At 64.3% G+C, this 55,645-nt stretch carries 56 protein-coding genes (1 of these 56 running past the window's edge); 19 read left to right on the forward strand and 37 right to left on the reverse strand.

The window, feature by feature from the left end; all coding sequences use genetic code 11:
- The 8 genes from QTI66_RS10625 to QTI66_RS10660 all read left to right on the forward strand — a co-directional run.
- A protein-coding gene (locus tag QTI66_RS10625; RefSeq protein ID WP_286559471.1) for a PPK2 family polyphosphate kinase crosses the window boundary here: on the forward strand, positions 1-515 show its 3' portion. 295 nt of this gene lie to the left of the window's left edge; 515 of the gene's 810 nt are visible here — the last part of the coding sequence; its start codon lies beyond the left edge, outside the window; it ends in the stop codon at positions 513-515.
- 22 nt (positions 516-537) lie between these two features.
- The gene (locus QTI66_RS10630) at positions 538-1,266 is read left to right on the forward strand and encodes a glutathione S-transferase (protein WP_286559472.1); all 729 of its coding nucleotides are present in this window, start codon (positions 538-540) and stop codon (positions 1,264-1,266) included.
- A 56-nt stretch (positions 1,267-1,322) separates the two neighbouring features.
- Entirely contained in the window at positions 1,323-1,709 is a 387-nt protein-coding gene (locus QTI66_RS10635; RefSeq protein WP_286559473.1) for a VOC family protein, read from the forward strand.
- 25 nt (positions 1,710-1,734) lie between these two features.
- The gene (locus QTI66_RS10640; protein ID WP_286559474.1) at positions 1,735-2,358 is read left to right on the forward strand and encodes a hypothetical protein; all 624 of its coding nucleotides are present in this window, start codon (positions 1,735-1,737) and stop codon (positions 2,356-2,358) included.
- Between the two features lie 258 nt (positions 2,359-2,616).
- Entirely contained in the window at positions 2,617-3,144 is a 528-nt protein-coding gene (locus tag QTI66_RS10645; protein ID WP_286559475.1) for a class IV adenylate cyclase, read from the forward strand.
- 19 nt (positions 3,145-3,163) lie between these two features.
- Positions 3,164-3,541, forward strand: a complete 378-nt coding sequence (locus QTI66_RS10650; protein ID WP_286559476.1) for a hypothetical protein — start codon at positions 3,164-3,166, stop codon at positions 3,539-3,541.
- A 77-nt stretch (positions 3,542-3,618) separates the two neighbouring features.
- Positions 3,619-4,023, forward strand: a complete 405-nt coding sequence (locus QTI66_RS10655; RefSeq protein ID WP_286559477.1) for a DUF6632 domain-containing protein — start codon at positions 3,619-3,621, stop codon at positions 4,021-4,023.
- 58 nt (positions 4,024-4,081) lie between these two features.
- A complete protein-coding gene (locus QTI66_RS10660; protein WP_286559478.1) occupies positions 4,082-4,756 on the forward strand; it encodes a hypothetical protein in 675 nt (224 codons plus the stop codon).
- 11 nt (positions 4,757-4,767) lie between these two features.
- Here the strand turns inward: QTI66_RS10660 and QTI66_RS10665 are convergent, their stop codons facing one another.
- The 21 genes from QTI66_RS10665 to QTI66_RS10765 form a co-directional block, all read right to left on the reverse strand.
- Positions 4,768-5,193: an acyl-CoA thioesterase gene (locus tag QTI66_RS10665; protein ID WP_286559966.1), complete on the reverse strand. Its 426-nt coding sequence runs from the start codon at positions 5,191-5,193 to the stop codon at positions 4,768-4,770.
- A gap of 17 nt (positions 5,194-5,210) precedes the next feature.
- The gene (locus tag QTI66_RS10670; protein ID WP_286559479.1) at positions 5,211-5,990 is read right to left on the reverse strand and encodes an SDR family NAD(P)-dependent oxidoreductase; all 780 of its coding nucleotides are present in this window, start codon (positions 5,988-5,990) and stop codon (positions 5,211-5,213) included.
- Positions 5,991-6,002: 12 nt separating this feature from the next.
- Entirely contained in the window at positions 6,003-7,586 is a 1,584-nt protein-coding gene (locus QTI66_RS10675; protein WP_286559480.1) for an ATP-dependent acyl-CoA ligase, read from the reverse strand.
- A 24-nt stretch (positions 7,587-7,610) separates the two neighbouring features.
- The gene (locus tag QTI66_RS10680; RefSeq protein ID WP_286559481.1) at positions 7,611-8,342 is read right to left on the reverse strand and encodes an ABC transporter ATP-binding protein; all 732 of its coding nucleotides are present in this window, start codon (positions 8,340-8,342) and stop codon (positions 7,611-7,613) included.
- Between the two features lie 85 nt (positions 8,343-8,427).
- On the reverse strand, positions 8,428-10,215 hold the full coding sequence (locus QTI66_RS10685) for a branched-chain amino acid ABC transporter ATP-binding protein/permease (protein ID WP_286559482.1): 1,788 nt from the start codon (positions 10,213-10,215) through the stop codon (positions 8,428-8,430).
- The gene (locus tag QTI66_RS10690) at positions 10,212-11,267 is read right to left on the reverse strand and encodes a branched-chain amino acid ABC transporter permease (RefSeq protein ID WP_286559483.1); all 1,056 of its coding nucleotides are present in this window, start codon (positions 11,265-11,267) and stop codon (positions 10,212-10,214) included. The genes QTI66_RS10685 and QTI66_RS10690 overlap by 4 nt, the downstream gene beginning before the upstream one ends.
- A 38-nt stretch (positions 11,268-11,305) precedes the next feature.
- The gene (locus QTI66_RS10695) at positions 11,306-12,463 is read right to left on the reverse strand and encodes an ABC transporter substrate-binding protein (RefSeq protein ID WP_286559484.1); all 1,158 of its coding nucleotides are present in this window, start codon (positions 12,461-12,463) and stop codon (positions 11,306-11,308) included.
- A 50-nt stretch (positions 12,464-12,513) separates the two neighbouring features.
- Positions 12,514-13,014, reverse strand: coding sequence for an aromatic-ring-hydroxylating dioxygenase subunit beta (locus QTI66_RS10700; RefSeq protein WP_286559485.1), 501 nt, complete (start codon positions 13,012-13,014; stop codon positions 12,514-12,516).
- Positions 13,011-14,336 carry an aromatic ring-hydroxylating dioxygenase subunit alpha gene (locus tag QTI66_RS10705; RefSeq protein ID WP_286559486.1) on the reverse strand — a complete coding sequence of 442 codons (1,326 nt, stop codon included), beginning with the start codon at positions 14,334-14,336 and terminating at the stop codon, positions 13,011-13,013. The genes QTI66_RS10700 and QTI66_RS10705 overlap by 4 nt, the downstream gene beginning before the upstream one ends.
- Positions 14,337-14,439: 103 nt before the next feature.
- On the reverse strand, positions 14,440-15,582 hold the full coding sequence (locus QTI66_RS10710; RefSeq protein WP_286559487.1) for an ABC transporter substrate-binding protein: 1,143 nt from the start codon (positions 15,580-15,582) through the stop codon (positions 14,440-14,442).
- A gap of 8 nt (positions 15,583-15,590) precedes the next feature.
- Positions 15,591-16,748: an ABC transporter substrate-binding protein gene (locus tag QTI66_RS10715; RefSeq protein WP_286559488.1), complete on the reverse strand. Its 1,158-nt coding sequence runs from the start codon at positions 16,746-16,748 to the stop codon at positions 15,591-15,593.
- Positions 16,749-16,876: 128 nt separating this feature from the next.
- The gene (locus QTI66_RS10720) at positions 16,877-17,605 is read right to left on the reverse strand and encodes an SDR family oxidoreductase (RefSeq protein ID WP_286559489.1); all 729 of its coding nucleotides are present in this window, start codon (positions 17,603-17,605) and stop codon (positions 16,877-16,879) included.
- A gap of 3 nt (positions 17,606-17,608) precedes the next feature.
- A complete protein-coding gene (locus QTI66_RS10725) occupies positions 17,609-18,412 on the reverse strand; it encodes a cyclase family protein (RefSeq protein ID WP_286559490.1) in 804 nt (267 codons plus the stop codon).
- A 124-nt stretch (positions 18,413-18,536) separates the two neighbouring features.
- Entirely contained in the window at positions 18,537-19,787 is a 1,251-nt protein-coding gene (locus tag QTI66_RS10730; protein ID WP_286559491.1) for an SDR family NAD(P)-dependent oxidoreductase, read from the reverse strand.
- Complete coding sequence (locus QTI66_RS10735; protein ID WP_286559492.1) at positions 19,784-20,959, reverse strand: thiolase family protein; 1,176 nt, start codon at positions 20,957-20,959, stop codon at positions 19,784-19,786. Before QTI66_RS10735 ends, QTI66_RS10730 begins: the two co-directional genes overlap by 4 nt.
- A gap of 58 nt (positions 20,960-21,017) precedes the next feature.
- The gene (locus tag QTI66_RS10740) at positions 21,018-22,640 is read right to left on the reverse strand and encodes an AMP-binding protein (RefSeq protein WP_286559493.1); all 1,623 of its coding nucleotides are present in this window, start codon (positions 22,638-22,640) and stop codon (positions 21,018-21,020) included.
- 8 nt (positions 22,641-22,648) lie between these two features.
- Positions 22,649-23,128 (reverse strand): aromatic-ring-hydroxylating dioxygenase subunit beta, encoded by a 480-nt coding sequence (locus tag QTI66_RS10745; RefSeq protein ID WP_286559494.1) that lies wholly within the window; start codon positions 23,126-23,128, stop codon positions 22,649-22,651.
- A 12-nt stretch (positions 23,129-23,140) separates the two neighbouring features.
- The gene (locus tag QTI66_RS10750; protein ID WP_286559495.1) at positions 23,141-24,454 is read right to left on the reverse strand and encodes an aromatic ring-hydroxylating dioxygenase subunit alpha; all 1,314 of its coding nucleotides are present in this window, start codon (positions 24,452-24,454) and stop codon (positions 23,141-23,143) included.
- Between the two features lie 19 nt (positions 24,455-24,473).
- Complete coding sequence (locus tag QTI66_RS10755) at positions 24,474-25,469, reverse strand: PDR/VanB family oxidoreductase (RefSeq protein WP_286559496.1); 996 nt, start codon at positions 25,467-25,469, stop codon at positions 24,474-24,476.
- A gap of 20 nt (positions 25,470-25,489) precedes the next feature.
- The gene (locus QTI66_RS10760; protein WP_286559497.1) at positions 25,490-26,995 is read right to left on the reverse strand and encodes an indolepyruvate oxidoreductase subunit beta family protein; all 1,506 of its coding nucleotides are present in this window, start codon (positions 26,993-26,995) and stop codon (positions 25,490-25,492) included.
- 6 nt (positions 26,996-27,001) lie between these two features.
- Positions 27,002-29,185, reverse strand: a complete 2,184-nt coding sequence (locus QTI66_RS10765) for a thiamine pyrophosphate-dependent enzyme (protein ID WP_286559498.1) — start codon at positions 29,183-29,185, stop codon at positions 27,002-27,004.
- A 101-nt stretch (positions 29,186-29,286) separates the two neighbouring features.
- On the opposite strand from QTI66_RS10765, the gene QTI66_RS10770 reads away from it, so the two are divergent.
- Complete coding sequence (locus QTI66_RS10770; RefSeq protein ID WP_286559499.1) at positions 29,287-29,799, forward strand: MarR family winged helix-turn-helix transcriptional regulator; 513 nt, start codon at positions 29,287-29,289, stop codon at positions 29,797-29,799.
- Positions 29,800-29,832: 33 nt separating this feature from the next.
- Here QTI66_RS10770 and QTI66_RS10775 read toward each other — a convergent pair whose 3' ends face one another.
- Positions 29,833-31,866, reverse strand: a complete 2,034-nt coding sequence (locus QTI66_RS10775) for a hypothetical protein (protein ID WP_286559500.1) — start codon at positions 31,864-31,866, stop codon at positions 29,833-29,835.
- Positions 31,867-32,170: 304 nt separating this feature from the next.
- Here QTI66_RS10775 and QTI66_RS10780 point away from each other — a divergent pair, with 304 nt between their 5' ends.
- The 4 genes from QTI66_RS10780 to QTI66_RS10795 are packed head-to-tail and all read left to right on the forward strand — an operon-like array spanning position 32,171 to position 35,708.
- On the forward strand, positions 32,171-32,365 hold the full coding sequence (locus QTI66_RS10780) for a hypothetical protein (RefSeq protein WP_286559501.1): 195 nt from the start codon (positions 32,171-32,173) through the stop codon (positions 32,363-32,365).
- Between the two features lie 32 nt (positions 32,366-32,397).
- On the forward strand, positions 32,398-33,546 hold the full coding sequence (grrM, locus tag QTI66_RS10785; RefSeq protein ID WP_286559502.1) for a cyclophane-forming radical SAM/SPASM peptide maturase GrrM/OscB: 1,149 nt from the start codon (positions 32,398-32,400) through the stop codon (positions 33,544-33,546).
- 40 nt (positions 33,547-33,586) lie between these two features.
- Entirely contained in the window at positions 33,587-35,140 is a 1,554-nt protein-coding gene (locus tag QTI66_RS10790; protein WP_286559503.1) for a 2OG-Fe(II) oxygenase, read from the forward strand.
- Complete coding sequence (locus QTI66_RS10795; protein ID WP_286559504.1) at positions 35,130-35,708, forward strand: 2OG-Fe(II) oxygenase; 579 nt, start codon at positions 35,130-35,132, stop codon at positions 35,706-35,708. The genes QTI66_RS10790 and QTI66_RS10795 overlap by 11 nt, the downstream gene beginning before the upstream one ends.
- Here QTI66_RS10795 and QTI66_RS10800 read toward each other — a convergent pair.
- Both QTI66_RS10800 and QTI66_RS10805 read right to left on the reverse strand, forming a co-directional pair.
- A complete protein-coding gene (locus QTI66_RS10800; RefSeq protein ID WP_286559505.1) occupies positions 35,626-36,777 on the reverse strand; it encodes a glycosyltransferase family 4 protein in 1,152 nt (383 codons plus the stop codon). The genes QTI66_RS10795 and QTI66_RS10800 overlap by 83 nt on opposite strands.
- A 143-nt stretch (positions 36,778-36,920) precedes the next feature.
- Positions 36,921-37,904, reverse strand: a complete 984-nt coding sequence (locus QTI66_RS10805) for a hypothetical protein (RefSeq protein WP_286559506.1) — start codon at positions 37,902-37,904, stop codon at positions 36,921-36,923.
- Positions 37,905-38,251: 347 nt separating this feature from the next.
- Here QTI66_RS10805 and QTI66_RS10810 point away from each other — a divergent pair, with 347 nt between their 5' ends.
- The gene (locus QTI66_RS10810; RefSeq protein ID WP_286559507.1) at positions 38,252-39,028 is read left to right on the forward strand and encodes a phytanoyl-CoA dioxygenase family protein; all 777 of its coding nucleotides are present in this window, start codon (positions 38,252-38,254) and stop codon (positions 39,026-39,028) included.
- Here the strand turns inward: QTI66_RS10810 and QTI66_RS10815 are convergent.
- Complete coding sequence (locus QTI66_RS10815; RefSeq protein WP_286559508.1) at positions 39,025-39,837, reverse strand: aldo/keto reductase; 813 nt, start codon at positions 39,835-39,837, stop codon at positions 39,025-39,027. The two genes, QTI66_RS10810 and QTI66_RS10815, sit on opposite strands and share 4 nt — an antisense overlap.
- Positions 39,838-39,941: 104 nt before the next feature.
- On the opposite strand from QTI66_RS10815, the gene cysC reads away from it, so the two are divergent.
- Together cysC and QTI66_RS10825 are read left to right on the forward strand one after the other, a co-directional pair.
- The gene (gene cysC / locus QTI66_RS10820) at positions 39,942-40,514 is read left to right on the forward strand and encodes an adenylyl-sulfate kinase (protein WP_286559509.1); all 573 of its coding nucleotides are present in this window, start codon (positions 39,942-39,944) and stop codon (positions 40,512-40,514) included.
- Positions 40,515-40,538: 24 nt separating this feature from the next.
- The gene (locus QTI66_RS10825; RefSeq protein ID WP_286559510.1) at positions 40,539-41,228 is read left to right on the forward strand and encodes a hypothetical protein; all 690 of its coding nucleotides are present in this window, start codon (positions 40,539-40,541) and stop codon (positions 41,226-41,228) included.
- Here QTI66_RS10825 and QTI66_RS10830 read toward each other — a convergent pair.
- On the reverse strand, positions 41,200-41,403 hold the full coding sequence (locus QTI66_RS10830) for a hypothetical protein (protein WP_286559511.1): 204 nt from the start codon (positions 41,401-41,403) through the stop codon (positions 41,200-41,202). The genes QTI66_RS10825 and QTI66_RS10830 overlap by 29 nt on opposite strands.
- Positions 41,404-41,628: 225 nt before the next feature.
- On the opposite strand from QTI66_RS10830, the gene QTI66_RS10835 reads away from it, so the two are divergent.
- Positions 41,629-42,183 (forward strand): NADPH-dependent FMN reductase, encoded by a 555-nt coding sequence (locus QTI66_RS10835; RefSeq protein ID WP_286559512.1) that lies wholly within the window; start codon positions 41,629-41,631, stop codon positions 42,181-42,183.
- On the opposite strand, the gene QTI66_RS10840 is transcribed toward QTI66_RS10835, so the two are convergent.
- The 7 genes from QTI66_RS10840 to QTI66_RS10870 form a co-directional block, all read right to left on the reverse strand.
- Positions 42,180-42,986 carry an alpha/beta fold hydrolase gene (locus QTI66_RS10840; RefSeq protein ID WP_286559513.1) on the reverse strand — a complete coding sequence of 269 codons (807 nt, stop codon included), beginning with the start codon at positions 42,984-42,986 and terminating at the stop codon, positions 42,180-42,182. The two genes, QTI66_RS10835 and QTI66_RS10840, sit on opposite strands and share 4 nt — an antisense overlap.
- 10 nt (positions 42,987-42,996) lie before the next feature.
- The gene (locus QTI66_RS10845) at positions 42,997-44,004 is read right to left on the reverse strand and encodes a 3-hydroxybutyryl-CoA dehydrogenase (protein ID WP_286559514.1); all 1,008 of its coding nucleotides are present in this window, start codon (positions 44,002-44,004) and stop codon (positions 42,997-42,999) included.
- On the reverse strand, positions 43,991-45,064 hold the full coding sequence (locus QTI66_RS10850) for an NAD/NADP-dependent octopine/nopaline dehydrogenase family protein (protein WP_286559515.1): 1,074 nt from the start codon (positions 45,062-45,064) through the stop codon (positions 43,991-43,993). The genes QTI66_RS10845 and QTI66_RS10850 overlap by 14 nt, the downstream gene beginning before the upstream one ends.
- Positions 45,065-45,192: 128 nt before the next feature.
- Positions 45,193-45,981 (reverse strand): alpha/beta fold hydrolase, encoded by a 789-nt coding sequence (locus tag QTI66_RS10855; RefSeq protein WP_286559516.1) that lies wholly within the window; start codon positions 45,979-45,981, stop codon positions 45,193-45,195.
- Positions 45,978-47,036, reverse strand: coding sequence for a class I SAM-dependent methyltransferase (locus QTI66_RS10860; protein ID WP_286559517.1), 1,059 nt, complete (start codon positions 47,034-47,036; stop codon positions 45,978-45,980). Before QTI66_RS10860 ends, QTI66_RS10855 begins: the two co-directional genes overlap by 4 nt.
- A 31-nt stretch (positions 47,037-47,067) precedes the next feature.
- A complete protein-coding gene (locus QTI66_RS10865; protein WP_286559518.1) occupies positions 47,068-49,236 on the reverse strand; it encodes an alpha/beta hydrolase in 2,169 nt (722 codons plus the stop codon).
- Positions 49,237-49,238: 2 nt separating this feature from the next.
- Positions 49,239-49,934, reverse strand: coding sequence for a TetR/AcrR family transcriptional regulator (locus QTI66_RS10870; protein ID WP_286559519.1), 696 nt, complete (start codon positions 49,932-49,934; stop codon positions 49,239-49,241).
- Positions 49,935-50,199: 265 nt separating this feature from the next.
- Between QTI66_RS10870 and QTI66_RS10875 the strand changes: the two genes are divergently transcribed.
- Positions 50,200-50,712, forward strand: a complete 513-nt coding sequence (locus tag QTI66_RS10875; RefSeq protein ID WP_286559520.1) for a DUF2306 domain-containing protein — start codon at positions 50,200-50,202, stop codon at positions 50,710-50,712.
- A gap of 27 nt (positions 50,713-50,739) precedes the next feature.
- On the opposite strand, the gene QTI66_RS10880 is transcribed toward QTI66_RS10875, so the two are convergent.
- From QTI66_RS10880 to QTI66_RS10895, 4 genes are all read right to left on the reverse strand, one after another.
- Positions 50,740-51,894, reverse strand: a complete 1,155-nt coding sequence (locus tag QTI66_RS10880) for a phosphorylase family protein (RefSeq protein ID WP_286559521.1) — start codon at positions 51,892-51,894, stop codon at positions 50,740-50,742.
- 30 nt (positions 51,895-51,924) lie between these two features.
- Positions 51,925-52,242, reverse strand: coding sequence for a protealysin inhibitor emfourin (locus QTI66_RS10885; RefSeq protein WP_286559522.1), 318 nt, complete (start codon positions 52,240-52,242; stop codon positions 51,925-51,927).
- 2 nt (positions 52,243-52,244) lie between these two features.
- Positions 52,245-53,312, reverse strand: a complete 1,068-nt coding sequence (locus tag QTI66_RS10890) for a M4 family metallopeptidase (RefSeq protein ID WP_286559523.1) — start codon at positions 53,310-53,312, stop codon at positions 52,245-52,247.
- A 236-nt stretch (positions 53,313-53,548) separates the two neighbouring features.
- Positions 53,549-54,769: an MFS transporter gene (locus QTI66_RS10895; protein ID WP_286559524.1), complete on the reverse strand. Its 1,221-nt coding sequence runs from the start codon at positions 54,767-54,769 to the stop codon at positions 53,549-53,551.
- A gap of 96 nt (positions 54,770-54,865) precedes the next feature.
- Between QTI66_RS10895 and QTI66_RS10900 the strand changes: the two genes are divergently transcribed.
- Complete coding sequence (locus QTI66_RS10900; protein ID WP_286559525.1) at positions 54,866-55,477, forward strand: TetR/AcrR family transcriptional regulator; 612 nt, start codon at positions 54,866-54,868, stop codon at positions 55,475-55,477.
- Positions 55,478-55,645: the final 168 nt, after the last annotated feature.

The raw sequence follows: 55,645 nt of genomic DNA on the forward strand, positions 1-55,645 counted from the left end.
CGGAGAAGGCACACGACTACCTCTGGCGCTGCCACGCCGTCGTGCCCAGTGCAGGCCAGTTGATGGTGTGGAACCGCAGCCACTACGAAGACGTGCTGGTGCCCGCGGTCGAAGGCTGGATCGACAAGAAGCAGGTCGAGCAGCGCTACGCGCACATCAACGACTTCGAACGCCTGCTCACCGAAACCGGCACGGTGGTCGTCAAGTGCATGCTGCACATCAGCAAGGAAGAGCAGCGCATGCGCCTGCAGGAGCGCATCGACACGCCCGGCAAGCAGTGGAAGTTCGAGCGGGGCGACCTGGAGGTGCGCAAGAAGTGGGACGCGTACCAGCGCGCCTACGAAAAGGCCCTGGGTGCGACCTCGACGGACCATGCGCCCTGGTATGTGATTCCGGCCGACAGCAAGACGCATCGCAACCTGATGATCGCGCGGCTCCTGCTCAAGAAGTTGTCGGAGATGAAGTTGACCTTGCCGCCCGCCGACCCGGCGATCAAGGGCTTGAAAGTCGAATAGCATTTATTGCTCGAGGTTGAACTTGGCATACGAACTGCATTACTGGCCCACCATCCAGGGCCGCGGCGAATTTGTGCGGCTGGCGCTGGAAGCCGCCGGCGCGCCCTATATCGACGTGGCACGCCAACCGCCCTCCAAGGGTGGCGGCGAGGCCGAGTTGAGCCGCCGCCTGCACGACCCGCGCAATCCACGGGCTTCGTTCGCGCCTCCCTTCCTGGTCGATGGCGACGTGGTCATCGGCCAGACCGCCTGCATCCTGTTGTACCTGGGGTCGAGGCTGGGATTGGCGGGCGTGAACGAGCGCGACGCGCTCTGGGCACATCAACTGCAGCTCACCATTGCCGACGCCGTGGCCGAGGCGCACGACACGCACCATCCGGTCTCGGTGTCGAACTACTACGATGAACAGCGCGATGCGGCGCTCGCGAAGTCCGCGGCATTCCGGCGCGAGCGCATTCCGAAGTTCCTCCAGTGGTTTGAACGCGTGCTGCAACGCAACCCCGCAGGCGACGTGCATCTGGTGGGCGAGCGCTTGACCTATGCCGACTTGTCGCTGTTCCAGCTGATCGAAGGGCTGCGCTACGCCTTCCCCAAGGCCACGGCGCACGCCATGTCGCGCACGCCCGCGGTGGCCAAGTTGCATGGCAACGTGGGGCGCTTGCAGCGCATCCACGACTACCTGCACAGCCCGCGGCGCATTGCGTTCAACGAGGACGGAATCTTCAGGCGGTATCCGGAACTGGACGAGTGAGCTGGTTGCGTTGAATTGGCCTTGATCTGCGCCAAGCCGCTCACTACGATCGCAGCATGATCGACCACATCGGCATTTCAGTCAGCGACTACGGCAAGAGCAAGGCTTTCTACGTCAAGGCGCTTGCGGCCATTGGCTATGAACTGCTGATGGAGATTCCCGCTTCGGTGACGGGCCGTACCGACGTCGCAGGTTTTGGCGTGGCTCCCAAGCCCGACTTCTGGGTCGCCGGCGGACAGGCCAACGTGCCACCCGTTCATGTTGCCTTTCGCGTGGACACGCGTGCGGCGGTCGACGCCTTCTACGCGGCCGCCATCTCGGCGGGCGGCACGGACAACGGCGGGCCCGGCTTGCGTGCGCACTATCACCCGGACTACTACGGCGCGTTTGTGCGGGACCCGGATGGCCACAACATCGAGGCGGTGTGTCATCACGCTCCATGAGCGGCACACCAAGTCTCGATCCGGCATGAAGCTTCGCGCGCTGCACCGATCGACAGTCGTCGTCGTTGCCGTGTTTGTGCTGTTGCATCTCGCCAATCACTTGGCCGCGTTGGGCGGCGTTGCGAAGCACATGGCGTTCATGGACGCTGCGCGCACCATCTACCGGCAGCCGGTGGTCGAAGTCCTTTTGCTCCTGTGTGTCGCGGTTCAGGTTTGCAGCGGGCTTTGGCTGCTGCTTCAAGGGTGGCGGCGCAGGCGGGGTGCGGTGGCCTGGCTGCAGGCGTTGTCAGGGGCGGCCGTGGCGGGCTTCCTGCTCATTCACGTGAGCGCGGTGCTGTATGCGCGCACGATACTCGACCTGGACACGACCTTCTACTTCGGCGCGGCGGGGTTTCATGTTCCGCCATTCCTGTTTTTCTTCGCGCCCTATTACTTCATCGCCATCGTCGCGCTGTTCACGCATGTGGGGTGCGCTGCGTATCGGCGCCTTTCAAGCGTGTCGCCGCGCGTTCGCGTGCTGACGATTGCGCTGCCCGTGGTGGTGGGCGCCGCGTTGTCGCTGGTGATCGTGCTCATCCTCGCGGGGGCCATCGTGCCGGTGGAGGTTCCTGCGAAGTACAAGGCGACCTACGCGGGCATGGTTGGCTAGGGTTTTGCACGCGCAACGTGCTCGCCTTGGCGAGCCGGCGTCCGGCGCGTACACCAACCTGAGCCGCGTGCGCGATCTCCTGGTGGACGACAAGGTCACGTCACGATCCATTGAGCGGTCGCCGCGCCCGCAATTCGCGCACAACGAACTTCAACCGGGCGGGCACAATGAGTGCAGACATCCAGGACTCCGCTCATGCACTTGTTCGAAACCTGCGACGCCCTCAAGTCGCCAGTCGCCTGCTGAAGCCAGCGTCAAATGGCCCGCAACATCGAGATCAAGGCCCGCGTCGAAGACTTGCGCGCACTTGAGGCCAAAGCCGCCAGCCTTGGCGCCGAAGGCCCCATCCACATCGCGCAAGACGACACCTTCTTTCATTGCGACACCGGCCGCTTGAAGCTGCGCGCGTTCTCGGCCGACAAGGGCGAACTGATCTTCTATCGCCGTGCCGATCAGCCAGGGCCCAAGGAGTCCTTCTACATTCGCACGCCGACGGCCGACCCGGCAGGACTGCGGGAATGCCTGAGCCTCGCCCATGGCCAGTCTGGCCGCGTGGTGAAGCAGCGCACGCTCTACCTTGTCGGCAGGACACGCGTGCATCTGGATGACGTCCAGGGCCTGGGGTCATTCATCGAACTCGAAGTCGTGCTGCAAGACAATGAATCGATCGATGCGGGCATCGCGGAAGCGCACGCGCTCATGACGAAACTCGGCGTGGAACCGACCCAGTTGGTTGAAACCGCCTACGTCGACCTGTTGCGAACGCAAGCGTCGGCCATGAACTGAACAAGCAGGACCATCACGCATGAACCCCACACCGCCAGCCACCCGCTTGTTGCGCGGTGCAGTCATGACGCTTGCCTTCGTCGGCATCGCGACGGCCGCAGAACCTGAAGGATGGACCGTGATCGGTCATCAAGGCCTGGTGCAGGCCGTGCTGGTCCCCTCCGCACAGGCGAGCCAGCAGGACGCCTACGAGCGCCAGATCGCACGGCTGTGCGAGCCGGAGCGCACCTGCTTCATCAACTTCTATACCAACTCCACGGCCGCACCGCTGGTGATGCCGCTGCCCGACGCCATCGCGAACGAAGCCACCGCCATCTATCGCTTTTCAGCCAAGAATGGTGTGAAGGCGTTCAACTGGAGTTGCCGCCTGAAGGTGCAGGGCCAGGAGTGCTTCTGACCCACCCCTGGTGTCCCGAAGTTGGGTGACGAAAGCGCAAAATGCGCGTTCGTCCGTGTCGAAAAGGAGTCCGCCAAATGACTTCGATGGATCGCCTGGGCTTTCTGCGTGTCGCCCTCGTCGTGACCGGGCTGACCTGCCTGGCCCTCTACCCGCTCATGGTCGTCTGGCCGTCCGGTTGGGCCTGGCATGCCGGCCATTCAGACTATCCGCTGATGATCGCCGGCATCTACGCCACCCTCGGCGTGTTTCTCTTGCGCGCCGTGCGCGATCCGCTTGCCCACCTCAGCCTGATCTGGTTCACGGTGTGGTCAAGCATCGTGCATGGCGGCATCATGGCCGTGCAGGCGCTGACGCAGCCGGGCCAGATGGGGCATCTGGTGGGCGACGTACCTGCGCTGTTCATCGCCGCGCTCGCGCTTGCCGTCCTGACGCCGCGCGGCGTGGACACGGCTTTCGTGAATCGGCACGCGAAGGTCTGAAAACGGCTCATGCCGTTCGCGTTCCACTTCACCCGTCTTCCCGATCGAAAGGCCTTGCATGCACTACGTCGGCAACAACCACGTCGCATTCGACACGCAGTCGCTGGGCTTTCCCAGCATCCAGAGCTGCCAGGCGGTCTGCTTCCAGGTGACGGGCGGTCTCTACGGATTCCACGACTACAAGGGATCGGGAGGCGCGCAGGTCGACGCCGCCAAGGCGCGCGCCTTTGCCGGATGGGCCAGCACGAACGGCTCTGCCGGCATCGCCAACGGCATTGCGCTGTACGGCGTCATCAACCAGGAACACCAGTACACGCACGACCAGGCCGGTGCGCAGGACTGGAAGACGATGCTGCTGGGCGTGGCGCAGGAATTGCGCTTCGACGGCCCGGTCTACGGGGTCCGCATCACGTCGCACGTGGGCGCGAGCGATTCGCTCTACGTGCGCTTCGACATCGCCGGAAACGACGTGCGCATCTCGTACAAGCGATGGAGCAAGATGGAAAAGAACACCAAAGCCACGGCGTTGAATCCGGACCACCAGGCGCTCGTGCGGCCCGCCAAGTCCGGCGAAGTGGACGCCAAGCTGATCACCGCCACCGATCGGCCCTACACCACCACGTCGCTGAAGGACTATGAGTTCGAGGACGTCTTTCCGGTGCGTCGCAAGGAGCCCGGCAAGGCGGAGAACCTCAATATCGTGGCGTCAAAGAAGATCGAGCAGTTTCGTTGAGCACGCCAGTCTCATGAATTGGGGACCTTGGGCGCTGCGATGGCGCTTCGCAGATCGTCGGGCACCTCGATCGCCCGATGGCTCTCCAGCGACGTCGTCACCAGCACCTGCCGCATCTTCATGCGCAACTCGCCATCGGCGCCCGTGCAGCGCAGCACCAGCGTGAGCGAAGTGCCTCCAAGGCGCTCCACTTCCAGCGACAGCGCCACCCGGTCGCCCATCTTGCTCACGGCCTTGAACTCCGCTTCGAGCCGCACCGTCGGCAAGCCCACGCGGCGATCGACGATCAGCTTGCGATAGCCGATGCACAGGCCTTCCTCGACCCAGTCCTCGATGAGGCCGTTGAACATCACGAAGTACTGGGGATAGAAAACGATCCCCGCCGGATCGCAGTCCGAAAAGCGGATGAGCCGCTCGCGCACGAAGGGTGCGCTCATCGTCGGATTCGGATCGCTCACATCACTTCTCCGCCGGACACCGAGATCGACTGGCCGTTGACCGACGCTGCGGCCGCGCCGCACAACCAGCGCACGGCGTCCGCGACTTCGGCCGGCTGCACGATGCGCTGCTGCGGGTTGCCCGCGGAGAACTCGGCCATCGCTTCGTCCGCAGTGCGACCGGTCTTGGCGACCACGTTGGCGATGCTGTCGCGCAGGATGTCCGTCTCGGTGTAGCCGGGGCACACCGCGTTCACCGTGACGCCCTTGCGCGCCACCTCGAGCGCAAGCGAGCGCGTGAGGCCGATCACGCCGTGCTTGGCCGCCGTGTACGCGCTGACGTAGGGGTAGCCCTTCTGCCCCGCCGTGCTCGCAATGTTGACGATGCGGCCCCAACCGGCTTGCAGCATGTCGGGCAATGCCGCCTGCGCGCACAGGAAGGTGCCCGTGAGGTTGACGCCCAGCATCTGTTGCCACAGCTCGTGCGAGGTCTTGAGAAATGGCGCGCTGCCGGCCTGCCCCGCGTTGTTGACGAGGATGGCGATGGGCCCCAGCGCCGCGCGTGCCTGCGCGAAAGCCTCGGCCACGGAGGCCGCATCGGCCACGTCCGCCACGACGACAGTGTGTCCGCTGCCCGGCAGTTCGTCCGCCAGGCGCTGCAGGCTTTCGCGCTGGCGGCCCAGCAGGCTGAGCCTGGCGCCTTCGGCCGCAAGCGTGCGCGCGATCTCCGCGCCGATGCCTCGTGCGGCGCCGGTGATGAGTGCGTGCCGGTTCTGAAGTGAAGTGGATGAAGCCATGAAAAAAAGTTCCTATGCGCGGCGCGGCGGAAGGCGATCCCACGCCGACGGCGTGATGCCTCGCTCGCGAAGCTTGAATTTCTGGATCTTGCCGTTCTCGGTGCGCGGCAAGTCGTCGACGATGTCGATGTAGCGTGGAATGGCGAAGTACGGCAATCGTGCCTCGCAATAGTTGGCCAGTTCGGCAGGGTCGACGTTTTCACCGGACTGCGCAATCAGCGAGGCCATCACCTCGTCCTCTGCCAGTTCGGACTGCACAGGGTACACCGCCACGGTCGCGACCGACGGATGGCTGAGCAACACCTGCTCCACTTCATAAGAGGAGATGTTCTCGCCCCGACGGCGAATGGCGTCCTTCATGCGGTCGATGAAGCGGAACGACCCGTCAGCTTCACGCACCACGCGGTCGCCGGTGTGGAACCACAGGTTGCGCCAGGCTTCCACGGTCTTGTCGGGCATGTTGAAGTAGCCGGTGGCAAAGGCGAAGGGCTGATCGGCGCGCAGCAGCAACTCGCCGGCTTCACCATCCGGCAGCGCGGCGTCGGCGGCGTCGGCCACGCGGGCTTCGAAGCCGGGTTGCAGCCAACCCATCACGCCCTTTCGCGGCGCATCGGCATGCGTGGCGATGGCGAAGTTGGTCTCGGTCGACCCATAGCCTTCCAGCAACTGCACACCGGTGCGCTGCCGGAATGCATCGCCCGCCTGCGCTGGAACGCCCGGCCCCAGGCCGATGCGCACACGATGCGCCCGCTCGCGCTCGCCTTCGGGCTGCGCGAGGAGGATGGGCACCATCGCACCCAGCAAGTACACCACGGTCGCGCCACAGGCCTGCATGGCGGGCCAGAAGCCCGAGGCCGAGAAGCGCGGCGCGTAGACCACTTCGGCACCCGTGAGCGCGGCCTGCGCAAAGGTGTTGAGTGCGTTGATATGGAAAAGCGGCAACGTCGTGCACAGCACGTCGTCCGCGCCCACGTCAAGAATGCGCGCAGTGTTGGCGCCCCACCAGTAGAACTGCGCGTGCGGGCAGATCACCCCCTTGGCGGGGCCGGTGGTGCCGGATGTGTAGAGGATGGCGAGCGTGTCGCCCGGTTGCACCTCGGCTGACTCTGCAGCCTCGTTTGCGGCCGGGAAGCCGGTGCAGGTCACGCCTGCGGGCAAGGAAGGCGCCTTGTCCTCTCCAACGATCCAGATGCCGGCGAGCTCCGTCTTCGACAGGTCCGCTGTCTGCAAGCGATCAACCAGTGCATCCTCGATGACCAGCAGCCTGGCGCCACTGTTGGCCAGGAAGTACTCGATCTGCGGGCCCATCGACGCGGTGTTGATCGGCACGGACACCGCGCCGATCCAGCCGCAGGCCAGAAAAGTCTCCAGGCATTCGACGCGGTTGCCGCACATGAGCGCGACCCGGTCGCCGCGTTGCACGCCTGCGGCCTTTAGCGCGGCTGCACGCTTGGCGACGATGCCGGCGGCCTGCGTGTGCGTCCACCGGACGCCGGCGATCGACAGCGCCGGCTTGTCGCCGTATTGCGTTGCCTGCCGCTGCAGCATGGCCGGCAACGTGCGCTCGGCGGGAAGCAGGACGTCAAATGCGTTCATGGCGCATGGCCTCCGGATGTCAGCTCAATCGTCGTCATGCGTGCCGCCACCCAGGTAGGTGGCCTGCACGCGCGGATCGCTGGAGAGGTCGCCGGACTTGCCGTGCAGCGCGATCTCGCCCGTCTCCAGCACGTAGCCTTCGTCGGAGCTTTCCAGTGCGGCGCGGGCGTTCTGTTCGACGAGCAGGATCGACACGCCGTCGTCGCGCAGCTTGCGCACGATGGTCAGGATGTCGCGCACGACCAGTGGCGCGAGTCCGAGGCTGGGCTCGTCGAGCATCAGGAGGCGTGGCGCCGACATCAGCGCGCGGCCCACCGCCAGCATCTGCCGTTCGCCGCCCGACAGCGTGTTGGCGCGCTGCGACTTGCGCTCGGCCAGGCGCGGAAAGCGGTCGTAGACGGATTGCAGGCGCTTCCTGAGCGCGTCGCTGCGCAGGCGCTTGGTGTAGGCGCCGAGTTGCAGGTTGTCGAGCACGGTCAGTTCGCCGAAGAGCTCGCGCTTTTCCGGCACGAGGCACAGGCCCCGCTCGACGCGCGCTTCGACGTCCAGGCCGTGCATGTCTTCGCCTTCGAACTTCAGGAGGCCCTTGGAAGGCAGCAAGCCCATCGCGGCGGCCAGCAGCGTGGTCTTGCCCGCGCCGTTGGGGCCGATCACCGAGATGATCTGGCCCTTGTCGAGCGAGAGCGACACGCCGCGCACGGCATCGACCTGCCCATAGGACACGTGCAAATCGCCGATCTCCAGCATGGGCATCATTTCAGCACCCCCACGCTCGGCACTGACGTGTCCTCGCTGCCCCCCGAGGGGGCGCGAGCTTGCTTGGGGCGGCCCGGCGCGGCGCTCATACCACGCTCCCCAGATACGCCGCCTGCACGCGCTCGTCCGCGCGCACTGCCGAGGGCACGCCCTCGACCAGCTTGGAGCCAAAGTTCATCACGACCAGACGGTCCACCAGTTTCATCACGAAGTCCATGTCGTGTTCGACGATCAAGATCGTCACCCCTTCTTCGCGCAGCTTGCGCAGCAGTTCGCCGAGCGCCATCTTTTCCTTGCGTCGCAAGCCGGCAGCCGGTTCGTCCAGCACCAGCAGCACAGGGTCGGCGGCCAGTGCACGGGCGATTTCCAGGATGCGCTGCGTGCCCAGCGGCAGGCTGCCCGCCAGTTCATGCGCGCGGTCGCCAAGGCCGATGCGGTCGAGTTGCCGCTTGGCCTCTTGCAGGATCTGCCGCTCTTCGGTGCGGTCCAACCGCAGGCCGGCCTTGAGCACACCGGCGCGCGTGCGCGAATGTGCACCCAGCGCCACGTTGTCCAGCAGGCTCATGTGCGGGCGCAGCTTCACGTGCTGGAAGGTGCGCGCCAGGCCGAGTCGCGCCACCTCGCGTTGCGGCATGCCGGCGATGTCGCGGTCCAGGAAGCGCACCTGGCCGGATGACATCGGCAAGGTGCAGGTCAGCAGGTTGAACATCGTCGACTTGCCTGCGCCGTTGGGTCCGATGAGGCCGATGATCTCGCCGGCGTTGACCTCGAAGCTCACGTCGTTCACCGCCACCAGTCCACCGAAGCGCTTCACCGCCCCATTGACCGACAGGATGCGCGTGCCGCGCGCCGGCAGTTGGCGATGCGGCAGCGGCTCGACCGGACCCGCAAGCTTTTCATCGGACTGCGGCGCATGGATGCGGCCGCGCGTCAGCTTGCGCAGGAAGCCCATCAGGCCGCCGCGCGCAAAGTGCACCAGCAGGATGAAGAGCGCCGCGAAGGTGATGGCCTCCAGTTGCCCTGCCCGCTGGGTCAGCATGGGCAGCACGTCCTGCAAGGTGTTCTTGAGTGCGAGAACAAGCGCCGAACCCACCAGTGCGCCCGCGAGTTGACCCAACCCGCCGGCCACAGCCATGAGCAGGTATTCAATGCTGGCACGCACGTCAAAAGGTGCGGGGCTCACGAAGCGGTTCATGTGCGCATACAGCCAGCCGGCCAGTCCCGCCAACAAGGCCGCCAGCACGAACAGCGACAGGCGCACGCGGTACGCATCCGCGCCCACGCTGGCCAGCAGCGTCGCACCACCGCGCAGGCTGCGAATGGCACGACCCGGTCGCGACGCGAGCAGGTTGTAGCTGAACAGGAAGGCGAGCCCGACGATGAACCAGATCAGGTAGTAGATCGACCGTGGATCGACCAGCGACCAGCCCGCGATGTTCAGCGCAGGAATGTTCGACAGACCCGTGTGGCGACCCAGCGCATCGACATTGCCGAACAGCATTGCAATCGACAGGCCCCATGCGATGGTTGACAGCGGCAGGAAGTGCCCGCCGAGTCGCAACGTCAGCATGCCGATCGCCAGCGCAGACAGGCCCGTGAGCAGCAGCGCGAATGCGAGGCCGATCCACGGCGAGAGCCCTTGCGTCGTCGTGAGCCACGCCGTCGCATATGCCGCGATGCCGACGAATGCGGCCTGACCGAACGAAGTCGCACCGCCCACGCCGGTGAGCAGCACCAACCCCAGTGCCACCAGTGCGCCGATGCCGATGTCGTTCATCAACGAAACGGTGAAGTTGCCCAGCGCCAGCGGTGCGAGCGCAATGGCCAGCACCACCACGCCGACGAGCAGGCGGAAGCGTGTGAGGTGGTTCATTCATCCACCTCCTCTTCCTCTTCATCCGATTGCGGCGTCAACCACGATCGCAGCATGAGCACGGGGATCAAGAGGCTGAACACGATCACGTCCTTGAGCGCGCCGCTCCAGAACGAAGCGAAGCTCTCGACAAGACCGACCGCAAGCGCACCGATGGCCGTCATCGGGTAGCTCACCAATCCGCCGATGATCGCCGCCACGAATGCCTTCAGGCCAATGATGAAGCCCGAGTCGTAGTACATGGTCGTGACCGGTGCGATCAGGATGCCGATCAGCCCCGCCAGCAGCGACGCGCAACCGTAAGCCAGCATGGCGGTGCGCGCCGGCCGGATGCCGACCAGCCGCGCGCCGACGCGGTTGACGGCCGTGGCGCGCAGCGCCTTGCCCGCCACCGTGCGCTCGAACACAAGGAAGAACAGGCCACTCAGCACGATGGCCGAAGCCACCATCAGGATCACCTGCCCGCTCACAGTGAACCCGTCGCCCAGCGCCAGCGTGCCCGACGCCAGCGCCTGCGTGCGCGAACCTTCCGGCCCGAAGAACAACAAGCCCAGTCCCGAGATCAGGAAGTGCAGCGCCAGCGACACGATGAGCAGCACCAGCACCGAGGCATCCGCAATCGGCTGGAACACCACGCGTGCCAGCAGCGGCGCAATCGGCACCACCAACAGCACGGTCGCCGCAATCTGCAGCGGCGCCGGCGCACCAAAGCGTGACGCGAGCCACGCCAGTGCGCAAGGCACGGCCGGCAGCAGGCCCCACACGGCAATCGCCTTGGGGATGTGCGAATACTCGCCGCGTCGCGCCAGGCTCACGACCTCGGTCAACACCGCAAGCGCCGCCAGCGTGAGCACAAGCCCGATGGTGGGCGGCATGCGGCCGGTTTCAAAGGCCGCCAGCGTCAGCGCCGAAAACGCGGCCACGTCGCCAAAGGGCACGAAGACCACGCGCGTCACCGAAAAGATGAGCACCAGTCCCAGCCCGGCGAGCAGATAAACGGCACCGTTTGCCAGGCCATCGATGCCCAGGATGAGTGCCACGTCCCATGTCATTGAGATTCCTCCCGACTACTTCTTGTTCCGGCAGGCGTTCACGGCGCCAGCTTCCACTTGCCGTCTTCCAGCTTGACGATCACGCGTGCGCGCTCGTCCACGCCGGACAGGTCACCGGGCTTGAAGGTGTAGACGCCATGCGTGCCCACCACTTCCTTGGTGCTGAAGATGGCGTCGCGCAGCGAGACGCGGAACTCCGGCGTGCCGGGCTCGCCCTTGGCGCGCGCGGCGGCGTCGGCAAACACCAGCCATCCATCAAACGAGTAGGCCGAGAACGCGTCGGTCGTCGGCGCGTTGTTGACCTTCTGGAAGACCTGGCGGAAGTCCAGGCCGATCTTCTTCGTCGGGTTGGTGTCCGGCAGTTGCTCCGCCACGATGATCGGGCCCGTGGGCATCAGCGCGCCCTGCCCGGCCGCACCCACCACTCGCACGTAGTCGGGATTGATCAGGCCGTGCTGGCCATAGATGCCGCCCTTGAAGCCGCGCTCCTGCAGCGCCAGGAAAGGCAGCGCACCCGGCGTGCCGGCCCCGCCCGTCATCACCGCGTCGGGCTTGAGCGCGACGATCTTGAGCACTTGTCCGGTGACCGAAGCGTCGGCGCGTGCATAGCGCTCGTTGCTCACCACGGTGATGCCGGCCTTGGGTGCGGCTTTCATCATCGCGTTGTAGACCAGGTCGCCCCATGCGTCGGAGAAGCCGATGTAGCCGACCGTCTTCACGTTGTTGCGCTTCATGCGCTCGACCACCGCGTCGATCATCAGTTGCGTGGGCTGCGCAACCGTCACGACCCACGGGTTCTCGGCGGGATCGAGCAGGATGGGCGTGAGGCCGATCATCGGCGTCTTCGTTTCCTTGGCGACCTGCGCCATGGCGATGGCGGCCGGCACGCCGGAGGTGCCCATGATGACGTCGACCTTGTCTTCCTCGATCAGCTTGCGCGCGTTGCGGCCGGCCGTGGTCGGGTCGGAGCCATCGTCCAGCACGATGAGCTGGACCTTGCGGCCGTTGATCTCGCCCTTGTAGGCCTGCGCGGCCTGCATGCCCTTGGAATAGGGAACGCCGAGCGAGGAGTTCGGACCCGAGAGTGAAACGCTCAGTCCGACCTTGAGATCCGCCGCCAGCGCACTGGAAACGAAGGCGGTCAGGACAGCGGTTGCGACCGTGCAGCGGGTCAAGGTCTTCATCAAGCACTTCATGTCAAGTGGCTCCTCGTGGGTTGTGGATCAAACAGGGGAAAAAAAGCGATTCAAATGAACAGCTGGACAGCGGGCAGGGCTCGCTCGGCGCCGAGCAGGTCGACACGCTTGAGCTGGATGCGCAGTCCTTCGGGCGTGCGCACCAGCACATGGTGGTAGCTGCCCGCCAGCATCACCTGGTGTTCGCCGTGCGCCTCGATGTAGAGAAAGGGCGTGCGCAGCGTGGCCGTGCCGGCGGCTGCATCGATGCGTTCGACGCGCGAGTTCTGCAGCACATGCTGGCAGCGGCTGGCCGGATGCTGCGAGTGCGCGCGCGGATCCTTCAGGCGCTCGACGCGCAGCTTCAGCAAGAGCTTGTCCTCGAACGCGATGGAGTTGTGGGAATGCGGATCGCTCTGCTGCCGTCCGAGCAGGGGCACCCAATAGCGCCCGTCTTCGGCAAACAGATCGAGCCATTCATCGAAGAACCCTTCGTCCAGCAACGCGGCTTCGCGCGCAACAAGATCGCACAAGGCAAATTCGCTGAAAGCAGGATCGATTGAATCGCTCACGTCGAGGCCTCCATGCGCAAAGTCATGAATTCGGCCCAGGCGCGAAACTGATTGCGCATCAGCAGTTCGTTCGTGCCGTTGGTCGTCTGCGTGGGCTCGCTGAACTCGTCAGGGCTGTAGTTGCGATGCAGGCTCACCCATTCGTTGCCGTCGGCGCGCAGGCCCTTCTGGATGCTCTCGAACAGGTGCACGTCGTCGTGCGCGACCACGGACATGGGCGAGAACACGAGTCGGTTGTAACTCATCGCGCGCTCGAAAAGCACGTCCGGCGCACCGGCAGCACGAAAGGCATAGGCCTCGACCAGCGTGCGATTGGCAGCGAGTGGCCGAATCACCCGAATGGCCTGCGGCGAACCCTTGACAGACAGGCTCGGATACAGCACCGAGTTCTGCGGCGAGCGCTGAAGGATCTCGGTGGCGCGCTCCGCGCCGTGCGCATCGCGCATCGCCTGCTCGTACTCGGGCAGCGCCGCGTAGTTCGAATGAATGCTGAAGTTGACGCCCAGCACGCTGTGCCCGTGCGCGAACACGCGCCCACCCATCTTGTCGAAGAAGTCGTAGCTGGAGCCGAAGGGCAATATTTGCTCCATCGCCATCGGCTTGGGCTCATCGGGCGCGTGGCCCTCCCACAGGGCGCTGGCCGCCCGCGTGGCCGACTCGTGCGTCGAGGGCGGATGCACGGTGTCGTTGATGTTCTCCAGGTACATCTTCCAGTTGCAATGGACGATGTTGCGCATCGCGCCGCCCGCCAGCGTGAGCTTGCCTTCGGGCGAGCGGTCGACCATGTTGTCGATGGCGCGCAGCACCTCGCCGAAATAGCTTTCGAACGCCGGGCCCTCGTCACCCAGTCGCACGAAGACGAACTCGCGATACACCGCAACGTGCCGCAGTTCAGTCAGCCCTCGCCCCGACTCGCAATCCTTGAGCCCCGTGCCCTCATAGCCGTTCCTGATCGGGATCGCGAGCGGCGAGCCGTCCAGCTTGTAGGTCCACGCGTGGTACGGACAACGAAAGAACTTGCCCGCGTTGCCACACGCATCGCTGACGAGTTGCGTGCCCTTGTGCGCGCAGCGGTTGTAGAACACCTTGATGCCGCCATCGGGCTGCCGCACCATCAACAGCGGCCGCCCCGCGATGTCCTGCGTCGCGAAGTCGCCGGAATCCGGAACCTGGCTTGCGTGCCCGAGGTAATTCCAGGTGTTCGCAAAGAAGTGCTCCTGCTCCAGGGCGAACAGCTCGTCGCTCAGATACAGGTCACGATGCACCCTGTCACCCTGAACGAGCGCACGAATCGCATCGGGGCGGCTGCGGTAGTTCGTCATGCGATGGAGGCGAACGCGACAGTTGCACGCCCCGAGCCCGGCATGCGGTGCGCGCCGAAACGAGCACGACCCACAGAGCGGTTGATGCTGCGCATGAACGAGATCAGGGAACCAGCTTCCACTGGCCCTTCTCCATCCGCACCATGACAACAGCCCGCTGGTCCGACCCATACCGGTCGTCTGGCTTGAAGTTGTAAACGCCGTGCGTACCCACCAGCTCCTTGGTGCTCACGATGGCGTCGCGCAGTGCAGTGCGGTATTGCGGCGTGCCCGGCTCGACCTTCACGCGCGACGCCGCATCGGCCAGCAGCAGGTACGCGTCGTAGGTGTAGGGAGAAAAAGCGTCCGTCGGCACCGCCCCATTGGCCTTCTGGTAGTCGCTGCGGAAGGCCATCGACACCTTCTTGATCGGGTTGCTGTCCGGCAACTGGTCCGCGACCAGCACCGGCCCGCTCGGCACCTGCAAGCCCTCGATCGACGCACCGCCCACGCGCACGAAGTCCGCATTGATCAAACCGTGCGTGCCGTAGATCTGGCCCTTGTAGCCACGCTCAGCCAGCGCCAGGTACGGCAATGCCCCGGGCGTGCCCGAGTTCCCCGCAAAGACCGCATCAGGACGCTGCGCCACGATCTTCAGCACCTGCCCCGCCACGGACGAATCCGAACGCGCATAACGCTCATTCGCGACGATCTTGATGCCGGCCGGCTCCGCACTCTTCACGAGCGAGTCGTAGGCCAGGTCACCCAGCGCATCAGAGAAGCCGATGAAAGCCACCGTCTTGACGCCGGACTTCTTCATGCGATCGACGACCGCCGCCACCATCAGCGGAAAGGGCTGCGACACCGTCACGGTCCACGCGCCATCCGCGCCCGGAATGACCACCGGCGTGGGCGAAATCAGCGGCGTTTGCGTCTCGCGCGCCACGGCGGCAATCGCCATCGCACCGGGAACACCCGAAGTGCCGATCAGCACGTCGACCTTGTCGTCCACCACCAGCTTGCGCGCGTTGCGCCCGGCCGTCGTGGGGTCCGAGGCATCGTCCAGCACGATGAGCTCGACCTTGCGCCCGCCGATCATCGGATGCTGCGCAATGGCAGCGCGGATGCCCTTTTCATAAGGGATGCCCAAGGCAGCCACCGGGCCCGACAACGAGCTGATGAAGCCGATTTTCAGGTCGGCAGCGAAGGCCTGCGCAACGCCCAATGCGAGCGAAGTGACGGCGAAGATTTTGGTGAGACGCTTCATCGCCATCTTCACGGCTGAAGCTTCCACTGGCCCTTTTCGAGCTTGACGATCACCCGCGAGCGATCATCGGAGCCGTAGCGGTTGTCCGGCTTGAAGTTGTAGACGCTGTGCGTGCCCACCAGCTCCTTGGTGCTCACGATCGCGTCGCGCAAGGCCACGCGGTATTGCGGAGTGCCGGGCTCGCCCTTGGCGCGCGTGGCGGCATCCAGCATCACCAGCCAGGCGTCGAAAGAATAGGCCGAGAAGGCATCCGTCGGCGCCGCGCCGTTGGCCTTCTGGTAGGCCGCGCGGAAGTCCATCGCCGCCTTGCGCATCGGGTTCGTTTCGGGCAGTTGCTCGGCGACGATCACCGGGCCGGTCGGCGCCAGCAGACCTTCGACCGAGGGGCCGCCCACGCGCACGAAGTCCGGGTTGATCAGGGCATGCATGCCGTAGATCTGACCCTTGTAGCCGCGGTCCATCAACGCAAGGTACGGCAACGCGCCGGGCGTGCCCGAGGTGCCGGTGATCACCGCATCGGGCTTGAGCGCCACGATCTTGAGCACCTGACCCGCCACCGAGGTGTCGGCGCGCGCATAGCGTTCGTTGCTCACCACCTTGATGCCGGCCGGCTCCGCGCTCTTCATCAGCGCGTCATAGACCAGATCGCCCCACGCGTCGGAAAAGCCGATGTAGCCCACCGTCTTGACGCCCGACTTCTTCATGCGCTCGACCACCGCGTTGACCATGAGCGGCGCGGGCTGCGGCAGCGTGACCATCCACGCACCCTCCTCGCCCGGCAGGTTGGCATTGGCAATCGAGATCAGCGGCGTCTTCGTCTCGCGCGCCACGCCGGCGATGGCCAGCGAACCGGGCGATCCTGCGGTGCCGATGATCACGTCGACCTTGTCTTCTTCGATGAGCTTGCGTGCGTTGCGCGCCGAGGTCGAGGGGTCGGAGCCGTCGTCCAGCGCGATCAGCTGGATCTTGTGGCCCGCGACTTCCGCCTTGTAGGCCATGCCGGCCTTGATGCCCTTGTCGTAGGGAATGCCCAGCGACGACACCGGCCCGGAAAGGGAGGTGATGAAACCGACCTTGAGGTCGGCAGCCAATGCGTTGGCAACGGCGATGGCGCTCAGGCCCAGCGCGAGGCCGGTGCGCACACAGAGACGGATCGAGGCTTTCATGGCTTTCCTTGGTGGGTCATCGTTGTCGGGAGCAACAACATGATTTATCAAATGTTTAGGTGTCAAGAATACTGGCGTGGGAAGACTTGTGCGAGGAGGGGAAGTACTTAGGCCGATGCGGCTGGCCGCTACAGCGTCAGGCTGCCGACGCTCGTGCCGCCGCACACATAGAGCACTTGCCCGGTCACGAAGCCGTTCGCCGGGTCCGCAAAGAAGCTGACGGCGCGCGCCACATCGGCCGATTCGCCCAGCCGCTTGACGGGCACCGACGCGGCGAGTGCGCGCTCCTTGTCGCTGCCCTTGTCGACCACGTCGTAGAACATGTCGGTGCGAATCGGACCCGGCGCGACCACGTTGACGGTGATGCCCTCGGGCGCCAGTTCCAGCGCCCAGGTGCGCGCCATGCCCAGCATGCCGGCCTTGGTGGCGGAATAGCTGGTGCGCGTGGCCAGGCCCACGGCGGCGCGTGAAGACAACAGCACGATGCGACCGAACTTCTGGGCACGCATCGTTGGCAATGCCGCCTGCACGAGTTGAATCGCGCAGCCCAGGTGCAGGTCGACCAGTGCGTCCAGGTCGTCGAGCTTCACGTCCGCGAGCAGCGCGGCGCGGATCACGCCGGCGTTGTGCACCACGGTGTTCACGTCGAACTGGTGCACCATCTGGCGCACGGCTTGCGCCGTGGCTTCGCGGTCCATCAGGTCGACTTCGATGCTGTGCATCTTCGCGTGCTCGATGTCGCTCTTGCGGCGTGCCAGCGAGATGACTTCGTAGCCCTTGGCGAGCAGGTCCTCGCAGATGGCCTTGCCGATGCCGGCGCTGCCGCCGGTGACAGCTGCAACTTTACGGATGGTCATGGTTCAACCCTCCACCAAGGCAAGAACGCGCAAGGGGCTGCCGCTGCCCTTCTGGATCTTCAGCGGCGGGCAGATCAGCACCGCGCCGGCCGGCGGCAACTGGTCGAGATTGCACAGGCACTGCAAGCCGTAGCGGCCTGCGCCGTGCATGTAGTAGTGGCAGGGGTACGGCGGGCGAAGGTGGTAGCCCTGCCCTGCGTCGGTGCCGATTGCTTCGGAGCCGAAGCCGAGCACGTCGCGCTGCTCGACCAGGAATCGCACGGCTTCGGAGCTGGGGCCCGGCGTGTGCTGTCCGGTCTCGTCGAAGTTCTGGTACGCCTCGGGGTCGTGGCGCTGCGACCAGTCGGTGCGCATCAATACCCACGCACCCTTGGGGATGCGGCCGTGCGCGGCTTCGTAGCGCTCGATGTCCTCGACCGTCATCAGGTAGTCGTGATCGGCCTTCACCTGTTCCGAGCAGTCGATGACGCAGGCCGGCGCGACGAAGTGCTGCGCGGGAATGGTGTCGACGGAGTTGTTCGGCAGGTCCTTGCCGGAGATCCAGTGAATGGGCGCATCGAAGTGCGTACCGGTGTGCTCGCCGCAGGAGAAGTTGTTCCAGTACCAGCCCGGGCCGCGTTCGTCGTAGTGCGAGACCTCTTCGATGCGGAAAGGCCAGCATTGACCCATCTCGGGCGGCAGCGCGATCTGCGGGAACTCGGGCGTGAGCGTCTGCGTGAGGTCGACCACGCGGATCCGGCCTGTGCTCATGGCGCTCACCAGACCGCCGAGCAGTTCGGCGGCGGATGTGAGGGTGCTTGTTGTCATTTACTGATTTCCTTCTTTTTCAGGAACACTGCGGAACCGGCTTTGCCGGGCCGCTGGTGTTGCCCCCCTGCAAGGGGGTTAGCGGAGCGACACGAAGTGCGCGAAGACTGGGGGTGTGCCATGTTCAGCCGCCAGCGGCCAGTTCGCGTTCAAGCACCTTCGGGTTGTCACGCCAACGCTCTAGCCATTCTTGTGCCACGTCGCCCGGATACACGTCTTCGACGCCATCGCGCAGTGCCTTGACGATGGCATTGGCCAGTGCGCTGCCGGCCAGCTTCGGCGGTGGAACATGCTGGTTCCATTCGTCGTCGATGGGGCCCGGGAAGACATTGATCACACGAATGCCCGCAGGGCGCATTTCTGCGCGCAGGCATTGCGCCAATGACAACGCCGCTGCCTTCGATGCGCTGAAGGTGCCATGCGGCGGGAAGTTGCTCAGCGCGTAGACCGACAGCAAATTGACCCACGCCGTCGCGCCCGTCGCGCCATCGGCGGAACGGCCCTTCAGCGCAGGACCGAACTCTTGCGCAAGACGCAGCAGGCCGAAGTAGTTGATGTCCATCTCGGCCTTGGCCACGTCCGTGCCGCGCCGCGCGCCGATGCCGAAGGTGCGGTGCACCTCGGCGTTGTTGATGACGATGTCGACCTTGCCGCCGATCTCACCGGCCAGCTCGGTGACGGAGCGGCCGTTGGTCAGGTCCAGCGGCACCAGCGTCACCTGCGGCAGCGCGGTGATGTCTTCGAGGCCGCCCGTCTTCTTCCATGGCTCGGCGTGGCCGACCCACACGATGTCGGCGCCGGCCTTGACCAGCGCGCGCACGATGGACTGGCCCACCTCGGTCTTGCCGTCGGTGACCAGCACCTTGCGGAATTTGGGGTCGCTGGTCATTTCACGCAGCATCTTGTCGTCGGCCATATGGGCGCTCCCTTCGTTCGGAAATCCAATCAATACCGCTTGTCCTGCCCGGTCGAGCCGGGCGCCGACGCGCACGCGTGAAGGCGCATCGCCGACCTCGCCGTGCATGTGGACCATCAGCGTCGGGCCCGCGTCCAGATGCACCAGCCCGAGGCGCCAGGGCAGTCGTTCGCGGAAGTACATGTCGTTGCTGTGGTACAGCGTGGTGGTGGCGAGCAGGTTGCCTTCGCCCGACTGCTCGCGCCAACGCAATGCAGCCGACAGGCACTTGTGGCACGCCTCGCGCGGCGGGTACTGCACCGTGCCGCATTCCTGGCACTCCTGCAGTTCGAAGCGGCCTTCTGCCGCAGCAGCCGTGATGCCCAGCGCGACGCGCCCGCGCGCCCACGGCGGCAGGTTCATCTGGCGTGTGCGCAGGACGGGGTTCTTGCGCTTGGGGCGCATCAAGGGCATGGTCATGCTGGTCTCCCCAAGATCACAGCGCCGGTACACAGGCAACGGTCGTAGGTCACCATGCCGAAGCCGGCCACGAGACCCAGTTGCGCATCCTTCACGGCACGCGGCCCGGCCGCATCGGTGAGTTGCCGGATCGTCTCCGTCATGCCGAGAAAGCCGCCCGCTGCGCCAGCTTGGCCCGCCGACAACTGCCCCCCACTCGTGTTGTTGGGAAAGCTGCCCTCAAAGGTCATGCCGTGCGATTGCACGAAGGCCGAGGCCTCGCCTTTCTCGCAGAAGCCCAGGTCTTCGAACTGCATCATCACGATCACCGGGTAGTCGTCATAGGTTTGCACGAAGTCGAGTTCGTCGGGCCGCACGCCTGCCTGTGCGTAAAGGTCGGCGCGGTCCACGCGCCAGCCGCCGCGCACCATCACCGGGTCTTCGCTGAAGGCGTTGTGACGCTCGATGGCACCACGGATCACGGCGTGTGGCAGTCCGAGGTCGCGTGCGCGCTCCTCGCTCATCACGAGGAAAGCTTCGGCACCGGCGCAAGGCATCACGCAGTCGAACAGGTGGATCGGGTCGGAGATTGGCCGCGCCGCCATGTATTCGTCCAGCGTCAGCGGCTTCTTGAACATGGCGTGCGGATTGCCCAGCGCGTTGGTGCGCTGGTCGACGGCGATGCGGCCGAAGTCCTCGCGCTTGGCGCCGTAGGTGCGCATGTAGTTCGCGGTGATGAAGGCGAAGACAGAGTTGGGCCCGCCCGCGCCATAAGGGTATGTCGCGTCGCGCGCGAAGTTGCTGAAGGCGCCGAGCGTCTGGCGGAAGGAATCGACGTGGTTGGTGTCGGCTGCGACACACGCCACCACGTCGGCGTCGCCCGCTTGAACGGCACGTGCGGCGCGGCGCAGGCACATCACGCCGGATGCGCCGCCGGTGGGCACATGGTCGAGCCAGCGCGGCGACAGGCCCAGATGCTGCGTAACGCCAACGGCTGTGTCGGGCACCAGCGAAAAGCTGCTGAGGCACAGGCCGTCGATCTGCTCTTTCTTCAGGCCACTGGACTTGACCAGCGCGTCGACGGCGTGGCCGATGAACCAGTGCGCGGTGCGCGTGGAATAGCGAACATAGGGCACGGTGACCGGCACGGCCACCGCAACGCCTTCGTAGGAAAGGCGACGCCGGGCGGTCATGACGTCACCTCGGCAATGCGTGCTGCCGCGCTTGCCTGCTGAGAGGCGGCTGGGCGGTTCATGCCTGCCTCTTCTTCATCGCGCGCGTGTCGATGCAGTTGGCTTCGCCCGGCAGCGCATGCGCGAGTTCACGCAGCTGGCCGCGCTGGATCTTCTGCGACGGCGTCAACGGCAACGCGTCGACGAAGGCGACGTAACCCGGCGCCTTGTAGTAGGCCAGCTGCGCCAGCGCGTGATCGACGATGCTCGTGGCAATCGTGGAGGCGGACGATGCATCCACGCCCTCCCGCAACACGATGCAGGCCAGTACCTCGTCGCCGCGCACCGCATCGGGCGTGGCCGCGACGGCGGAAGCCTTCACGGCCGGATGCTGATTGAGCACGCTCTCCACTTCGACCGCGGAGATGTTCTCCCCGCTGCGGCGAATCACGTTCTTCTTGCGGTCGACGAAGAAGAAGTTGCCATCGGCATCACGGCGCACCAGATCGCCGGTGTGGAACCAGCCATCCGCCCATGCCTCTTGCGTGGCCTTGTCGTCCTTGAGGTAGCCGGAGAAGAAGTAGCGGCGCGGATCGTCGCCGGCCGAACGCACCAGCAGTTCGCCCGGCGCATCGCCCACCACGTCGCGGCCTTCTTCATCGACCAGACGCAGGTCAAGGAATTCCGGCTGCCGTCCGAAGCAACTGTTGCCCACCAGACGCGGCTCGCGATTGGCCATGACGCAGGCTCCGGCACCCGTCTCGGTCATGGCCCATGCCTCGACCAGCGGGAACGCAAAGCGCTCTTCGAAGGGCGCGTGGTTCTTGCGGTCCACGCCGGCGCCGAAGCCCCAGCGGATGGCATGTTCGCGGTCTGACGCGGCGGCAGGCGCGCTGAGCAGCATCGCCGGCATCACGCCAAGGTAGTGCGCAATGGTGGCGCCGCTTTCGCGCGCGCTTTGCAGCCAGCTCTTGGGGTGAAAGCGATCGAGTTGCACCAGACAGCCGCCCGCCACCAGCACCACCATGGTGGAGAACGCCATCGCGTTCATGTGGTTCAGCGGCAGCGGCGTGATGACGCGCTCCGTGTCGGGGCGAATGCTGCACACGCCGTCCAGCGACGCGTACCACTCGCCTGCGCGCAGGAAATAGTCATTGGTCAGGATGCAGCCCTTGGGACGACCCGTGGTGCCCGATGTGTAGAGCAGGCCGCATTCGGTGTTCAGGCCGACGGGTTCGCCAGCGCGCGGCGCGGGGGTGCGCGCGCGGGGCACTTCGCCGTCAGGGGGCATCGTGCTGAAGGCCACGCCAGCTTCCGTCGCCGCCGTCCGCAGGTCGGTCGCGCGAGCCGGCAGCGTGACCGCCAGACCCATCTCGCTGTGGCCGATGAGGTAGATCAGTTCGGCCGAGCGCATTTCCGCATTGATGGGCACCACGCTCACGCCCAGTGCGTTGAGCGCGAACCAATGGAAGAAGTACGCGGGCCGGTTTTCAAGCAGCAGGCCGACGCGGTGGCCGTGGCCCCAGCCGGCGGCTTGGTAGGCGTTGCGCAGGCGCTCGACTTCGGCTGCGGCCTGGCCCCAACTCGTGGCGCCCGCGGGAATCCCGTAGGCAGCGGCCGTGACCGGCTCGGTGAACAGGAAATCCGCATCCGGCGTGCGGACAGCCGTCGCGCGGAAGACGTCGTAGACAGTGGCGTGCATGGGGTCGGTCAAATGAACAACTGCACGGCCGGCAATGCGGCGTCGCAGTTGAGAAGGTTCACGCGCTTGAGCGTCATGCGCAGCGCGCCATCGCTCAAGGTCAAGTGATGGAAGAAGCTGCCGACGTAGAACTGCAACTCGTCGCCTTGCGACTCGGTGTAGTGGAACTCGGTGCGCACGACGAACTTGTTCGCTTCCTCGTCGAAGCTTTCGACGGTCGGCGTTTGCAGCAGGTGATGGCAGCGGCTCGGCGGTTGCTGCGAGAAGGCGCGCGGGCTCTTCAGGCGCTCGATGCGCAGCTCGCGCAGCAGCTTGTCCTCGTACATGTGCGAGGTGTGCTGGAAGCCGTCTTCCTGATCCGGAACGAGCGGCACCCAATAGAAGGCGTCGTCGGTGAAGAGCGCGTTCCACTCTTCATAGCGCTTGCCGTCGAGCAGGCGACATTCGTGCACGACGAAGTCGATGAGGTCCTGGCGGTTGATGGTCATCTCGGTCGCCCCTTACATCGTCGACGTCATGTGGCGTTCCCAAGCGCGGTACTGGTTGCGCATGGAGATCTCGCTGGTGCCGATGGTGGTCACGTCCTTCTGACCCACTTCCGACGCGTCGAAGTTGCGGTGCAGGCTCACCCACTCGTTGCCGCTCGCATGCAGGCCGGCCTGAATGCCGCGATAGGCCTGCAAGTCGTCATGGCCAACGATGGAGAACGGCGAGTTGATCAAGCGGTTGTACATCGTCGTGCGATGCAGCAGTTCCGGTGGCGCGCCCTTCAGCCGGAAGGTCCAGCTTTCCACCAACGTCTTGTCGACAGCGATCGGACGGATCACGCGAATCGACTGGATCGCGCCCTTGATCGTCAGGTTGGGGTAATACACCGTGTTGTGCCGCGCCAGTCCGAGGATCTGCTGCGTGCGCTCCGGGCCGTATTTCGCTTGCATGGCCGCGTCGTATTCCGGAATCGCCGAGTACTTGCTGTGGATGCTGTAGTGCACGCCCGAGAAGCTGTGGCCATTGTCGAACACGCGCACGCCCATGTCCTCGAAGAACTTGTAGTCCGACATGAAGGGCACGAACTGTTCGATGGCCATGGGCTTGGGTTCGTCAGCCGGCTTGCCCGACCACATGGTCTTGGCGGTGCCGGCCGAGGACTCGTGCGCCACCATGGGGTGCATGGTGTCGTTGAGGTTCTCGATGAACATCTTCCAGTTGCACTGGTGCATGAAGCGCAGGCAGCCGCCGGCAATCTCGAGTTCGCCTTCAGGCGAACGGTCGGCCATGTTGTCGATAGAACTCAGTGAGTCGCCGAAGAACTCCTCGAAGTCCGGACCGACGTCGTTGAGCTTGACGAAGATGAAGCCGCGGTACAGGCGCACGTTCTTCACCTGCGTCAGGCCCTTGGCCGATTCGCACTCATTGAGTTGCGTGCCTTCGTAGCCGTTCTTCAACGGAATCGACAGCAGCGAGCCATCCGTCTTGAAAGTCCACGCGTGATACGGGCAGCGGAAGAACTTGCCGGTGTTGCCGCAAGGTGCGCTCACCAGCCGCGAACCCTTGTGCGCGCAGCGGTTCATCATGACGCGCACCGAGTTGTCGGTGTGGCGCACCACGATCAGCGGGCGTCCGGCAATCTCGACGTTGAGATAGTCGCCCGGCTTGGGCAACTGGCTGTCGTGGCCGACGAAGTTCCAGGTGTTCGCGAAGAAGTGTTCCTGCTCCAGCTCGAACAGTTCGGGGTTGATGTAGATGTCGCGGTGCACGCGGTCGGGTTGCACCAGCGCGCGGATCGCTTCGGGGTTGCCGCGGTAGCTTGTCATTCTTGGGTCTCCTGAATTCCTAGACGTCCAGCACCAGGCGCGCACCTTTTGCGCGCGAGATGCAGATCTGGATCACATTGCCGGCCGCCTTCTCGCTGGCCATCAGCACGTAGTCGCGGTGGTCGATCTCGCCTTCCATCACCGGCGTCGCGCACACGCCGCACTCGCCGCGCTTGCAGTCGTACATCGGGTCGCAGCCTTCATCGATCATGCAGTCGAGGATGGTCTTGTCGGCGGGCACGGTGAAGGTCTTGCCCGACATCGCGAGCACGACTTCGAAGGGATGGTCGCCCTCTTCCACCGCCGGCGTGGTGAAGAGTTCGAAGTGCACGCGGTCGTGCGTCCAGCCGCGCTTTTGCGTGGCGGCGAGCACGGCGTCGAGCATGACCTTCGGGCCGCAGACGTAGAGCTGATCCTGCGGTGCGCAGCCGTCGAGCAAGGCTTCGATGTTCAGCGGCGCACCGGCTTCGACGTCGGCGTGCACGATCAGATCGTCGGCCAGCAGCGATTGCAGCTCAGGCAGGAAAGCCATCAGCTCGCGGCTGCGGCCGGCGTAGTGCATGCGGACCGGCAGGCCTTGCGCCTTGCGTTGGGCCGCCATGCTGATCATGGGCGTGATGCCGATGCCGCCTGCGATCAGCACGGCACGGGCCGCACCTTCGTGAAGCGGAAAGTCGTTCTTCGGCACCTCGATGGTCAGCGCATCGCCTTCCTTCAGGCTCTGGTGCATGAAGCGCGAGCCGCCACGGCCATCGTCTTCGATGCGAACAGCGATCACGTACTCGGTGGGCGCGTCGGTCACGCCCTGCTGCGCGGCAGGGTTGATGAGCGAGTAGTGGCGCCAGTCTTCCTTGCCGTCCGGCAGCGTGACCTTCACGCGGATGTGGGCGCCGGCCGTGAAGCCCGGCAACGCGGCGCCATCGTCGGCCCGCAGGCGGAACATGCGGATCAGCGGGTTGAGCTGACGCGCTTCCGCAACGCGCAGGGTCAGCGTGGGCAGTGGTTCATGTGACATGGTCTTGTCTCCCTTCAATATCAGGCGAGTGCGTAGCGGGCCAGCACGTCGCGCAGCTTGTTGCCGTGTTCGTCGGCAAGCGCAGCGTCGCGCAGCTCGCGCAAGGTGGCGGGGGCCAGCGTGCTGCCGGCGCGTTGGGCGGCGCCCATCACCAGTTCGTAGTTGCGCAAACCGCGCTCGTGGGTGTCGCTGTAGCCCTTGACGAGGCGCTGGCATTCGGCGATCTCCAGCGCCAGCGCCGGGTTGATGGCGGCCGTCAGCGCGATGCGGTCCAGCCACTGCTCAATCAACTGGTTCTCGTGCGCGAAGCGCGTGGTGGATCGGCGCCAGCGCGCAGCAGCCGCCACGCAGCGCAGCAGGAGGAATCCGTGCACCGAACTGGTCTTGATCACACGACCCTTTTGCGTCATGCGCTCGACAATCCGGCGCGGCGCGCCCGAGTTCATCAACCAGCGGCCGATGCCACCAGGCAAGGTCTCGCAGATTTCCTGCAGGCGCGGATGCATGTATTCGTTGATGGCCACGAGCTGATCCGACTTCACGCCGGATTCGTCGCGCACGCGATCGAAGCGGGTGGCGCGGGTCTTCAATGCGGCGACGCGTGCGGTGTCTTCGTAGGACATCCATAGCGCGAGATGGCGCGCGGTGCTTTCAGCGAGCCGGCCGCCGTCGTTCAAGGGCAGCGCGTGGATCTTGGCCATGCGGTCGAGATAGGTGCCGGCATAGGCGATGTCCTGATAGTCGATCAGCCGGCGCACGCCTTCCAGCAGCAGGAAATGCGCGGTTTCAGGAAACTCACGCTGCACGCGCTCGACCAGTGCGCGCACCTGCGGATGCTTCGGCGCCGGGGCAGCGCGTGCGGGCAATGGCATCGCAGGCGCGTCCTGCTCCGACCCCGACTGCACGCGATCGAACGCACCACCAAAGGCCTTCAGGCTTGGCTTGACGCCCACACCGCCGCGCTCCACCGTGGCTTCGAACTGCGCGCGGCTGAAGGGCAGCACGCCCGAGCCAGCCAGCGCGCCAAAGAGCACAGCGCTGATCACGCTGCCAGCCTCTTCCGCCGCCTTCGCCATGTCATGGCGAATGAAGCGCTTGGCCGCTTTCTGCGCGTGGTCGATGAGTTGCGTGCTGTCGACACGGCCATCGCCCATCGCCGACTTCTCGGCGATCGAATACACGCGATGCGTCGAAGCAAGAAGCGTCGTGCGGTCCTGCGTGACCAGCCCGCGCTGCACCGCACGGCCGGCTTCCATCAGTTCAGAGGCGAGCACGACGTCGACGTCGCCCGGCAGCGGCATCAACGCCAGCACCGGCTTGCCGCCATCCGCCCTGGCACGCGCCTCGGGGTACAGCTCGACGTAGTAGATCGTGGCGCCAGTGCGCTGCGCAACGCCCGGCACCGAAGTGGTCTGCGCGATGTAGCCGTTGTGTTCGCCGAGATCGACGATCCAGTCGGCCAGCACGCCGCCGCCCTCGCCGCCCATGGCGAGGATGGCAATCTTGATAGGTTGTGTAGCGTTCATGAAATCTCAGAAAGCGAAGCGCTCGCGGCGCTTGGCGTCACCGCGCTGCATCCAGCCGATGACGGCGGAACGCACGCGTTGCAGCAAACGGTCGAAGGACGTCGGATTGCTCACGACCTGCGCTTTGTAGAACGACGGGCACAGCACCGCGGCATGGGACACGTCGCCGCAGTTGCCGCAGCCGACGCAGCTGTCGAGCACGGTCGCGATCGGGTCGGTGCGCAGCGGATCGGGGTTCGGCTTGATCGACAGCGACGGGCAACCCGACAGCCGGATGCACGAATGGTCGCCCGTGCAGGTGTCCGGGTCGATGCCGAACTTCTCGCGCACCACCCGCTTGCCTTCCGCCACGGCCTTGCGCACCAGCGGCTTCTCGCGGCGCTGCTTGTTGAGCATGCATTCCGACTGCGCGATGAGCACCTTCGGGCCCTTCTGCTTCGTCGTGAGCGCTTCGCGCAGCACGTCGCGCATGCCGGCCACGTCGTAGGTTCGGCGCATCGTCTTGACCCACTTTACGCCCACGCCGCGCACGGCCTGCTCGATCTCATGACCGGTGCTGCGCGTCGGGTTGTTCGCCTTCGACGACAGGATGTCCTGCCCGCCTGTCGCCGAGGTGTAGTTGTTGTCGACGACGATGGTCAGGTTGTCGCTGCGGTTGAACACCGCGTTGGCGATGCCGCTGGTCAAACCGTTGTGCCAGAAGCCGCCGTCGCCCATCATCGAGATGGCACGCTTGCCGGCCGGCACGTTGAGCGCTGCCGCACCCGCCGTGCCCAGGCCGTAACCCATCGTCGTGTTGCCGAGATGGAACGGCGGCAGGATGGAGAACAGGTGACAGCCGATGTCGGCGCTGATGTGGTGCGGACCCAATTCGCGCTCGACAAGTTTCATCGCGCTGAAAATCGGCCGCTCCGGGCAACCCGTGCAGAAGCCCGGCGGCCGCGCGTGGACGCTTTCCTCCAAGGGACGCGAAGGCTCCGGCGCACCATCGACGCCAATGTCGGCGACGACCGTCAGCGGGATGACCTTGCGCACAGGCGCGGGCACCGGCAGCGGCGCGATGCGTTCATAGCGCTCGAAGAATTCGCGTGCGCCCTTCAGCAACACAGCGGCGGTGTACTCGCCCGCGACCGGCAGCATGTCCTTGCCATGCAGGGCCGCGCTGACGCCTGCTTGCCGCAGGATGGTCGCGATGTTCTGTTCGATGAAATTGGGCTGCCCCTCTTCCACCAGCAGCACCGCGCGCTTGCCTTCGCAAAAGCGCAGCACTTCGCTGTCGATCACTGGGTAGGCCACGTTCATGACGTAGAGCGGCACTTTCGAGTTGCCGTACACGTCGGCCAGGCCCAGTCGCTCCAGCGCGCGCATCATCGTGTTGTAGCTGCCGCCCTGCACGATCACGCCGATGTCGTCGGCGCCATCGTTGAAGAATTCGTTGAGCTTGCGCTCCTCGATGAAGCGCACGGCCGCGGGCCAGCGGTCCTTCACCTTTTCCTGCTCGTGCACGAAGCTCGCCGGCGGCAGCACGATGCGGCTGACGTCGCGCTGCGGCGTTTCGAGCGCGTCCTTCAGCGTGAACTTGGGCGGCACGTTGTCCGATGCGACGAATTGCCCGTGCACGTGGCATGCACGGATGCGAAGCTGCAGCATCACCGGCGTGCTGCTGGCTTCCGACAGGTCGAAGCCCTGCTTCACTGCATCGACGATGGAAGGCAGGTTGGGCCGCGGGTCCAGCAGCCACATCTGCGACTTCATCGCGAACGCGTGGCTGCGCTCCTGCATGATGGAAGAGCCTTCGCCGTAGTCCTCGCCCACGATGATGAGCGCACCGCCGGTCACGCCGCCCGAGGCCAGGTTGGCCAGCGCATCGGAAGCCACATTGGTGCCCACCGTCGCCTTGAACGTCACGGCGCCACGCAGCGGATAGTTGACCGACGCCGCCAGCGTCGCCGCCGCCGTCGCCTCGCTCGCGCTGTTCTCGAAACGAATGCCCTGTTCGGACAGGATGTCCTGCGCGTCCGCAAGCACGTCCATCAGGTGCGAGATGGGCGAACCCTGATAACCGGCCACGTAGGCCACGCCCGACTCCAGCAAACCCTTGGTAACGGCAAGAATGCCTTCACCCGCGAAAACATCGCCAGCGCCGAGCCTCAGCTTTTTGACTTCCTCTACAAAGGACCGCTCAGCCATGGTGCTCCTTGAAAACCCTCGAACCAAATCGTTCGAAGTCAGTATATTCTTTAGAACTGAACATATCCACAATCATGAATAACCCTAGACAAGCAAGCAACGTGCCTGCACGAGCCCAGCGCAGCGGCTCTGCGGCGCAGGCGCACGCGCCCCGGCGTTTTGTCGATGACTACCTGCCCGCCCTGCTGGCGCAGGCCAGCCACCTGATCTCCTCGGAGTTCCACAAGGTCGCGCGGGACCACGGGTTCTCGGTGTCCGAATGGCGCGTGATGGCGACGCTCGCCGGCGGCGACGCCATCAGCATCGGCCGCCTCGCGCAGGTGGCGGTCATGAAGCAGCCGACGGTCACGCGCATGCTCGACCGCATGACGGCCAAGGGCCACGTCGAGCGCCTGCCCCACGACAGTGACCGGCGCATCACGCTGGTGCGCATCACCGACGTTGGCGAGCGCACCGTCAAGCAACTGATGGATCTGGCGCGCGAGCACGAACATCGTGTGCTGGAGCCCTTTGGGTTGAAGAGCGCGGAGGTGTTGAAGGAGACGCTACGGCGGATGATTGAGTTGCATGAGGACGCGGGCTCAGACCCCGAATTCAGCGATGACAGCGACTGACGTCGTTCATTGAATCAATACAGCGCTGCCGCATCACTGCTTCAGGTCGCGACGCAGAACTCCAGAAACGGTCAGGATCGCAAGTGAGGTCAGGAGTGCCCCAAAAGCCGCATAGATCGCCTTACCCCAAGCCCACCCGACATACCTCGAGCGGACCGAACACTTCGACTCTTGGCGAAGATCCAACAACGGCACCATCACGTCCAACGCGTAGATCAATGGATCAATTTGATCACCGCAATCCGGATCATCTAGATTCGGGCTACCTAAAGCCAAGGCAGACAAGCCGGTTAATGGCGCTTTCTGGTCGACATTGGGGCGGACGTAAAAATTGACACCGCCTGTCGGAAGTATTGCATTTCCCGAGATTGAAGTTGTTTCCAACGCGAACACGCCGCCCGCAACATTTCCATAACATACAAACGCGGCCCCTGCAAGCCAATAAACCAGCAAGGTAAATATCGCCTTTCGCGCGCTGTACCCATAGCCGAACATTACGCAATAGCATTGCGATAGAACAAATTCGAACGGAACAAACGGAAGGTACCACCAGCGACGAACTTTCGGCCTGCGACGTTCGAAGCTTATTCCAGACATCAGGATTTTCCTGGCGCCGTCGAGATCTCCGCTCACGGAAAATGCCCTGGCCATATGCTGAAATGGATCAAAACTGACATCAATCCACGACTTTTTCCGGTTTGAGCGTCGCTGCCACCACCCGCCAAGGCTTTTTTCGTCCAAGGCACCCTTCCCATTAAACTGCACTCCCTTGCGTTGCTGGGCAAGCCAGGCAATTCCGTCAACCGCTTCGATTGCCTCATCGCCAGCAAGAGCTTTCATTGCATCGATGGCTTCATACTTAAAGCCATCAAGGCGCAGTTGCGATGACGCCCCTCCCCAACCATCTGAAAGGTTGCCTCCCAATATAGCAGCCTTCGAGCAAGTCAAATCGATCACGGTGGGGCCGTCGCAAATCACCTGCTTCATTTGGAGACTACCCTCCACACGAATGCGCCGCATTGAGAGGAGAGGGAGTTTCAGGAGCGTAATCTCACTTGAATCACCCATATGCACCTGCCCAACGATCAGATCGCCAGCAATTTTGGCGCCATCCAGTCGAACTCCTCCCAAAATGTATGGCAAATGCTTTTGCTTTTCGTCTTGTGGCGCGATCATCATTTTCCCACCGACCTCAATTTCAGTAGCGTCCAGCGCGTAAAGGACATCGTCTCGCCGTTCGAACGTCGGCATTTCGATCGAGGCTTCCGCGACTCTAAGTGTTTCGGCGATACGCATTCCTCGCAAAACGATCTGTCCATCAAATTCACAATTTCCCCAAACACGAAAATCGCCTTCGACAGTCATTACTGAGCAATCAATTGCCGGGAACTTTATCCGGTCCTCTGCCAGGGCCAGTTTGACCACAATTCGATTCAAGCTCACGAACGTACCCACATGCGAGTAGCTCATTTTTATTTGGCCGCCAAAATCAGAATTCCAGAGGGTTATCGCATGTTTGATATTTGCCCCGGAAAGATCAAAGGCATATTTGCCTGGATCATTAATTCCAATGACGGCAGATCGAACTTCAACACTTCCATTCACCAGAGCATCTTGCAAACTTACCCCATTGCAAATGCGGTGCGTCCCGGAGAATTCAACTATCCGGAAATCCCCTTCTATGCTGCTTCCTGTCAAATCAAGAGTCGCACCTTCTTGTTTTGTACTTTCGCTGTGTCCGCGAAAATGGCAGCCATTTTCTATTAGGACGGATCCCGAAATTCGGGAGCCACGGAGGTCAACCGGGTTGCTTGCGAGCGGGTGCCCTTCGTTCATTAGACCAATCTCAGACAGCATCAGATCATCTGAAATTCGAATTAATCTGGCGTTGAGGGCAGACAACTTGCACTTCAGAAACTCAAGACTGCGTACCGTTGCGCCGGCAAGCTCAATTGAAGAGTCAAAACTGCATCTCTCAAAACGCAACGAAACTCCGAATGCGATACTGGCAATTTCCTTCCGCAAGTCGAATTGACCAAAGATCCGGAAATTCTCAAGTACGATCACTGATGGTCGATATTTCGATAAACGAAGATATGCCGCAATTGCACCTACGACTTGGCGGGCATTGAACGCAACCCGTTCGCTCGCCCGTCAACAGAGAGTCGGGCCAATATTTGAACGCCCTTCGCGTCTTCATCATCCATGAGTACCCTCCTGCCGTTTCTCGGCGTCTGGCAGACCATGTGCACCCAAGCTGCGTGATGAGCATGCGCTTTGGACTTGCGCCACAGGCAACTCATGTTTACGATTGTCTCGACTTTAATGCGATAGTTCTCACATTTCTTGAAACAAGAAAGCTGGAAACGCCATGGACCACACCAAGTCATTCGCCGAGCGCAGACGTCAGTTGCAGTCCCAGGCGGCGGCCGTTGAAGGGGCTGTCACACCACCGCAGGGGGAGGCGATGGACGACTGGAACAACTTTCCCAACTATTTCAAGTTCGCCAGCTTCGCGAACACGTCGGTACCGCAGCCGAAGCACGAACCCGAATCGCCGAAATAGCCAGTCGACGCAATCTCCCGCCGCGACGCTTCGTGATTTCACCGCTGCCTGTCTCGATCAGCCCCGTGCGGCTGCTCGTGCTGCAGGGCACGCCGTTCTGCAACATCGATTGCAAATACTGCTACCTGCCCGACCGAACGAGCCCGGTGCGCATGTCACCGGCCACGGCTGACGCCATCGTCTCCAACCTCATCGCCAGCGACCTGGTGAAAGGCGATCTGCTGATCAACTGGCACGCGGGCGAGCCGCTGGTGCTCGGCCCTGCGTTCTATGAAGACATGGTGCCGCGCTTCAATGCGCTGAACGACGTGGGCGTCAGCGTGCGGCACTCGCTCCAGACGAACGCCATGCTCATCACGCCGCAATACTGCGACGTCTTTCAATCGCTGGACATCGCCGTCGGCGTCAGCATCGATGGCCCCGCTTTCCTGCACGACAAGTTCCGCAGGACACGCAACGACCGGCCCACGCACGCGGCCGCGATGAAAGGCGTCGGCCACCTGAAGTCCCGAAGCATTCCCTTCAACGTGATCTGCGTGGTCACCGATGCGTCCCTCGACCACGCGGACGACATGTACGAGTTCTTCCTTGCGAACGAGATGACTGCGGTCGCGCTCAACATCGACGAACTCGAAGGCGCGAACACCCGGTCTTCGATGACCGCCAATGGCTACGGCGATCGCTTCATGCGTTTCATGGACCGGCTCTACAGCCGATGCGAGCGCGATGGCGTGATATTGCTGCGCGAGTTCTCTGAAATGGAAGACGCCATCAGCAACCCGCGGCCACGCAAGAACAGCCACACCATTCCCTTCGTCAACCTCACGATCGGCTGGAATGGCGACTTCTCGACCTTTTCGCCGGAATTGCTGGGCCATACGCACCTGCGATATGGCAGCTTCGCTTTCGGCAATGTCCACGACGGATTGATCCGCGACGTCGTTGACCATCCGCACTTTCGTCGCGCTTACCAGGACATCCTCCGGGGTGTCGAACGGTGCGAGGCGAACTGCGACTACTTCGATGTCTGCAAGGGCGGCTGCCCCAGCAACAAGCTGTTTGAAAACGACAGCTTCGACAGCACTGAAACGCTCCATTGCAGGAACAAGGTCTGGTCGATCGCCGAACTGGTCATGGGCAAGCTGGAGGCCGGTCAGCGACACGCACACCTGGCAGGTTGAAGTGGCGCAAGCGCATCGCATTTCTCTTTCCTGCCCTCGCTTGCCCGCTGGCGAACTGCACAGTCGACTTGCCGTCACGCGGGGCATCGTCCCTGCGCCGCGAGCCCGGGAACGCGGCATCGAGTTCGAGCCTGGCGCACTCATCCCACGGGACGAATGGCGCCCTCCCACGCAAGAGGAATTCGAAGCGCTGACGGACGTCCCGAGCGGTGCGCCTTTCAGCAGCCTGATCGGCATCGAACGCTGCGAACAATCCCTCGTCGCACGCGCCCGTCGCATTTTCGACGATCGGCAAGCGGGCACGCTGACGCCACGTGACGCGAAGCAGCGGGGCAACGCGCTCGCCCGGGACATCGCCGCATGGATCGACAGCGCCACCGACTGGCGCGTCATCGGCGAGATCGCGGACCTGAGCATCTTCCATAACGATGTGGGCAAGCCGACGGTGTCCTTCGACCCCGACACGCTGGTACACGTCGGGCTGCACATGGACAGCTTCGACCGTTTTCCCGACTACCTTCGCCAGCAGGCCAGCAACCGTTTCTGCATCAACCTTGGCGTCGAGGATCGCTACTTCCTTTTCGTCGACAAGCAAGCCATCGGGCTGCTCGGCGAACTCGCACAAGTCGATGAAGAGCCACCCATCGCCATGCGCCTTGCGACCCGATACCTGGCCGCGTTTCCAGATTCGCTTGTCTGGCGCATCCGGCTCCAGCCCGGCGAGGCGTACATCGCGCCCACCGAGAACATCATTCACGACGGGTCATCGCAACTGATGTCATCGCTCGACGTGCACTGCACTTTAAGGGGCCATTTCAAACCGGTTGCGAGCAATGGCGAAGCACGTCCGGATGAATCATTGGCGGTGCGCGAGCGATATCCTGACGGCTCGCTGCGGTTCATGCCGATCGCGCCCAGAGGCGCGAACGATTCCCTGACACCCGTGCGTCTTCCGGCAACGCCGACCCTGTGGCTGCGTGACGGCATCGCCGAGAAGTTCGTCGAGCCCTTTCCTCTCGTCAAGGTCGACGGCGCAATGGACGCGCGCCTTTCCGGCACGCTGTACGCGTGGCTCGAGAGCCTGGACGGGTGGCGCATCAGTGGCGGATCGTTCTATGCGGTCGGAGAAATCGACCTGCGCGCGCGCACCATTCCCGCCGGGCTCCAAACGCTTTTTGAACCGCGCACCCTGGCGCTCCTGCGCGGGCAACTTGGAGAACTCTTCGGCTGCGCATTCGACGCACGCATGCGCATCGTCGCGCATCGAATGAACGCGGGCGACGGCGCCGGGATTCATTGCGACGATCCCCGCGGGACCGAGGAAACGCATCGCGTCGTCCTGACCCTGGGGCAAGACAGCGCGACATCGCGCGGCGGGCTGTTCACGGTGTTCGGTGGCCCTTGCGCCGATCAGTGCGTACATGCCTGGCCAGCCACCCACAACCAATGCCTCTTGTTCGAAGCCGACGCTCGCTCGTTCCACGCAATCACCGAAGTGCGCCAGGGCACCCGCTACTCCATCGTCTTGTCCTTCTGGAAACTGTCGACGGATGAGGCGGCGCCGGCGACACAGGCGGCAAGCGATGTCGCCTGAGCAATTTGCCGGGCAAGTCGCACCGTCTGTGCAGCGCCTGCAAGGCGGGGTATGGCAAGTCAGGGATGTGTTCAGCCCGGCAGACTGCGCAGCAATCGTCGCGTCAGCGCAGGCGACCGGCTTTGAGCCCGCGCCGGAACAGTACGAAGGTCGATCGAACGAAGAAGTATTTCTGCTTGAGTTCCCCGCCGCGGTCCCCGTGCAATCCCGGCTTCAGGCTGCCATTCCGTTTGCGAACTGGGATGGCGTCATGGAGGTGTATCGCTACAAGCCGGGCCACTACATCGCGCCACACGAAGACCGCCCTCGCCCATTGCGTGGCGGAAAGCTCAGCAACGCCACGCTCGTGGTCTTCCTGACGCAGGATTTCGACGGCGGCTACACCCGGTTTCCTGGCCTGGCGCTATGCGCCCGGCCTTCTCCAGGCAGCGCCGTACTCTTTTCCCAATCCTTGATCCACGAGGCGACACCGGTGACGCGTGGCGTCAAGGTCGTTGCCCGGATGGACCTGGCCATTCAGGGCGCGTTCCTGGGCGAGGAGCTTGCGGCTTCGACAAGGATGCCATGAGCATGGCGTGATACCGCTCGACGTAGTGCGCCTCCGTCAACCCGGATGCAACCCAGCGCTGCGCGTTCTCGGCAAGCCGCCCGGCAAGTGAAGGATCGACCAGTATCGACAAGAGGTGCCCCGCGAGCGCGTCGGCATCGCCCGCGGCGCAGAGCAATGAATTCTCGCCTTGGCGCAGGTAGTGCCCCAAGCCGTCCACATCGGATGCGATGACCGGTGTGCGCATGGCCATGGCTTCGATCACGGTTCGCGGCATGGCATCGGAGCGCGAAGGCGCCATCAGGCAACGCGCCCCTGCGATCAGGTCGAGCGCCTGCGCCCGAGGCACAGGATCGAAGAACGAAATACGCGGATGGCCTTTGGCCAGCGCCCTGAAATGGGCCTGGTCCGGCGCATGGCCGACGACGCGCAAGGTGTGTCCTGGAAGCTGGCTCGCCACCTTGAGAAAGGCAAGGATCGCGACATCGGCGCCCTTCAAATACAACGGCGAGCCGATGACGAGCACGTAGTCCTCCTTCTCACGCCCCGCCAGCCGGCTCACCGGAACGAAGTCCGGAAAGGCGCTCGCTTGAATGTTGCGGCCGCCGGAAAAGGCATCCACTTGTCCGGGGTACATCAGTCGAAGACGATCCGCGCGACGCAGCAGGAAGTTGGTCAGTGCCATCGAGAAACGGTTCCCGATTCCTGCCATCAGGCCCCGACGGTTGGTGCGCAGGTCAAGAATCCGGTCTTGCCGAACGGCCACCTCGATGACCCATGGCAGTCTGGTCAGCCGAGCCAACAGCAGGCCAGCAAGCGACGTCTTGAAGAAGCCGAAGGAGACGATGGCGTCATAGCGCCGCCCGCTGCGCATCAACCGCCACGCGACAAGGAGATAGGAAACAAAATCCCTCACGGCGCGCAGCGACGCCCCCCCGGCGGCGGTGCACGTGAAGTGTCGACGAACTCGCGCGTGTCCGGATGGCTCGAGCACCACTGCAGGAAGCTGCAGCCGTTCGATGTCCTCGGGCCATGCCGGCTCCAGCACATCGGCCTCGAGGCAAGCGGCCAGATGGAAGAATCGATCCATGGCAGGATCGACACCTGCGTTTGCTGGCCCAGGCAGCAAGAACAGCACGCGAACAGGCTGCAAGTTCTGGGCTGCGTCCGACAGGCCTGCTGCTGCGCCTGGCGGCGACGACATGCCTTGCGAGGCAGGCGGCTGGCGTCCTGTCACGGCGTCTTCCGGTCGTACCCGGCGCGTTGTCGACGTCCCGTTGCACCGCGCGCAAGCGGATCATCGCTTCCGCCAGCGGCGCGCATGACTTGCTCTGTCGACGTTCGAAGGCAGTGCATTGCGTAGCCCACGGGGTCCCGCATGACATAGGCACCGAAATAACGCCAAAGCTCATTGGCGCCCCCGGCGTTGCCGTTGTCTCCAAATTTCGCAACATAGGGCGTGAAATCAGGATAGAGGCTTCGAAGCCCGTGCAAGTAGACCTTGGCGTAGTTCCCGATCAGCAGGTCGTCGAACGTGCGCTGCGCGACCGAATGCATCAGTGAATGACGCGGTGCCTCGAAACGAATCCCGATATCAGGCTTTGCAGGATTGAGGCGAATGCCATGCTCGGTGCCGCCGACCCGGAAGTGAAGGAATCCGAAGCGCTCCTGCAAGTGGGCATGCGCCCGAAAGTAGCTTTCCAACGCGCGACTGTCTTCCTGGGTCAAGGCATCGGTTGCAAAATCTCCGAACGACTCGGGCGCATGGATCATCGTGGGCCGCCGGGGCGGCGCGAGCGCCTCGATCGCATCGCGCTCGCAATCGATGCGCACAAAGGCTGGCAGTATTTCGGGGCCGTCTGGTGCCGCGCCAGCGCCGTAGTCGGCGAGTTCAGGAACGAGATTGTTGGCCCACATGCTGTCCGTTCTCTGATAGCGATGAAAGCTCGAGAACGGGATGATCCGGTTGGCACCGTAGGCCAGCGCGCTCGCCTGGGCCTTGAGCCCCAAAGGAAGGCGCCGCTCGCCCGGACTCGGGATTCTTCGACCTTCGGCGTCATGCACGTTGATCATGTCAACCGCGCCCCAACTCTGCAGCGCCAGCAAGTACGCGTGCGTGCATGCCTTCGACATTCGGCGGACATGAAAAGAAGCGCCGAAGTCCGGCGAGTCATTGACGTTGATGACGAGGTGCTCGCCCATGCGAATCAACAGCATGCGCGCACCCCGGTGGTTCGACAACAGCAAGCATGCGCCCGAGAGAGCGGGAAGGGATTCGACGTTCAGATGGTCCGGATGCCCATGCGAGAACCAGTGATACCGCGCGCAATGAATGGCGTGCAGCGATTGCGCGGGGATGTCGTAATCGTGCGTCCAACTGCCGTAGTAGGCGTTCGGCGTGATCCAGGGATCGGTCGTGAGGATCGGCACGTCGTCGTGCGCAATGCAAATCGCATTTCCGACGGTCTCAAAGCCGAACATCGACTCGATCCTTTCAAGCCAGACGAAGTGCCGCGGCGCTCTCTACAATCGATTCGATTGGTGACGCCCGAGGTCCTGCAGGCATGCTAACCGACACACAGCGACTCTTCTTCGACGTGAATGGCTATGTACTGTTGAAAGGCTTGCTGACGCCCGGCGAGTGTCGCGCGCTGAACGGGCTCGCAATCCGGATGCGTGTCGACAGCCCCTACGCGCGCCAGGACCAGGTTCACCAGACCGTGCTCTACGGTCCCGCATGGTATGACCGCAGCGTGCTCGACCTCGCGATGGACGCCCGGCTCAGGGCACCCGCCGAACAGATCATCGGCGCGGAAGCGCGACTGGAAGAAAACGAGTTCATCGTGTTTCATCCACCGGCTCGGCGCGACGCGTCCGCGCTCGCGCCCGAAGCCTCCACTTGGCACCGTGGAATGAAGCCCGGACCTGGGAGCTTCGAGGTCGACGGCCACTACCAATGCCATTTCGTCAAGGCACTCGCTTATCTGGGCGACAACGGGCCCCAGGCGGGTACGTGGGTCATTCCGGGCAGCCATCGCATGCCCTGCGAGGTTGCCGATGTGATGCGCGTGGCCGACGCTTCGCTCATGCGCCAGGTATCGCCGCAACCGGGGGATGTCCTGCTCTTTGTCGAGACGCTGATGCACGCATCGCCGCGACCGGCTTTCGACCACGACAGGCTCCTGCTCGTCATCGGCTACAGCTCGGCCTACATGGTGCCGTGGAGCATCGAGTCCGATCCGCCCCAGGCGATCAGAACGCAGTTGTCTGCCGCCCAGAGGCGCTTCGTCTTCGGCGAAGCGCGCTATGAAGGGCGGCAGCGCAACGCCGATCCTGGCTAGCCCCAATCCGGATCGGGACCGATCCGTCCCTTCGGATCGTCGAGGTTCTTCATCTTTTCGATGTCCCCGGAATCGAGCTGGAAGTTCAAGACGTCGAGGTTTTGCCGCCAATGCTCGGGGGACCGGGTGCGCGGCACGACGGACAGGCCGTTGTCCAAGTGCCATCGAAGGATGATCTGCGCGGGTGTGCGGTGGTGCATTGCCGCCACTGACGCAATGACCGGATCGCCCAGGATGTTTCCTCGCGCAAGCGGGCTCCAGGATTCGGTCACGATCGCGTGCCGGTCATGCAACGCACGCAGTCTGCGCTGCTGGAACGCGGGATGGAGTTCCACTTGATTCACCGCTGGCGTCACACCTGTTTGATCGATCAGTTCCTGGATATGGGCTTCGGTGAAGTTGGAGACACCGATGGAACGCGCAAGCCCGGCCTCCCGCATCTTGATCAATGCGCGCCATGTCGATAGCCGCACTTCGCTTTGCGGCGCAGGCCAATGAATCAGGTAGAGATCGACTTCGTCAAGACCCAGCCGCTGCAGGCTGTCGTGAACGGCGCGCAGCGCCGGATCGAAGCCTTGTTCGGCGGGCGCCAGTTTGGTTGTGACAAACAAGTCGCTGCGAGGCACGCCAGCCGCGTGGATGCCTTCGCCAACGCCGTTCTCGTTGGCATATACCGCTGCCGTGTCAATGGCCCGGCAGCCCGCGCGAAGCGCACTGGCGACCATGGCCGCCGCTTCGGACGATGGCAATGGCCAGGTGCCCAGCCCGGGCTGAGGCTTGCTTCGACCGTCGTTCAGCGTGATGCGCATGGGTAAAGATTACGTGAACACGCGCCGCCTGGGGCACTTGGAATATGAAAGCCCTCAGTAAACTCGCAAATCCGTCCCTTGGCATTCTTGCAATCCACGGTTCCATGCTTCTTCACCCCTCCCCGGTTGACGCGAGTCAGCCTCCAGCATTCGCCCGAGGCCAGAGGCCGCAAGCGCTGACGCTCTGGCTCACCGGCTTGCCCAGCGCCGGCAAGAGCACGCTCGCCCACGAACTCGAACGCGAACTGAAGCTGAAAGGGCGCGCTTGCGTCGTGCTTGACGGGGACGACCTTCGCGCAGGGCTGTCGCGCGACCTCGGCTTTTCCCGCGGCGAGCGCAGGGAACACGTTCGCCGCGTTGCCGAGGTCGCGCGCTTGTTCAACGAGGCCGGGCTGACGGCACTCGTTGCCCTGATCGCGCCGTACCGCGCCGACCGAGCCGCCGCCCGCCAGATCATCGACCCGGAACGCTACGTCGAGGTTTTTGTTCGCGCCGACCTGGCGACCTGCGAGGCTCGGGATGTCAAGGGCTACTATGCAAGGGCGCGCGCACGCCAGCTGGACGCGTTCACCGGGGTTGATTCCATCTACGAAGAACCCCTCGACGCGGACATGGTGATCGATACATCCGGCCAGGATGTGCGGGCCTGCGTCGCCCGGCTCCTTGAAGCGTTCTGATTCGACTTCGCGGGAGGCGTGGCCTTGATCGTCCTGTTCAACCATATTCCCAAGACCGGCGGCAACAGCTTTGCGCAGGCGATCAACCAGCGCTTCGACGTGCTTTACGACTACGTCCCGAACGGATCTTCGGAAAGCTTTGCGAAATGGCGCGAACAGCCGATAGATGCATCACGATTCCAGGACCCCATGCTGCTGGTCGGACACTTCACCGGGCCAGGCTGTCGACCGCATGAGCGCTATCCCGATCTGGTGCATCGAACCAACGTACGACTCGTCACGGTGCTCAGGAATCCAACGGAACTGGCCCTCTCGCACTACTTCTATCGCTTGCGACTTGGCGAATACCAGAAGTCCGATTTTCGGCGCGCCCTGTTCGACATGGTCGGCATCTACGCCCACACTTTTTCCATTGAACACGACGGCAGCGACCTTGCTGCCGCGCTGAAGTCCTACAGCTTTGTCGGCATCACCGAGCACATGGGCTTGTCGCTGGAAATGATGGCAAGGGACTTGGGCATCGCGCCACCACAAGGGCCCGTCCCCTTCGAAAATGCCAGCGCACGCATCGAATACCCGTCAGCGTGGCAAAGCACCGTGCACGAGTTCGACGAGGCCGCTCGCCTCGATCACCTGATCTATCGGCAAGCTTGCGAGAATCTGCTTGCGTCGAGCAACGGCACTGTCACCGCAGCCCGTGCAGGAAACCGATGACCGCGTAGGCGAAATCGTCCGGCAGTTGGCCGGGCAGGGGCACCATGCCACCCTGGATGCGTGGCGTCTGGTGCAGGAAGCGCACGGCGGGTGTGCCCTGCTCGCCCGCGCAGGCGTAGTGAACCTGCCCTACGGACAAATCGGCGAACGCGCGGCGGATGGCCGGGGCGTTCATCTGCGCATCCTCAGTCTTGCGTCGCCGCTGCGGGCGGCTGCCACAGGCCGGCGTACGTGTTGAAAGACACGCTGCGCCGCATGATCGAACTGCACGCCGATGCACCCACGGACGACGCGGACGAAATCGACGAGTGAGCCTTGGCGCCTTTGACCTTTTGAATGCGTCCCCCGCGGCTTTATGAGAAAAAGCCGGGCATAACCACTCGCCTGAAAAAGCAACGCAATGAAATCACCCGTCAAGGTCGGCGTCATCGTCGGCAGCAATCGCCGCGAATCGATCAACCGCAAGCTGGCCAACGCCATCATCCAGCTGGACGCGCCTTCGCTGGCGTTCGAGCACATCCGCATCGACGACCTGCCGATGTACAACGGCGACCTGGAAGGCGCCCGGCCCGCTGAAGTGAACCGCTTCACCTCGGAAGTGGCCGCCTGCGATGCGCTGCTGTTCGTCATGCCGGAGCACAACCGCTCGCTGCCCGCGGTGCTCAAGAACGCGATCGACTGGGGCTCGAAGCCGACGGACAAGAACGTGTGGCGCGACAAGACCGCCGCCATCACGGGCACGTCGCCCGGCGTCATCGGCACCGCCGTGGGCCAGCAGCACCTGCGCCAGATCCTCGGCATCCTGGGCGCGACCGTTCTGGGTGGCGAGGCGTACATCAGCTTCAAGCCCGATCTCCTCGATGCGCAAGGCGCGATCGCCACGCCGGCGACGCGTGAGTTCCTGCAGGCGTATTTGAATCGCTTTGCGGCGCTGGCGGGGAAACTGGCAGCCTAAAGACTGTCCAGAAAGTCGATTACCGCGTCGGCGAAATCGTCCGGCAGTTGGTCGGGCAAGGGCACCATGCCGCCCGGGATGTCGACGATGCGCGCATCCTGCAAATGCGCCGCCAACTCGGACGCGTGCGGCGAAGCAAATGGATCCTCAGGTGCGCGCAACACCAACACGGGTTGGGTCACCCGGCCGACCCGCTCTTCCATCCGGTAAGAGGCCACGGCGCGGTGGCCGCCTTCCAGATCGCCGGACACCTTGAGCGCATCGAGCACGAAGGCCTTCAGCAGATCAGGCCGGTCCGCCGGATAGAAGGCCTCGCGGTTCTTCCACATCTGCATGAGGTGCGCGCCGTCGGAACTCGGCGCCACCGCATCGATGGGCGGTCGCTTCGCGCGTGCGATGCGAAAGGCTTCGTTGGTGAAGGGCGTGGACGAGAGAACCAGCGCGCCCACGCGCTGCGGAAAGGCCGCTGCCATCTCCACCGCAATGACGCCGCCCGTGTGGTGGCCCACCACGTGCGCCCTGGCGATGCCGAGTGCATCCAGAAGCTCCAGCGCCACCTGCGCCCAGTGCTCGATGCTCGGCGCCCACGGCGCGGGCGCAGAGTCACCGAAGCCGACCGTGTCCATGGCAATGGCGCGGTAGCGACGGGCAACGCGCGGCAGCACGTCCTTGTATTCAGCCCAGCTGCGTGGCGTCTGGTGCAGGAAGAGCACGGCCGGCGCACCCTCCTCGCCCGCGCAGGCGTAGTGAACCTGCCCGACGGACAGGTCAGCGAACGCGCGGCGGATGGCCGGGGCGTTCATCTGCGCATCCTCAGTCTTGCGTCGCCGCTGCGGGCGGCTGCCACAGGCCGGCATGCTTGAGCATGCCCAGCGTGCGCAGCAACACATCGCTGCGATACGCGCCGACATCGCGGTCGCTGTAGTCGTAGAAGCCGCTGCCCGACTTCAGGCCGAGTCGGCCTTCACTCATCATGCGGTCGAGAATCGCCGGCGCCTTGTAGCGATTGGCGTCGATCGAGGCCGACATCTCCCGGCTTGCGTGATGCAGGATGTCGCTGCCGCCGAAGTCGATGAACTCCACCACGCCCAGCGCGGCAAAGCGCAGGCCCAGGCCGTAGCGCGTGGCCTTGTCGATTTCCTCGGCGGTGGCGGCGCCCTCTTCGATCATGCGCGCCGCCTCGTTCATGATGAGCGCCTGCAGCCGCGGCACGATGTAGCCAGGAGTCGGGCCGCACACCACGGGCAGCTTGCCGATCTCTTCCATCAAGGCCTTGGCGCGCGCCAGCACGGCCGGATCGGTGCCGGCGTGATGGCTCAGTTCCACCACCGGAATCACATAGGCCGGATTGAGCCAGTGGATGTTGAGAAAGCGCTCAGGCCGCTTCACGAACTCCGCAATCTGCGTGACCAGGATGCTGCTGGTCGTCGACGTGAGGATGGCGTCCTCGCGGCAATGTTCGTTGATGTGTTCAAAGGCCTCGCGCTTGGCTTGCAGGGTCTCGGGCACGCCTTCGAACACCAGTTCGGCAGCCGCGAGCGCAGCCGGCGCACGAACGGAGCGAACCAGCTCGACGCGTGCTGCGATCTGCGCCACCTGCTCCGGCGCGATCACGCCCAGCTTGGCCAGGCCAGCCAGGCTCGACTGAACTTCGGCCCGCACTTCGTCCTGGAGCTTGCGCCACGCTTCGTCACTGCGCTCGCGCAGGTCAACCAGCGAGACGCGACGGCCCGCGTACGCGAACGCAATCGCAATGCCCCGCCCCATGCGGCCCGCACCGACCGCCACGACGCGCGGCAGCACGGAATCAGACGCCGTCATGCAGACGCTCTTTCAGCGCATCGCGGCTCAGGCCGTTGAGGCCCAGCGCGTCGAAGGTGCGCGCACCCTTGCGCAAGTCACGGCCAAGGAAGCCGCCGACGATGGCGAGCAGGCCGTGCGCGATGGGTGCGTCCACGCCGGCATAGCGCGCAGCCGACGCCAGGAAGGCCAATCCCAGCTCCGTGTCCTCGGTGATGTAGCGGTGGCCGTACAGGTCGATGTTCTCGCGCCAGTCGCCGGACTTCACCAGCTTCTTGTGCGCGTCGCCGTACATCCACTTGTCGTTGTTGTAGTGGTCCGCCAGCGGATAGTGCGGGCCGGCGTGGCCGAAGGCGTCGCGCACGGCGATGCGCTCGTTGTCGAGCTGGTCGGTCACGGCGCGCACCGCCTTTTGGGTGCCTTCGTTGTGGATGTCCCAGCGCTCGAAGTGTTGCAGGGGCGCGGCGTTCATCACCATCAGCGGCGGATGGATGATCGGGCCGGCGTTCATCAATGCGCCCGAGAGCGCATCGCCGCAGCCATGTACCGCCGGGTAGGCCTGCCGGATGACTTCGATCGCTTCCTTTTCCTTGCGCGCCGGATACACGCCCGTGGGCAGGTGAATCGCGCGGATCGTGACGTTGACCTCGCGCTCGCCGTGCTTGCGCGCCAGATAGGGCAGCGTGCCCGTTTCCGCCCACGCCACGTCGGCGGTGCTGCCGGCTTCGCGGGCGATCTGCGCCATCACGTAGCTACCGAAGGTGCCCGGCGGCAGGAACACCACCTGCCCGTCCACCAGGTGCGGCGCCATCGCGCGGGCGATGTCGGCCTGCGCAATGGCCGGCGAAGGAATCAGGATGAGTTGCGCGCCGCGCATGGCGTCGCCGATGCTGGCCGTGGCGGTGGCAATTGCCACGTCGCGCTCGCCTTCGGCGTCTTTCAGCCGGATGGAACCCGCTTCGATGACGGCGCCCAGCGCTGCGGCGTCGCGGCGCCACAGGCGGATGTCGTGCCCCGCTTCAGACAGGTCGGCGGCGGCGGCGTAGCAGCCATGGCCCCCGCCGAGGATTGCAATCTTCATGAAAGGACACCCCACAAGAACGTGATTGATGAATCGTCCCGCAAGCGCAGTGCATTTGCGGACTGACAGGTACATTACTTTTCAAATGTTTATATGTCAATTAGATTCACCCCGGATGCGGGTGCGAGTCAATGGGCGTCGAGAAAGGCGGCAATCTGCGGGTTGACCCTGTCCGGATGCGTGATCGGCCCCATGTGCCCCATCCCCGACTGCGGGGCCAGCGTCACGCGTTTGAGCGTTTTCGTCAGCAATCGCGCGACCGACAAGGACGACTCAGGCGACTTGTCACCCCACATGTACAGCACCGGCACGTCCAGCGCGGCAAAGGCCGCCAGGGGAGCGGAAGGCGCCATCAGCGCATCGCGCCAACCCCGGACGTTCTGCATCGAACCGGCGACCACGGTTTGCCTTGCAGGCGGCATCGACGCCCAAGCGCCCTCGCCCATCCAGAAGTCGATGAAGCGCTCAGCGGCCGCGAAGCTGTCTCCGCGGTCGATGGCGTCGGCCGCATCCGTGGCCGCGCGCCAGATGCCTTCGGCCGGTGAACTGAGCGCATCACCGTTGGCGACCAGGTAGAACAGCGTCGGTTCGTAGACGACGATCGAGCGCAGGCGCCCGGGGTGCATGGTCGCAAGCTTCAGCGCCACCGCCGCACCGTAGGAATGCCCCACAAGGTGGAACCTGTCGCCCGCCCGCTCGAGAACCTCTTCAAGCAGCTTCACCTCATGTTCCAGATGAACCTTGACGCCTGTCGGCCAGGCAGGGCTCTTGCCGGCCCCGTAGCCATCCACGGCAATGACGCGGTAACGGTCGGCCAGCACGTCGGAGAGCGCGCGCCACTGCGCCGACGTGCTGGCGTTGGAATGCAGGCAAACGACACCCGTGCCGTTGCCCTGCTCACGATAAAACGGCGTCAAGGACGGGCCTCCAGCACGATATTGAAGGGTGTTTCCGTTGCGCGGCGGAACTGGCTGAACCCGCCCTTGGTCACCACGTCGCGCAAACGGGCCTCGCCCGCCTGCGCACCGAGGCACGCTCCGACTTCCTGGGAGCGCGATGCCGGCGTGCAGATGAAGGTCGATGCCGAATAGAACACGCGGCCCACCGGGTTCATGTTGTCTTCCAGCTTGTCATTGGCAAAGGGCTCGACGATGAGCCAGGTGCCATCGGCCTTGAGGGTGCTGCGCACGTGCGACGCTGCGCCAGCCGGGTCGCCCATGTCGTGCAGGCAGTCGAAGAAGGCGACGAGGTCGTAGTCCTTGCCCGGGTAGTCCTGCGCCCTCGCCACTTCGAAGCGCACGCGGTCGCTGACGCCGGCGTCCTTTGCGGCCTTGCTGGCGTATTCGATTGACGGCGCGTGGTAGTCGTAGCCCACGAAGCGCGACGCCGGATAAGCCTGCGCCATGATGACGGTCGATGCGCCATGGCCGCAACCCACGTCGGCCACGCTGGCGCCCGCCTTCAGCCGTGCTTCAACGCCTTCGAGCGCGGGAATCCAGCTGCTCACCAGGTTGGCCGCGTAGCCGGGGCGGAAGAAGCGCTCGGTGCCCTGGAACAACGCGGGGTCGTGCTCGTGCCATCCCAGTCCGAGCCCCGTGCGCATGGCCTGCACCATCTTCGGGATGGCCTTGAACTGCGCGTTTGCGACCTGGAACGCACCGGGAATGAAGGCGGGGCTGCCCTCCTGCGCGAGCGCAAAGGCCTGCTCTTCCGTCATGCTGAATTTCTGCGTCTTCGGGTCGTACTCGACGTAGCCGCTGGCGGCTTGCGACGACAACCATTCGAGCAGATAGCGCTGGTCAGTCTCCGTCACCTTCGCGAGCGTCGCGACGTCGCACGGGCCGGTGGCGGCCAGCTTCTTGTACAGGCCGAGCTGGTCCCCCACGACGATGGTCGCAGCATGCATCACCGCGCCAAAGTCGGCGACGAAGCGGTTCATGAAGTCGTTCAGTTTTGTCTCGTTGATGGCCATGGCTGTCCCCGTTCGTTCAATGCCTGGGCAATCACGCCGCCGCCCAGTAGCGGTTCTCCATGACCGAGAGGATTTCCCTCGCGGCCCTGGCTGCGCCGTCGGTCTCGACCGGCTTGTAGTCCACCCGCGTGTGCATCGCGCGCAGGGCGCGCTCAGCCAATTCACCGGGGGACGTCTGCTTGAAGCGCACCGAACAATCGGCGCAGTAGTTGTGCAGGCGGTTCTGCACGTGGATGCATTGCTCGAAGTGCCGCTCGAGCGGAAAGTTGAGAAAGGGCCGGCGCGTGGCGACCAGTTCCATGCAGGTGCTGAGCCCGCCTTGCACCAGCGCAAGGTCGGCGCATGCAAGGTGCTCGTAGAGCTTGTGCACATAGGGCAGCACGTCGAGCCCCTTGTGCTCAGGGAAGGCATCACGCGGCACGCGCGGACCGGCGACCAGCACCATGCGCAGTTCGGGCACCTGCCGCTTCATCGCGGGGAAGGCATCGACGATGCGGTGCAGCAAGGGCGCGCCCACCGAGGTGCCGCCGACCGCCGCGATCACCAGCTTTTCGTCGCGCCGGTAGCCGAGGCGCTCGCGCAGCGCGTCGGTGTCCGCCAGCGACTTCGGATCGAACGGCAGCGCGTAGCCAGTGAAGGCGAAGTTGTGCCGCGTCCACTCGCGGATAACTGGCAGGCCGGGGCCGAAGGGGAGCTCCGGCGTGTCCTCGACGTTGCCCACGAAGATCGCCCGATCGCGAATCCACGGGTAGCGCGCCACGTGCTCGATGTCGTCTGCATTGCGGTCTGCGCACAGGAAGGCTTCGCGAGCATTGCCCTCCTCCATTGGCAGGCAGCCCACGAAGTCGGTCAGGAAGACGAAGGGCTGGCGCTTGAGTTCAGGGTTCTCGTGGTAGTGGTAGTCGACTTCCCACGCTTCGTCGCCGATGACGATGTCGTAGTGCTCCGACTTCATGAGCTCGGTGAAGACCAGGAAGTTGCGCGCCATCACCTCGTCCATGGTGCGCATGGCGAAGAAGGCTTGCAGGTCGTGCTCGCCCGCCATCGATTCGAAGTGCCGGCTCTCGTTGGCAAGACGCCGCGTGATGGGATGCAGGCGCTCACCCTCCTGCTGGAGGTAGGTCGAAGCGGGGTGAACGGTGAACCAGTCGATCTCCAGATCGGGTTGCTGCGCACGCATCTCGCGCGCAATCGCGAGGTCGCGCTGAACGTGGCCCAAGCCGACGGCGCTGGAGATGAAGAGCGCGCGGCGCTTGCGCGCCATGCCGCGCACCCAGGTGGCGCGCGCGGGTGCGACACCGATGAAGTCGCACACGGCGCGACTGAAGACGACCGGGTCGCGCGCCATCGTCAGGTGCCCGCCGCTGCCGATGGTGAGCAGCCGCGCGCCCGGTACGAGCGCGACGATTTCATCGCCGCGGGCGTGGTTGACGCGTTGGTCTGCCTCGCCGTGAATGACTAGCGTCGGGCAGCGCACACGACGGGCCAGATCGCGAGCATCGTGGCCCAGCCATCCCGCCAGACCCATCGCCACGGTCTCGCCGTCGGTGGCATTGCCGTTGTGCAGCACGCCGTCTTCGAAGGGCTTGGTCGAATGCGGTTCGCTGAAGACGATGCCGAAGAATTCGTCGAGGTAGGCCGGCCAGTTCTTGCGCATGCGATCCGCCGATTGCCTTACCGCCTGCGCCACCGCGGGGTCGTCCATGAGCCGGTGCGGATACCCGCCGGCAATGACCAGGTGCGACGCGCGCTGAGGCTGCTCGGCGGCGAAGCGCAAGACCACCATGGACGCCGCGGATATGCCGATGAGCGCGGTGCGATCGACTTGCAGTTCGTCGAGCACGGCCACGAAGTCGGCGTAGTACTCGTCGAACGCGTAAGCCTGCGGCGCCGCCGGACGGTCCGAGCGGCCGTTGCCGCGCAGGTCCGTCACCACGACCCTGAAGTGCTGCGCCAGGTAGGGCACCACGCCCTTGAGCAAATGCACGTTGGCGATCTGGAAAAGCGGCGCAAAGGCAAGCCAGGGGCCTGCTTCACCGAACTGGGCAAACCACGAGCGCACGCCGTCGCGTTCGACGAAGCCTTCGCGGTGCGGGGCGATGGTCTCGAAGGGATAGGGTTGCGGCAACGAGCCGGGCGCGGGCAACGCACCGGCCGTGAGGGTCAGCCGCTCGGGCAGTGCTTGCCTCGGCGCAGGCATCGTCAGGCCCTCCGTCGTGCTTGCGCGGGCTTGCGGCTGTTGCCGTCTTCAACGCGCCGCAGCAGCGTTGCAACCGCTTCAAGCCCTTCGCGGTGGTGGCCCTGCTTTTCGGTGATGCCCAGCGTCATGCTGGCCTCCATGCCGACCCAGTACCAACTGATCCACGACGCAATGGCGCGATCGGAAACGGGCAGGTCCAGCCCCGAGTCCTTGATGAATTCGGCCACGCCGGCTTCCACCAGCTTGATCCACGCGAGCAGGCGCGGCACGAATTCCTTTCGCAGCTCTTCGTCGTTGAAGCTCGCGCCCATCAGTTCCATCAGGAGCCGCACGAAGCCGGACTTCAGGTCGTCTTCATAGAAGTCGCAGGCCTGCTGCCACTTGCTGCCGGCGCTTGCATCCTTCTGGCCGTACATGCGCGCCTGGCGTTCGAGCAGTGTCTTGTTGGCCTCGTCCAGCACCGCCAGGACGAGTGGCTGCTTGCCCCGGAAGTGATAGCTGATGAGCGCATGGTTGACGCCTGCATCACGTGCGATGTCGCGCACGTTCAGCCGCGCATAGCCGCCTTCGCACAGGCGGCGGCGGGCGGCTTCGAGGATGAGCTTGCGGGTCTGCGCGCTGTCGACGCGGCGCTTGATGGCTTCGACCGGCTGCCCGGGTTGGGCTGCTCGTGCAGTTTGACCAACTGTTTTAACCATTTGTTCAATCTAATGAACGGCGCACTCGGTGTCAAGGCGCCCCCACCCTGCCAATGGTTGTAGGGATGCAGCAGGGATTTGCCCATTCGCCGAGTTTTCTTGCACCCGGATCGGGCACCGTTCCGGCGGGCTGCACCGGTGCGGTGCTGCCCTTGCACACGGCAACCAAACTGCGCTGGCAATAGTTGATTGAGCGTGCGTTTTTTCGTAACGCGCGCTACGCTCGCGTCGCGCGATCTGCGCGTGCACTCCAAGGAATGACACGATGATCCTCGGTCTTACATCCCTCGGCGCCGTCCACACCCTCATCAGCCTTGTCGCGGTGGCGGCCGGTATCGCAGCATTCGTACGCGACAAGGAAATCGTTCCCACCAACGGCCTCGGCAAGACGTACATCTTCGCCACCGTGCTCACCTGCCTGACCGGCTTCGGCATCTTCCAGCACGGCGGCTTCGGCAAGCCGCACGCCCTGGGCATCATCACGCTGGTGGTCCTGGCGCTGGCCTCGGTGGCCTGGCGCAAGGAGATCTTCGGCGCTGCTTCGGCCTATGTGGCGCTGGCCTGCTATTCGCTCACCTTCTTCTTCCACATGATCCCGGGCTTCACCGAGACCTTCACGCGGCTGCCAGCGGGATCGCCTGTGTTCTCGGGGCCCGACGACCCGGCATTGCAGAAGGTGATCGGCGTCGTGTTCGTGATCTTTCTCGTGGGGCTTGGCCTTCAGATTGCCAGGCTGCGCGCAGCGCGCCGCGGAAGCCCAAGTCCGCGGCTCGCCTGACGCGGGAAACGTGCTGCTCGCACCGATTCATTTCTCTGAAGCAATCAGCGCCCAGCACACGATCGCGCTGCAAACCGAACTCCAACGGCCGAATCCCTTGTAGATCTGCGCGGCGATTGCGGCTTGCTCCTTGAGCGTGCCTTCGGCCTTGATCTGCGGGTCCGACACGTTCCTCACCGCCACCCATCGCGGGGCGGCGGCGCCCATCTGGCTCGCGACGAGGCCAAGCACCGCATCGCCCATCTCCGAGACATCGCCCAGGCCCTGCAGTTCGTAGTGATTGTTGGAGGTGTCGAAGCCGAAGAAGTCCGTCGTCACGACGGAAGAATCGAGGCCCGACAGCGGCACCTGCGTGATCTTTGGCGGACGGGTGTTGTCTTTCGGAAGCTGCGCCGCGTTGGCCTTGAAGAGCTTGCGCGCCGTCGTCATGTGGGCGCGGCTTGGCGCAACGCTCGAATAGCTGTCCGTCCTGAAGGGCTTGCCCTTGAACTTCTGACGGCAATCGAAGCGCACGATGGGGCTGACCACCACGTCGCCGACCTCGAACTGCTTGCCGATGCCACCGGCCGTGCCAGTCGTGATGACAAGCCTGGGCCGCACCTCGTTGATGATCTGCGCCCACACGTCGATGTTCGGCAACTGCGGCCCGTCTTGCGACATGTGCGATTCCGACTTGAAGACCACCACCGACTTCTTGCCGATCTTCGTCATCCAGTAGGCGCCCAGCCGCTTGGCCTGCGTGGCGGGGCAGCCCTTGCGCATCTTCAGGGAGATCGTGTCGTAGTTGTGCGTGTAGTGCTGGTAGTCGTTGCGCGAGTCCTTGCCGGGCGTCAGCACGCGGCTGAGCGCGTGGCCCTCATCGACTGTCCAGGTGACGAGCAGGACGTCAGCGCGCGGCAGCGGGTCGCCGGTGCTGGTCGACAAGGACGTGGCCGTCTTGGGCGCAAGGCCCGCGGGCCACGTGACGTCCGTGTAGCGCGACAAGCCGGTCGCGGTGCTGAACGCGAAGAACTGGAGTCCTTCGGGCGATTCAGAATCGAAATCGATGATCTCGCGCTGGAAGTCTTCCACGGACGCGGCCCGGGCAGCGGCAGGCGCATGCGCAAACGTGTTGGCGGGCGCGGGTGTCGAGATGGGATCGAAGCCGAGGTTTCTCGCGATCCATTTTCTGTCTGCGATCATGTTGTTCTCCTCCAGCGATCTGGCTGAGGCTCAGGGCAAGGTGGGTGGAACCAGCGCCTTGAGGGCGCTTGGCATCGCGTCTTCCGGAAGTTCCACGGTGCGGTCGGCACCGTGGGCGTCTGTCACATGAATTCGATAGGTGAATCGATCGGCGCCGGCGGGCGGCGCACGCGTTGCTCCCGCCGGCCCGGGCACAGCGTTCACGATGCGTGAAAGCGCTTGCTGCTGCGCCTTTGAAAGCGCTGCGACATCGTGCTCGGCGCTCAGCTTGAGCCCCGCAATGCCGCCCCTGCGTTCGATGCGCAGGCTCTTCAGGACAGGCGGATCCGGCGCTTTTGAACTGCTCATCTTCAAGCGCCGGTGGCAACACCGACTGCCGCCCATGCCGCCTCGCACTTCTTCGCCAAGGCTGCATGGCCGATCTTCTCTGCCGAAGCGACGGTCATGGTGGCGAATTCGCTGAACGTGGCGTCGCTGCGCAGCGATCTGTCCGCGCACGTGTCGTACCAGACCTTGATGGCGGTGGTCCAGGAACTGCCGCCGATTGCCCGCGCAAACAAGGCGTAGGCCTTGTTCGGCACGCCGCTGTTCTCATGAACGTCGGCCGTGGGATCGATCTTGCTGTAGTCGTCCGGCTGCGGCGAAAGGCAGTGAACGGCGCCCGGATCGACCATGTCGCGCAGGCACGTGAAATGCTTGGCCTTGGACTGCGCGCCCATGATGCCGGCCCCGATCAGCCAACCACGCGCGTCGGTCACCTTCCACTTGTTGGTCCACTGGTTGAAGGTCGCACCGAACACATCGCTGATGCTTTCGTTCAATGCACCGGATTCGCCTTCGTAGCGCAGCGCGCTCAGGTTTTGCGTCACGCCATGGGTGAGCTCGTGCCCGATGACGTCCGGCGACAAGTACATCTCGACGAACATCTTGCCGTCGCCATCGCCATAGACCATCTGGCTTCCGTTCCAGAAGGCGTTGTCGTATTTCTTGTCGTAGTGAAGGCTCGAATTCAGGTCCGCCCCCTTGTTGTCGACGGAGTTGCGGCCCAGCACCTTCTTGTAGAAATCCGCCACGCCGGCGGTCGTGTCGAACACGATCTTGAAGCCACCGGTCAACGGCGTCGGAGCGGGCTTTCCGGGAAGCGTCTTCTTGTGGACGCAGTCAAACAGATGCTGCGCCGGAACACGCGGCGCTGCCACCGCCGCCGCAAAACGGTCGGGGTCGCGGATGGTGGCAACGCGATGCGCCTCGCGAAGACCGCGCAAGCGCTCGGTCTCGACATAGGTGTCCTGCATTGTTTTTCGCGTCGCGTCGTCCATGGCGGGATCGCGCGAGTATTTCTTGAGGACCGAAGGGGGGACGATGAAGCAGCAACACATCGGCCGGAGCGTGGCGCTCGGCGAATCCGCATCGGACATGGTCATTCTCCTGAGCGTGGATCCCGGCTGTGCCAGCACTCAAGGGTTGCATTTGGAGGAGTCATGCCGGGGAGCAAATTAAACGCCCCTCCAGCGCAAGAAACTTCCTCTGGAAGGACGATGTCTTTCGGCCAGGTCCATGCCCAGGCGAAAGAAAGCCCCGCGGTGCGGGGCTTGAAGGATGGCGCGATGGTCAGGAGTCCGGGCAGCTCGAGCCCACGCTGCTTCCGCCGCCCCTAGGCAGAGCGCCGCACAAGCGTCCCCGCCAACGCGAGCGCGGCCAGTGCAATGACCACGCCGCCAAATTCGCCAGCGGTCGCCGAAATCCCGTTGCCATGCGCCATGAAGAAGCCGGCCACGATGGCGGGCACGCCCATGGCGAGATACGAAACCACGAAGGCCACGGAAAGAACGCCGGCGCGCTCGTGCGGCGTCGCCAGCGGCATCACCATGCGGATCGCGCCCTGGAAGCCGGCGCCGAATCCCATGCCGGCCATCGCGGTGCCCAGGAAATACACGGCCGGCGAGTGCAAGGCCAACCCGCCGAGAACGGTCGAGACGCCCAGCAGCAGGCCCGCGGTGCCAAGACGCATCATCGTCTGCGCGTTCTGATGTTGCAGCAGCAACACCGCCACGGCCCCACTGGCTGCGAGCACGAACAGGCCAAGCCCTCCGAACAGCGAGGCGTCGAAGCCGAACATGTGCTTGACGAGCGCCGGGCCGAGCGATCCGTAGAAGCCCGCGAGCGACCACGCAGCGACCAGCACCGGAATCGCCAGCATCAACGGCCCGCGCACCTTGGCCGGCACCGCGAACTGCGGCTTGAGCGACGCGAGTGCGCCCTTGCGCGGCGTGATCGGTTCGGGCATCAGCACGACGCCCACAAGCTGAACGACGAAGACCACGCCCAGCACCGCGTAAACAAGATCCGTCGGCGCCGGCAGGAAACGCACCATCAACCCGCCCACCAATGCGCCCGACGCCGTGCCCATGATCGGCGCGATGGCGTTGGCGATGGTGCCGCGGACCTTGTCGAAGTCGAGCAGGCCAGCGCCCACCGCAGCGACAGCGGCGCCCGCCGACAAGCCCTGGATGACACGTGCAACCAGCAGGCTCGTCACGCCGTCGGCCGTGATGAACACCGCCATGGCCACCACCTGCGCCACGGTGGCCGCCAGCAGCACTGGACGCCGGCCCACGTGGTCGGACAGTCGGCCCACCACCAACAAGGCCGCCAACACCGCCAGCGCGTAGATGCCGAAGATCTCTGCAATCACCACCGGTGAAAAGCCCCAAGCCGCCTGGTAGACCGGATAGATCGCCGTCGGCGCGCTCGACCCTGCCAGGAACGAGAAAGTGATCGACGCCAGCAAATAGAAGGAAACGCGGGGCGACAGGCGCCACGTCCGCGCGGCGGCGACGGGTCGGCTCGCGGGGACGGTGGTGGTGAAGTTCATGGGGGCTCTCCGGTCACAGGACTTGAACTCGATTCTTTGACCAGACCGGTCTGTCTGGTGCTTGCAGTGTACAGACCGGTCTGGTATTGTCAAGCCATGACCCAAAAATCTCCTGTATCCGAACGCGTCCCTGCGCGCGAGCGCCTGTTGGCGGCCGCCGAAGCCCTGTTCTATGAAGAGGGTTTCAACACCGTGGGCATCGACCGCGTGATCGAGCGCGCCGGCGTCGCGAAGGCCTCGCTGTACGACTGCTTTGGCAGCAAGGAAGAACTGATTCGCTCCTACCTCGCGGCGCGGCACGAGGCACGGCGCGCACGCATCACCAAAGGCCTGGAGAGGTTCGAGACACCGAGGGAGCGCCTGCTGGGCATGTTCGACCTGCTCGGCGAGGTCATCGTCGACTCCAACTTCCGGGGCTGCGCGTTTGTGAAGGCAGGTGCGGAGTCACGTCCGGACAGCAGCGTGAGGGGCGTGTGCGTGGACTCGCGCAAATGGCTGAGGGATCTCTTTGCAGACCTGGCGAAAGACGCGGGCGCTGCCGATCCGCAAGCGTTGGGACAACAACTCGTCATGCTCTACGACGGGGCCACGCTGTCGGCGCAGATGGATCGAAACATCGACGCGGCGGTCCAGGCTCGCAGTGTCGCGGCTGCCCTCCTCGACGTCGCGGTGGCAGCGTCAGCGACGAAGCCCAAGAAGAAGCTTTGAGCCGGCCGCGCGTTCGGCGCGTACGCGATCATTCCATTGGGAAATGGCAGGATCGCGCGGCCTCAGCGCCCCGATGAAAACTAAAGTAATCCCCAAAATGAGGTAGATGCCGGCAACGCGTCCGAATTGCGTGAACTAGTTCACGCGCTTACCGGAGAGCCCGGTACG

The sequence above is a fragment of the Variovorax brevis genome, assembly GCF_030317105.1.
Lineage (GTDB): Bacteria > Pseudomonadota > Gammaproteobacteria > Burkholderiales > Burkholderiaceae_C > Variovorax > Variovorax brevis.

Coding starts and splice junctions, on each gene's coding strand:
- QTI66_RS10890 (WP_286559523.1), bottom strand. CDS start 53,312: ATGTCCGATGCGGATTCGCCGAGCGCCACGCTCCGGCCGATGTGTTGC.
- QTI66_RS10650 (WP_286559476.1), top strand. CDS start 3,164: ATGAACCCCACACCGCCAGCCACCCGCTTGTTGCGCGGTGCAGTCATG.
- QTI66_RS10665 (WP_286559966.1), bottom strand. CDS start 5,193: ATGAGCGCACCCTTCGTGCGCGAGCGGCTCATCCGCTTTTCGGACTGC.
- QTI66_RS10880 (WP_286559521.1), bottom strand. CDS start 51,894: ATGATCGCAGACAGAAAATGGATCGCGAGAAACCTCGGCTTCGATCCC.
- QTI66_RS10850 (WP_286559515.1), bottom strand. CDS start 45,064: ATGAAGATTGCAATCCTCGGCGGGGGCCATGGCTGCTACGCCGCCGCC.
- QTI66_RS10805 (WP_286559506.1), bottom strand. CDS start 37,904: ATGCTGTTGATTCGCATGGGCGAGCACCTCGTCATCAACGTCAATGAC.
- QTI66_RS10660 (WP_286559478.1), top strand. CDS start 4,082: ATGCACTACGTCGGCAACAACCACGTCGCATTCGACACGCAGTCGCTG.
- QTI66_RS10800 (WP_286559505.1), bottom strand. CDS start 36,777: ATGGATCGATTCTTCCATCTGGCCGCTTGCCTCGAGGCCGATGTGCTG.
- QTI66_RS10765 (WP_286559498.1), bottom strand. CDS start 29,185: ATGGCTGAGCGGTCCTTTGTAGAGGAAGTCAAAAAGCTGAGGCTCGGC.
- QTI66_RS10835 (WP_286559512.1), top strand. CDS start 41,629: ATGAAATCACCCGTCAAGGTCGGCGTCATCGTCGGCAGCAATCGCCGC.
- QTI66_RS10830 (WP_286559511.1), bottom strand. CDS start 41,403: ATGAACGCCCCGGCCATCCGCCGCGCGTTCGCCGATTTGTCCGTAGGG.
- QTI66_RS10705 (WP_286559486.1), bottom strand. CDS start 14,336: ATGACGAACTACCGCAGCCGCCCCGATGCGATTCGTGCGCTCGTTCAG.
- QTI66_RS10845 (WP_286559514.1), bottom strand. CDS start 44,004: ATGACGGCGTCTGATTCCGTGCTGCCGCGCGTCGTGGCGGTCGGTGCG.
- QTI66_RS10860 (WP_286559517.1), bottom strand. CDS start 47,036: ATGGCCATCAACGAGACAAAACTGAACGACTTCATGAACCGCTTCGTC.
- QTI66_RS10875 (WP_286559520.1), top strand. CDS start 50,200: ATGATCCTCGGTCTTACATCCCTCGGCGCCGTCCACACCCTCATCAGC.
- QTI66_RS10840 (WP_286559513.1), bottom strand. CDS start 42,986: ATGAACGCCCCGGCCATCCGCCGCGCGTTCGCTGACCTGTCCGTCGGG.
- QTI66_RS10780 (WP_286559501.1), top strand. CDS start 32,171: ATGGACCACACCAAGTCATTCGCCGAGCGCAGACGTCAGTTGCAGTCC.
- QTI66_RS10640 (WP_286559474.1), top strand. CDS start 1,735: ATGAAGCTTCGCGCGCTGCACCGATCGACAGTCGTCGTCGTTGCCGTG.
- QTI66_RS10735 (WP_286559492.1), bottom strand. CDS start 20,959: ATGACCGCCCGGCGTCGCCTTTCCTACGAAGGCGTTGCGGTGGCCGTG.
- QTI66_RS10750 (WP_286559495.1), bottom strand. CDS start 24,454: ATGACAAGCTACCGCGGCAACCCCGAAGCGATCCGCGCGCTGGTGCAA.
- QTI66_RS10710 (WP_286559487.1), bottom strand. CDS start 15,582: ATGAAGCGTCTCACCAAAATCTTCGCCGTCACTTCGCTCGCATTGGGC.
- QTI66_RS10885 (WP_286559522.1), bottom strand. CDS start 52,242: ATGAGCAGTTCAAAAGCGCCGGATCCGCCTGTCCTGAAGAGCCTGCGC.
- QTI66_RS10685 (WP_286559482.1), bottom strand. CDS start 10,215: ATGAACCACCTCACACGCTTCCGCCTGCTCGTCGGCGTGGTGGTGCTG.
- QTI66_RS10895 (WP_286559524.1), bottom strand. CDS start 54,769: ATGAACTTCACCACCACCGTCCCCGCGAGCCGACCCGTCGCCGCCGCG.
- QTI66_RS10815 (WP_286559508.1), bottom strand. CDS start 39,837: ATGCGCATCACGCTGAACGACGGTCGAAGCAAGCCTCAGCCCGGGCTG.
- QTI66_RS10720 (WP_286559489.1), bottom strand. CDS start 17,605: ATGACCATCCGTAAAGTTGCAGCTGTCACCGGCGGCAGCGCCGGCATC.
- QTI66_RS10745 (WP_286559494.1), bottom strand. CDS start 23,128: ATGACCATCAACCGCCAGGACCTCATCGACTTCGTCGTGCACGAATGT.
- QTI66_RS10810 (WP_286559507.1), top strand. CDS start 38,252: ATGCTAACCGACACACAGCGACTCTTCTTCGACGTGAATGGCTATGTA.
- QTI66_RS10755 (WP_286559496.1), bottom strand. CDS start 25,469: ATGTCACATGAACCACTGCCCACGCTGACCCTGCGCGTTGCGGAAGCG.
- QTI66_RS10680 (WP_286559481.1), bottom strand. CDS start 8,342: ATGATGCCCATGCTGGAGATCGGCGATTTGCACGTGTCCTATGGGCAG.
- QTI66_RS10695 (WP_286559484.1), bottom strand. CDS start 12,463: ATGAAGTGCTTGATGAAGACCTTGACCCGCTGCACGGTCGCAACCGCT.
- QTI66_RS10675 (WP_286559480.1), bottom strand. CDS start 7,586: ATGAACGCATTTGACGTCCTGCTTCCCGCCGAGCGCACGTTGCCGGCC.
- cysC (WP_286559509.1), top strand. CDS start 39,942: ATGCTTCTTCACCCCTCCCCGGTTGACGCGAGTCAGCCTCCAGCATTC.
- QTI66_RS10725 (WP_286559490.1), bottom strand. CDS start 18,412: ATGACAACAAGCACCCTCACATCCGCCGCCGAACTGCTCGGCGGTCTG.
- QTI66_RS10690 (WP_286559483.1), bottom strand. CDS start 11,267: ATGACATGGGACGTGGCACTCATCCTGGGCATCGATGGCCTGGCAAAC.
- QTI66_RS10795 (WP_286559504.1), top strand. CDS start 35,130: ATGTCGCCTGAGCAATTTGCCGGGCAAGTCGCACCGTCTGTGCAGCGC.
- QTI66_RS10760 (WP_286559497.1), bottom strand. CDS start 26,995: ATGAACGCTACACAACCTATCAAGATTGCCATCCTCGCCATGGGCGGC.
- QTI66_RS10865 (WP_286559518.1), bottom strand. CDS start 49,236: ATGCCTGCGCCGAGGCAAGCACTGCCCGAGCGGCTGACCCTCACGGCC.
- QTI66_RS10715 (WP_286559488.1), bottom strand. CDS start 16,748: ATGAAAGCCTCGATCCGTCTCTGTGTGCGCACCGGCCTCGCGCTGGGC.
- QTI66_RS10730 (WP_286559491.1), bottom strand. CDS start 19,787: ATGACCATGCCCTTGATGCGCCCCAAGCGCAAGAACCCCGTCCTGCGC.
- QTI66_RS10635 (WP_286559473.1), top strand. CDS start 1,323: ATGATCGACCACATCGGCATTTCAGTCAGCGACTACGGCAAGAGCAAG.
- QTI66_RS10870 (WP_286559519.1), bottom strand. CDS start 49,934: ATGGTTAAAACAGTTGGTCAAACTGCACGAGCAGCCCAACCCGGGCAG.
- QTI66_RS10655 (WP_286559477.1), top strand. CDS start 3,619: ATGACTTCGATGGATCGCCTGGGCTTTCTGCGTGTCGCCCTCGTCGTG.
- QTI66_RS10645 (WP_286559475.1), top strand. CDS start 2,617: ATGGCCCGCAACATCGAGATCAAGGCCCGCGTCGAAGACTTGCGCGCA.
- QTI66_RS10900 (WP_286559525.1), top strand. CDS start 54,866: ATGACCCAAAAATCTCCTGTATCCGAACGCGTCCCTGCGCGCGAGCGC.
- QTI66_RS10670 (WP_286559479.1), bottom strand. CDS start 5,990: ATGGCTTCATCCACTTCACTTCAGAACCGGCACGCACTCATCACCGGC.
- QTI66_RS10740 (WP_286559493.1), bottom strand. CDS start 22,640: ATGCACGCCACTGTCTACGACGTCTTCCGCGCGACGGCTGTCCGCACG.